Origin of the sequence: Pseudoalteromonas sp. SG43-3 (genome assembly GCF_014164385.1) — a bacterium.
Taxonomy (GTDB): Bacteria; Pseudomonadota; Gammaproteobacteria; order Enterobacterales; family Alteromonadaceae; genus Pseudoalteromonas; species Pseudoalteromonas distincta.
The window spans coordinates 1-57,671 of record NZ_JACJFC010000023.1 but is presented as its reverse complement, the minus strand read 5'-3'; the positions used below and the strand labels follow the sequence as shown (position 1 = coordinate 57,671).

At 39.5% G+C, this 57,671-nt stretch carries 44 protein-coding genes and 1 pseudogene (1 of these 45 running past the window's edge); 17 read left to right on the top strand and 28 right to left on the bottom strand.

Annotation, left to right across the window (positions count from 1 at the left end; genetic code table 11):
* From H5157_RS17720 to H5157_RS17680, 9 genes are all read left to right on the top strand, one after another.
* A protein-coding gene (locus H5157_RS17720; protein WP_182725182.1) for a TonB-dependent receptor domain-containing protein crosses the window boundary here: on the top strand, window positions 1–2,301 show its 3' portion. 69 nt of this gene lie to the left of the window's left edge; the window shows 2,301 of its 2,370 coding nt (coding positions 70–2,370); its start codon lies beyond the left edge, outside the window; its stop codon occupies window positions 2,299–2,301.
* Between the two features lie 74 nt (window positions 2,302–2,375).
* Entirely contained in the window at window positions 2,376–3,503 is a 1,128-nt protein-coding gene (locus H5157_RS17715) for an alkaline phosphatase family protein (protein WP_182725181.1), read from the top strand.
* Window positions 3,500–4,561, top strand: a complete 1,062-nt coding sequence (locus H5157_RS17710) for an alkaline phosphatase D family protein (RefSeq protein ID WP_182725180.1) — start codon at window positions 3,500–3,502, stop codon at window positions 4,559–4,561. Before H5157_RS17715 ends, H5157_RS17710 begins: the two co-directional genes overlap by 4 nt.
* Window positions 4,562–4,721: 160 nt before the next feature.
* Entirely contained in the window at window positions 4,722–8,027 is a 3,306-nt protein-coding gene (gene recC, locus H5157_RS17705) for an exodeoxyribonuclease V subunit gamma (RefSeq protein ID WP_182725179.1), read from the top strand.
* Window positions 8,014–11,592 (top strand): exodeoxyribonuclease V subunit beta, encoded by a 3,579-nt coding sequence (gene recB / locus H5157_RS17700; RefSeq protein WP_182725178.1) that lies wholly within the window; start codon window positions 8,014–8,016, stop codon window positions 11,590–11,592. The genes recC and recB overlap by 14 nt, the downstream gene beginning before the upstream one ends.
* On the top strand, window positions 11,589–13,637 hold the full coding sequence (gene recD / locus H5157_RS17695; RefSeq protein ID WP_182721290.1) for an exodeoxyribonuclease V subunit alpha: 2,049 nt from the start codon (window positions 11,589–11,591) through the stop codon (window positions 13,635–13,637). Before recB ends, recD begins: the two co-directional genes overlap by 4 nt.
* 478 nt (window positions 13,638–14,115) lie before the next feature.
* Window positions 14,116–15,441 carry a PAS domain-containing methyl-accepting chemotaxis protein gene (locus H5157_RS17690; protein WP_182725177.1) on the top strand — a complete coding sequence of 442 codons (1,326 nt, stop codon included), beginning with the start codon at window positions 14,116–14,118 and terminating at the stop codon, window positions 15,439–15,441.
* 284 nt (window positions 15,442–15,725) lie between these two features.
* Window positions 15,726–16,796 carry a hypothetical protein gene (locus tag H5157_RS17685; RefSeq protein ID WP_182671759.1) on the top strand — a complete coding sequence of 357 codons (1,071 nt, stop codon included), beginning with the start codon at window positions 15,726–15,728 and terminating at the stop codon, window positions 16,794–16,796.
* Window positions 16,797–17,060: 264 nt separating this feature from the next.
* Window positions 17,061–18,122 (top strand): hypothetical protein, encoded by a 1,062-nt coding sequence (locus H5157_RS17680; RefSeq protein WP_182725176.1) that lies wholly within the window; start codon window positions 17,061–17,063, stop codon window positions 18,120–18,122.
* 82 nt (window positions 18,123–18,204) lie between these two features.
* Here H5157_RS17680 and ttcA read toward each other — a convergent pair whose 3' ends face one another.
* The 11 genes from ttcA to ccoN all read right to left on the bottom strand — a co-directional run bounded on the left by ttcA (window position 18,205) and on the right by ccoN (window position 28,313).
* Entirely contained in the window at window positions 18,205–19,119 is a 915-nt protein-coding gene (gene ttcA / locus H5157_RS17675; RefSeq protein ID WP_002963067.1) for a tRNA 2-thiocytidine(32) synthetase TtcA, read from the bottom strand.
* Window positions 19,120–19,272: 153 nt separating this feature from the next.
* Window positions 19,273–20,205, bottom strand: coding sequence for a universal stress protein UspE (uspE, locus tag H5157_RS17670; protein ID WP_182716156.1), 933 nt, complete (start codon window positions 20,203–20,205; stop codon window positions 19,273–19,275).
* Window positions 20,206–20,308: 103 nt separating this feature from the next.
* Window positions 20,309–21,046: an FNR family transcription factor gene (locus H5157_RS17665; protein ID WP_002963069.1), complete on the bottom strand. Its 738-nt coding sequence runs from the start codon at window positions 21,044–21,046 to the stop codon at window positions 20,309–20,311.
* 70 nt (window positions 21,047–21,116) lie between these two features.
* A complete protein-coding gene (locus tag H5157_RS17660; RefSeq protein WP_039490095.1) occupies window positions 21,117–21,788 on the bottom strand; it encodes a sulfite exporter TauE/SafE family protein in 672 nt (223 codons plus the stop codon).
* Window positions 21,781–21,948, bottom strand: a complete 168-nt coding sequence (gene ccoS / locus H5157_RS17655; RefSeq protein WP_002963071.1) for a cbb3-type cytochrome oxidase assembly protein CcoS — start codon at window positions 21,946–21,948, stop codon at window positions 21,781–21,783. Before ccoS ends, H5157_RS17660 begins: the two co-directional genes overlap by 8 nt.
* Entirely contained in the window at window positions 21,945–24,320 is a 2,376-nt protein-coding gene (locus tag H5157_RS17650) for a heavy metal translocating P-type ATPase (protein WP_182725175.1), read from the bottom strand. The genes ccoS and H5157_RS17650 overlap by 4 nt, the downstream gene beginning before the upstream one ends.
* A gap of 8 nt (window positions 24,321–24,328) precedes the next feature.
* Window positions 24,329–24,820 (bottom strand): FixH family protein, encoded by a 492-nt coding sequence (locus tag H5157_RS17645; RefSeq protein WP_002963075.1) that lies wholly within the window; start codon window positions 24,818–24,820, stop codon window positions 24,329–24,331.
* Window positions 24,821–24,969: 149 nt separating this feature from the next.
* The gene (ccoP, locus tag H5157_RS17640; RefSeq protein ID WP_138488889.1) at window positions 24,970–26,004 is read right to left on the bottom strand and encodes a cytochrome-c oxidase, cbb3-type subunit III; all 1,035 of its coding nucleotides are present in this window, start codon (window positions 26,002–26,004) and stop codon (window positions 24,970–24,972) included.
* The gene (locus tag H5157_RS17635) at window positions 26,001–26,186 is read right to left on the bottom strand and encodes a CcoQ/FixQ family Cbb3-type cytochrome c oxidase assembly chaperone (RefSeq protein ID WP_024597380.1); all 186 of its coding nucleotides are present in this window, start codon (window positions 26,184–26,186) and stop codon (window positions 26,001–26,003) included. Before H5157_RS17635 ends, ccoP begins: the two co-directional genes overlap by 4 nt.
* 6 nt (window positions 26,187–26,192) lie before the next feature.
* Window positions 26,193–26,867, bottom strand: coding sequence for a cytochrome-c oxidase, cbb3-type subunit II (gene ccoO / locus H5157_RS17630; RefSeq protein WP_165723947.1), 675 nt, complete (start codon window positions 26,865–26,867; stop codon window positions 26,193–26,195).
* Window positions 26,868–26,879: 12 nt separating this feature from the next.
* On the bottom strand, window positions 26,880–28,313 hold the full coding sequence (ccoN, locus tag H5157_RS17625; RefSeq protein WP_002961515.1) for a cytochrome-c oxidase, cbb3-type subunit I: 1,434 nt from the start codon (window positions 28,311–28,313) through the stop codon (window positions 26,880–26,882).
* Window positions 28,314–28,652: 339 nt separating this feature from the next.
* On the opposite strand from ccoN, the gene H5157_RS17620 reads away from it, so the two are divergent.
* From H5157_RS17620 to H5157_RS17610, 3 genes are all read left to right on the top strand, one after another.
* Entirely contained in the window at window positions 28,653–29,078 is a 426-nt protein-coding gene (locus tag H5157_RS17620; protein WP_039490088.1) for a hypothetical protein, read from the top strand.
* A 622-nt stretch (window positions 29,079–29,700) separates the two neighbouring features.
* Window positions 29,701–32,283, top strand: a complete 2,583-nt coding sequence (locus H5157_RS17615) for a TonB-dependent receptor (protein ID WP_182671753.1) — start codon at window positions 29,701–29,703, stop codon at window positions 32,281–32,283.
* Window positions 32,284–32,387: 104 nt separating this feature from the next.
* Complete coding sequence (locus tag H5157_RS17610; RefSeq protein WP_182725174.1) at window positions 32,388–33,740, top strand: hypothetical protein; 1,353 nt, start codon at window positions 32,388–32,390, stop codon at window positions 33,738–33,740.
* 54 nt (window positions 33,741–33,794) lie between these two features.
* Here H5157_RS17610 and H5157_RS17605 read toward each other — a convergent pair whose 3' ends face one another.
* From H5157_RS17605 to H5157_RS17570, 8 genes are all read right to left on the bottom strand, one after another.
* A complete protein-coding gene (locus H5157_RS17605) occupies window positions 33,795–34,049 on the bottom strand; it encodes a DUF3862 domain-containing protein (protein ID WP_182725173.1) in 255 nt (84 codons plus the stop codon).
* A 19-nt stretch (window positions 34,050–34,068) separates the two neighbouring features.
* The gene (locus H5157_RS17600) at window positions 34,069–34,905 is read right to left on the bottom strand and encodes a peptidoglycan binding protein CsiV (RefSeq protein WP_182682647.1); all 837 of its coding nucleotides are present in this window, start codon (window positions 34,903–34,905) and stop codon (window positions 34,069–34,071) included.
* Window positions 34,905–38,378 carry a transcription-repair coupling factor gene (gene mfd, locus H5157_RS17595; protein ID WP_182725172.1) on the bottom strand — a complete coding sequence of 1,158 codons (3,474 nt, stop codon included), beginning with the start codon at window positions 38,376–38,378 and terminating at the stop codon, window positions 34,905–34,907. The genes H5157_RS17600 and mfd overlap by 1 nt, the downstream gene beginning before the upstream one ends.
* 59 nt (window positions 38,379–38,437) lie before the next feature.
* Window positions 38,438–39,331, bottom strand: a complete 894-nt coding sequence (locus H5157_RS17590; protein ID WP_182725171.1) for a carbon-nitrogen hydrolase — start codon at window positions 39,329–39,331, stop codon at window positions 38,438–38,440.
* Window positions 39,328–40,383 (bottom strand): agmatine/peptidylarginine deiminase, encoded by a 1,056-nt coding sequence (locus H5157_RS17585; RefSeq protein WP_182720766.1) that lies wholly within the window; start codon window positions 40,381–40,383, stop codon window positions 39,328–39,330. Before H5157_RS17585 ends, H5157_RS17590 begins: the two co-directional genes overlap by 4 nt.
* Before the next feature lie 57 nt (window positions 40,384–40,440).
* The gene (locus H5157_RS17580) at window positions 40,441–41,049 is read right to left on the bottom strand and encodes a PilZ domain-containing protein (protein ID WP_002961502.1); all 609 of its coding nucleotides are present in this window, start codon (window positions 41,047–41,049) and stop codon (window positions 40,441–40,443) included.
* Between the two features lie 220 nt (window positions 41,050–41,269).
* Entirely contained in the window at window positions 41,270–42,037 is a 768-nt protein-coding gene (locus H5157_RS17575; protein ID WP_182725170.1) for a haloacid dehalogenase type II, read from the bottom strand.
* Complete coding sequence (locus tag H5157_RS17570) at window positions 42,037–42,687, bottom strand: peroxiredoxin-like family protein (RefSeq protein WP_039490073.1); 651 nt, start codon at window positions 42,685–42,687, stop codon at window positions 42,037–42,039. Before H5157_RS17570 ends, H5157_RS17575 begins: the two co-directional genes overlap by 1 nt.
* A 122-nt stretch (window positions 42,688–42,809) precedes the next feature.
* Here H5157_RS17570 and H5157_RS17565 point away from each other — a divergent pair, with 122 nt between their 5' ends.
* The gene (locus tag H5157_RS17565) at window positions 42,810–43,697 is read left to right on the top strand and encodes a LysR family transcriptional regulator (RefSeq protein WP_002961497.1); all 888 of its coding nucleotides are present in this window, start codon (window positions 42,810–42,812) and stop codon (window positions 43,695–43,697) included.
* Here the strand turns inward: H5157_RS17565 and H5157_RS17560 are convergent.
* On the bottom strand, window positions 43,677–44,192 hold the full coding sequence (locus H5157_RS17560) for a DUF2937 family protein (protein ID WP_182725169.1): 516 nt from the start codon (window positions 44,190–44,192) through the stop codon (window positions 43,677–43,679). The genes H5157_RS17565 and H5157_RS17560 overlap by 21 nt on opposite strands.
* A gap of 274 nt (window positions 44,193–44,466) precedes the next feature.
* Between H5157_RS17560 and H5157_RS17555 the strand changes: the two genes are divergently transcribed.
* From H5157_RS17555 to H5157_RS17545, 3 genes are read left to right on the top strand one after another with little or no spacing between them, the layout of a single operon-like run.
* Window positions 44,467–45,033: an RNA polymerase sigma factor gene (locus H5157_RS17555; protein WP_182725168.1), complete on the top strand. Its 567-nt coding sequence runs from the start codon at window positions 44,467–44,469 to the stop codon at window positions 45,031–45,033.
* Entirely contained in the window at window positions 45,030–46,109 is a 1,080-nt protein-coding gene (locus H5157_RS17550; protein WP_024603563.1) for a FecR family protein, read from the top strand. The genes H5157_RS17555 and H5157_RS17550 overlap by 4 nt, the downstream gene beginning before the upstream one ends.
* Before the next feature lie 9 nt (window positions 46,110–46,118).
* Window positions 46,119–49,154, top strand: a complete 3,036-nt coding sequence (locus H5157_RS17545) for a TonB-dependent siderophore receptor (RefSeq protein ID WP_182725167.1) — start codon at window positions 46,119–46,121, stop codon at window positions 49,152–49,154.
* A gap of 73 nt (window positions 49,155–49,227) precedes the next feature.
* Here the strand turns inward: H5157_RS17545 and H5157_RS17540 are convergent, their stop codons facing one another.
* From H5157_RS17540 to H5157_RS17510, 7 genes are all read right to left on the bottom strand, one after another.
* A complete protein-coding gene (locus tag H5157_RS17540; RefSeq protein WP_182725166.1) occupies window positions 49,228–49,623 on the bottom strand; it encodes a biopolymer transporter ExbD in 396 nt (131 codons plus the stop codon).
* 314 nt (window positions 49,624–49,937) lie between these two features.
* Entirely contained in the window at window positions 49,938–50,381 is a 444-nt protein-coding gene (locus H5157_RS17535) for a PA2169 family four-helix-bundle protein (protein ID WP_002961486.1), read from the bottom strand.
* Window positions 50,382–50,558: 177 nt separating this feature from the next.
* The gene (locus H5157_RS17530) at window positions 50,559–51,497 is read right to left on the bottom strand and encodes a LysR family transcriptional regulator (protein WP_002961484.1); all 939 of its coding nucleotides are present in this window, start codon (window positions 51,495–51,497) and stop codon (window positions 50,559–50,561) included.
* A gap of 19 nt (window positions 51,498–51,516) precedes the next feature.
* Window positions 51,517–53,235: a bifunctional isocitrate dehydrogenase kinase/phosphatase gene (gene aceK / locus H5157_RS17525; RefSeq protein ID WP_182725165.1), complete on the bottom strand. Its 1,719-nt coding sequence runs from the start codon at window positions 53,233–53,235 to the stop codon at window positions 51,517–51,519.
* A gap of 103 nt (window positions 53,236–53,338) precedes the next feature.
* On the bottom strand, window positions 53,339–53,818 hold the full coding sequence (locus H5157_RS17520) for a DUF4124 domain-containing protein (protein ID WP_182725164.1): 480 nt from the start codon (window positions 53,816–53,818) through the stop codon (window positions 53,339–53,341).
* Between the two features lie 86 nt (window positions 53,819–53,904).
* Window positions 53,905–55,401 (bottom strand): DUF3413 domain-containing protein, encoded by a 1,497-nt coding sequence (locus tag H5157_RS17515; RefSeq protein WP_182725163.1) that lies wholly within the window; start codon window positions 55,399–55,401, stop codon window positions 53,905–53,907.
* A 5-nt stretch (window positions 55,402–55,406) separates the two neighbouring features.
* The gene (locus H5157_RS17510) at window positions 55,407–55,619 is read right to left on the bottom strand and encodes a DUF1414 domain-containing protein (RefSeq protein ID WP_002961475.1); all 213 of its coding nucleotides are present in this window, start codon (window positions 55,617–55,619) and stop codon (window positions 55,407–55,409) included.
* A 62-nt stretch (window positions 55,620–55,681) separates the two neighbouring features.
* Between H5157_RS17510 and yejK the strand changes: the two genes are divergently transcribed.
* Window positions 55,682–56,698: a nucleoid-associated protein YejK gene (gene yejK, locus H5157_RS17505; protein WP_182692863.1), complete on the top strand. Its 1,017-nt coding sequence runs from the start codon at window positions 55,682–55,684 to the stop codon at window positions 56,696–56,698.
* 611 nt (window positions 56,699–57,309) lie between these two features.
* Here the strand turns inward: yejK and H5157_RS17500 are convergent.
* Window positions 57,310–57,671 (bottom strand): annotated as a pseudogene (locus tag H5157_RS17500) (ribonuclease E); the annotation flags it as partial.

The following is a 57,671-nucleotide window of genomic DNA, read 5'->3' as shown; positions in this document are numbered from 1 at the left end:
GCTAACGACAACACCATAGAAGAAGTAACCGTGGTTGCTAAACCAACGAGCTACGCTAACAATGTTATTGAGCCTGCAATGCTTGAGCAACAAAGTTCGGTATCGAGCATATTATCGGTTATTGATAATTTACCAGGGATTAGCATAAACGAAGGTGATGCATTTGGTGGCGACGATTGGTCTACTACAATCACTATGCGTGGTTTTAGTATTGATGGAAACCAACAACAATTAGGTATGACCGTTGATGGCATTCCCAATGGTGGCTCTAATTACGGCGGTGGTGCTAAAGCTAACCGTTACTTGGAGAGCGAAAATTTAGCAACAGTAGAAGTAGGTCAAGGTACGTCTGATATTAAGTCGGCTTCACTTGAAGCACTAGGCGGGACATTTAACTTTGTAAGTAAAGACCCAAGCCTTGAAAAAGGCACTACCTTTGCTTATACATCAGGCAGCCACGATGCCACGCGTTATTATATTAAACACGAAACAGGCACTGTTTTTAATAACACACAAGCGTACGTAAGTTACTCGCAAACAGATACAAGCCGCTGGATTGGTTCAGGCAGTAATGGGGGCAAAGACAACCAACACGCTGAGCTTAAGTTTGTATCTAATTTTGACGATTTAACACTTACTGGTCGTTTATCTTACGATGATGTAAGCGAGACAAACTATAACAGCGTAAGCCTTGAGCAGTTTGAACAAACACCCGATTGGGATCAGCTAACATGGAATTGGACAGGAGTTCCGCATTTTGACCAAATGTTTGCAGAAGGTTGGGGAACGCTTCGTGAAAATACCTTAGGCTATTTAAAATTTGAATACGCGATTTCGCCAACTTCATTATTAACTGTTAGCCCTTATTATCATAAAAATTCAGGTCGCGGCGATTGGATCCCACCTTATTTAACAACGCCTGTTGATGAAAATGGTGACCCAACAACCGAGGGGGGCACTAATGCAGGCTCTTATGGTTTTGCTGATAGTGAAGGCAACCCGCTTGCACCAGATGCCGATTGTACGCAAAGTTTGAGCTGGCCATGGGAGTCGGGTCCTGGTTTAAATCCTGCGTGTTACGATGCAACAGCAACGCCGGTTATGTCTTACCGCCATACGCATTACAACAAAGATCGTTTAGGTGTAACGGCAAATTACCAAGCTACATTTGGTAATCACGATATCGAAGCGGGCTTTTGGTATGAGCAAAGCGAACGTGATGAATCGCGTGATTGGCACAAAGTAATTGACGCGCGTATTTATCATCACTTTGATAGCACGCCTTACTGGACACAATACAAAAACACTTTTGATACCGATACATTCAAATGGTACTTACAAGACTCGATTAATTTTGGTGACTTAACATTAAATATTGGTGCAAAACAGTATTTAGTTGAATTACAAAAGTATGACCACTTTGCTAACGAAAGATCAGATAAAGTAGATAGCAACTCAGACGTGTTATTTAGCGGTGGCGTATTGTATCAACTAAATAACAGCACAGAATTATTTGCTAGTTACAGCGAGAATTTTTCAGCAATAAAAGACGGTGTGCTTGAGCGAGATAGCTCAACACTTACAAACATAGAGCCAGAAACTGCCGACAACATCGACTTTGGTGTACGTTACCAAGCCGACAGATTAACCCTTACAGCAACGGCTTACAGTGTTAAGTTTGATAACCGCATTACCTTTATTGCCCCTGGTAGTGGCACAGACGGCATTGATTACACCATTGGTACAAATGGCTCGTACGTAAATGTAGGGGGTATTGACTCAAATGGGCTTGAGCTTGCAGCAAGCTATATGTTAACACCAAGCTGGAGCGTGTACTCGTCGTATACTAATAGCAGTTCTGAGTATTCATCCGATGATCCAAATGCATACGATTCACAGGGTGTAATATTAAGAGATGAAAGTGGTAATGAGGTAGCACCGAGCTTTAGAAAAGGCGACAGCATAATAGATTCATCAGAAGATTTATTTGTGGTATCTACCGATTACTTTAGCGATGGCTTTCGTGTTGGTTTATCGGCTAAATACACTGGTGAGCGCTTAGGTGCATGGCAAGACGAAGACACTCGCACGCGTAATAAAGTAGACGGCTACACCGTACTTGATTTTAATGCAGGTTATTCAACTGACGTAGATGCAGGTCCGTTTAAAGCCATTGACGTATCGTTTGTTGTTTATAACGTTACTGACAAAAGCTACTTAGCAGGTGGTACTGGTAACGGCGCTACTTATTACATTGGCGCGCCACGCACCGCAGCAGTTACATTTACCGCTGACTTTTAATTAAGTTTTAGTAATTGAATTAAAATAAAGCCCATCACTGATGGGCTTTATTATATGAAAGGGCGCAAAACGCGATGAAAACAATTATAAAAGTAACACTATTTAGCTTAAGTGTATTAGCGAGTAACTTTGCAACAGCAGCGCAAAATGTAGTGCTGGTAACGCTTGATGGAGTACGCTGGCAAGAAGTATTTTATGGGGCTGATAATAGCTTAATTAATAATACTGATTTTGTTAAAAAGCCAGAGCAATTAAATACGCAATTTTGGGCAAAAACAGCAAATGAGCGCCAGCAATTACTAATGCCTTTTTTAACGCAAGTAGTGGCTAAAAAAGGGATTATAATTGGCGATAGAGCTAACGGCTCTACTATGTCGGTAAGTAACCCGTGGTATTTTTCATACCCTGGTTATAACGAAATACTCACCGGTGAAGTTGACGAAAATATAAATAGTAATAACAAAGTGCTCAACCCAAATAAAACTATTTTAGAGCGTTTAGATAAGTTACCTGAGTTTAAAGATAGCATAGCCTTATTTGGTAGTTGGGATGTATTCCCATACATTGTAAATACTAAGCGCAGTAACGTGTATGTAAATGCAGGTTTTATGTCAATTGAAGAGAATTTATTCACAGATGCGCCACTGTTAAATGCGCTACAAAACGAAATCCCCAGTCCTTGGTATAACGTACGACTAGACAGTTTTACATATCGCTTTGCTAAAGCGTATATGTTGGCTAAAAAGCCTAAGTTGTTAGTGATAAGTTTAGGCGAAACTGATGACTTTGCGCATGATGGTCATTACGATCAATACCTTAAATCGGCAAGGCAAAGTGACGCGTTTATAAAAGACTTATGGGCAACCATTCAAACTACAGCGGGTTATAAAAATAACACCACACTAATTATTACTACTGATCACGGCCGTGGCAATAATGCCAACGATTGGCAACATCACAGCTCTAAACGTACACTTGCTGAGCTAGAGTTAGGTGAAAATACCTACCCAGAAGGAATTGTCGGCTCTGAACATATTTGGCTTGCGGCCATTGGCCCCGCAATAAAAGGTAGTGGCTTAATTAAAACTAAAAATGAGCTTAAACAAGCGCAAATAGCGGCGACCGTTTTAAAGGCGCTTGGGCAGAACCCAAATGAAATAAATTCAAATATGGCGCCTGCTATTAGCGAGATTTTAAAATGAAGAACCTATTAAAACCATTAACCCTATTTGCCTTGGTGTTGAGTTTGGTTATTAGTACAGGTGTTACTGCCGCGCCATCTAAAATTCTATTTGGTTCGTGTGGGCATCAAGATAAAAAGATACCCATATTTAATGCAATTAACAAAGAGAAAGGCGATTTGTTTATATTTTTGGGTGACAATATCTACGGCGATACCAACGATATGGATGTACTTGCCGATAAGTACCAACGTTTAGGGGCAAAGCCTGGTTTTAAAACGTTAAAAGCGCAAACGCCTATTATTGCTATGTGGGATGACCACGATTATGGCCAAAACGATGCAGGTAAAGAGTATCCGCATAAAGAGCAATCACGCCAAATTATGCTTAATTTTTGGGGTGAGCCTGCAAATTCAGCGCGTCGCACTCGCTCTGATGGAATTTATACCTCGTACATGTATGGTGAAAATGAGCAAACCATACAAGTAATAATGCCTGATTTACGTTGGAACCGTGATGCGTTAAACCATGTAGGTGAGCTTGAATACTACACTAAACGTAAGTTAAATAACCAAGGCCCGTATAGTCCTAGTGAAGTGAAGGGCGCATCAATGCTAGGTGAAGCCCAGTGGCAATGGCTTGAACAAGAGCTTAAAAAGCCTGCTGCAATTAAATTGATTGCCTCAAGCTTACAGCTTTTACCCGATTTTACAGGTTGGGAGTCATGGGCAAACTTTCCTGAAGATAGAAACCGTTTATTTGCATTGATTAAAAAGCATAAAGTAAATGGGGTCGTGATCATCAGCGGCGATACGCACTGGGGTGAAATATCAAAGTATCAGCAAAACCTTGATTACCCATTGATTGAGATGACCAGCTCTGGCTTAACTGAAAAATGGAAAGACGTAAGCCCTAACAAACACCGAGTAGGGAATTTTACTCATAGCGTAAATTACGGTGATTTAAGCATAGACTGGCAGCAAACTGATCCCACTATTTCACTTAAATTAAAAGGCATTGATGGCCAAGTAATAATGCAAAGTGACTTTAGTTTATCAAGTATTAGCCCTTATAAATAACATTACTCTATAAACAAAAACGCACAGTGATCAAAATTAATGCTGTGCGTTTAAATTACTTGCTAACTCTCTGATTTATTAATATCAATTACCTGTTTGAGCTACCCCTAATATTGAAAATATCTTACACTGGTTTTATCTCAAGCAAGGTCAGTGTTATATGCTAAATATTATTCAATCAAACCGCATGGAAGCCCTGCAAGCGCAGTTCCACCAGCTGTTAAAAATAAACCCATTGCAAAGCCCGTTCGACAAAGAAGTGGTGCTAGTGCAATCGCCGGGTATGTCGCAGTGGTTAAAAATAGGTTTGAGCGAAAACTTAGGGGTTGCAGCGCAGGTAGATTTTCCGCTGCCGTCGAGCTTTATTTGGCAGTTGTATCAGCAATTACTGCCAAATGTCCCTAAAGAGTCGGCATTTAATAAGCCCAACCTTGCTTGGAAACTGTTTGCAATTTTACCAACCTGCATTGATGAACCGCTTTATTTGCCGCTAAAAACCTATTTAGAGGGCGATATTGACGGGCAAAAAACCTTTGCGCTATGCGAAAAAATAGCCGATGTGTACGACCAATATTTAATGTACCGACCGCACTGGATAGCCGCATGGGATAGCGGCAAAGATGAGCTTGATGATGTAGATGTAACCATTGCCCCATGGCAACCTGACTTATGGCGACGCATTGTAAAGCTAAGCCAAGAGCTTGGGCAAAGCCAATTTCATCGCGCTAATATGCAAGGGCAATTACTTGCAGCACTTGAGACCATGGACAATAGCTTACTGCCACAACGCATTAGTTTATTTGGTATATCGGCGATTGCCAGCTCCCAGCTTGAGGTGTTTGAAGCACTGAGTAAAAAAACAGAGGTTATATTATTCTTTTTTAACCCAAGTGAGCACTACTGGGGCGATATCATAGATGAAAAAACAGCAGCTAAAATAAGCGCTAAATACGCCAAAATGCCGCTGGTGGAAGCGCAACAAAAAAAACAAACCAATCCAGATGAAGAGTACTACTTTATTGGTAATCCGTTATTATCGTCGTGGGGTAAATTAGGTCGCGACTATTTTGAACAACTTGTACAGTTAGATGCCCGTTGGATTGATGGTTTTATTGATGTGTTTGACGACACCTTACTAGGGCAAGTACAAAGTGAGATTTATCAGCTTGCGTTTAAAGGTGAATCGCTGAGTGATAATAAAGAGTGGTTTATAAACGACGAAGGTAAATTACCAATCAGCGCAACCGACACCAGCATTACGCTCAGCGATTGCCATACACCGCTCAGAGAAGTTGAGCGCTTGCACGACTACTTACTTAACTTGTTTAATCAAAACCCAACGCTTACCCCCAAAGACATAATTGTCATGATGCCCGATGTAGGCACTTACAGCCCCTACATTGAAGCCGTATTTGGTGGAGCACAAGGTAGCCGCTTTATCCCTTACGCATTGGCCGATTTAGCCATAGAGCAAGAAAAGCCTGTCCTTAGCTCATTTGCGAGTTTAGCTAACTTACCGTTTTCGCGCTTTGGTGTGTCGGATATTCTCGATTTATTACAAGTTACGCAAATAGCCGAAAAGTTTGGGCTTGAAGCACACGAATACGAGCAAATTCAATACTGGCTTGAACGTGTAGGGGTTAAATGGGGCATAAACGCAGCGCATAAAAGCAGCTTTGATTTACCCGCTATCGATTTAAATACCTGGCAACATGGGCTCAACCGTTTGTTGCTTGGCATTGCCATGCGCGACGAGCAATGCCCGTTTAACGGTATTTACAGCGCCGATGAAGTAGAAGGCATGGCGCTTGATACACTCAATAAGCTCGTGCACTTTATTGATGTACTGCAAAGCTTTAAAGAGCAGTTAACGCCCGACGATACGCTCACTAATAAAGCGCATATTTTAAGCGAGCTATTAAACGCGATATATGAAAGTGAAAGCGAAAGCGACGACAGCTGGGATTTATTAGTATTGCAAAACGTGCTCGAAGAGATACAAAAACACCATGACAACGGCGATTACAGTAAAGCGGTTTCGCAGCGTATTGTTAGTTACTTAATTAGACAAGGCATTCAAGAAAAAGGCGTAGGGCAGCGGTTTTTGGTTGGGCAAGTAAACTTTTGTACGCTTATGCCCATGCGCGCCGTACCATTTAAAGTGGTATGCATGCTGGGCTTAAACGATGCTGACTACCCGCGTAACGTACAGCCTATTGGTTTTGACTTAGTGCCTTATTCTAAAAAGCAAAAAGGTGACCGATCACGTAAATTAGATGACCGCTACTTATTTTTAGAAGCGCTACTGAGTGCCCGCGACAACTTATACATGAGTTACATTGGTCGCTCGTGTTTTGATAACCAACCGCGCATGCCATCAACCCTTGTAAGCGAGCTGTTAGAATATATTGGGCGTAGTTTTGTATTAAGCGAAAAGAGTGAAAAAACGCTGCCCGCATGTCTAATTAATCAGCAGCATTTACAGCCCTTTAATAGCCATTACTATTTAGCCGATGAGCAAGCAAATACTGTGCTGAGCAACCACAGTTACAATCCAATTTGGCTGCCAAGTGAGTCAATTAAACCAGAGCCAGTTATTGCGCTTGATGTGACTGTGCCAGATCAGCTAGATCTTGATGTGTTTATTAGAAGTGTGTGCAGCGCACAAGAGAGCTTTTATCAACAAACATTGGGCTTACGCCTACCACAATTTAACGAAGTAGCAAAAGACGAAGAGCCATTTAGTTTAGATGCACTGCGCCGTTATTTTTACCTTGATGAAATACTCGAAGCAAACATAAACGAGCAACCCCTAAGTACCGAGCAAATACTGCAGCGGGGTGAGTTACCTCAAGCCAATGTAGGCAGTCTCATATTTGAGAGTATGGAGCACCGAGTTGACGCGCTTGCAGGGCAAGTAAAAGAGCACATTAAAGGCGGGAAAAGTGAGCCAATAGAAGTTTTGCTTACCATTGAAGGCACTAAAATAGAGGGCTGGCTCAATCATGTGTATTTGCAAAAACAAGTGTTTTACCGCAGTGCGAGTATTAAAGCGAAAGATTTAATTAAAGGCTTTATTTATCACCTCGCAGCGCAAAGTATGGATCAACAAGTAGAAACATTGTTACTTGGACTCGATAAGCAAATTACCTTTGCGCCAATTAATAAAGCTGATGCCGATGCATTGTTACTTGATTGGTTTGAATTATACAAAGCGCTGCGCGCAGAGCCTGTGCCATTTTTTCCGGTAAGTGGTTATGAATACGTTAAAAGCGGCGGCGATATAACAAAAGCAATGAGCAAATTTAGCCCGCAATACATAGGGCGAGGCGAGGGCGAAAACCCGTATATTCGCTTAACGGTGCAATCGCTAAATGACTGCCAAGAAGAATTTATAAAATGGAGTGATAAATTGCTCACGCCTTTATTTGAACACGCAAAGGAGAGTGACCATGCAAGCGCTTAATCCTCTTACTATGCCGCTCATTGGTCAAAGTTTAATAGAAGCCAGTGCGGGTACTGGTAAAACTTATACAATTACGGGGCTGTATTTACGTTACTTACTAGGCATGCAAATAGAAGGTGAGTTAAATACGCCGCTGAGTGTTGAGCAAATTTTGGTTGTAACCTTTACCGACGCTGCCACTCAAGAAATTAAAGACCGCGTACGTAGCCGAATTATTGCTGCGCGCGACGCATTGCTTGGGCAAGACCCAAACGACGAACTTATTGAAGGCGTAATTGCCAAAATTGATGATAAGCACCGCGCGTTTGATTTGCTCGATGCAGCTGCTAAATCAATGGACGAAGCCGCTATTTTTACTATTCATGGCTTTTGTCAGCGGATGCTAAAACAACATGCGTTTGAGTCGGGTGTGGCGTTTAATCTCGAATTTATTTTAGATGAGCGCGACATATTACTTGAAACTATTAAAGATTTTTGGCGTGCGTTTGTATACCCACTTAATAAAGAACGCACCGATGCTATTTTAGATGTATTTGCCGCACCAGAGTCTTTATTCGCTCAAGTGGCGAGTATTTTAAACAAAGCTAATGCGCACATTACGCCACAAATAAATTTAGACGATGTGTGGAAAGCCCGTGACGAGTATATAACCCGTGTGCCTGCATTTAAAAAAGCGGTGTTAGAGCAAGAGTTTATCGGTGCTATTAAAAGCTCGGGTTTAAGCGGGTCTAAAACGCCAGCACGAAAAGGCAGCCTTGGTGCGCTTGAAGCATTTTGTTTAGGCGGCGATTTGTTTTTTGAATTTGGCACTAGCAAGTATTCGTTTGAAGTGTGGAGTACAGAAAACTTAAGCGATGTGAGCAATTATAAAAAAAATCAGCCATTATTTGTGCATCCATTACTGAGTCAGTTTGACGAGCTTGCCGCCCTTAACAACACCATAAACCAAGGGCTCAAAATAGCGGTTGTACAACATGCAGCACGCTGGGTAAAAGCCGCAATAGTTAAGCGTAAACAAGAGCAAAGCGTTATCACCCCAGATGACTTATTGACCAATTTACATAGTGCGCTTAATAACGAGCAAGGCGACGTACTAGCGCAAAAAATTGCGCAGTTGTTCCCGGTTGCCATGATTGATGAATTCCAAGATACCGATCCGATTCAGTACGGTATTTTTAGTAAAATTTATGGGCAACAAAATACCACGCTTGCCATGATAGGCGACCCCAAACAGGCTATTTATGGCTTTAGGGGCGCAGATATTTTTACCTATATTGGCGCAAAAGAAGCTGTACAGACTGATCAGCAATTTACGCTGGGTACTAACTTTCGCTCGAGCACCGATATAGTCAATAGCGTTAATAGTTTATTTGGCAAACACGCTAACAGCTTTATTTATAACGACGCCATCCCCTTTAACGCAGTAGCTGCTAAAGGTAAAAAAGCGGAAGACTCTTTTTTAATTGATGGCAAACCCGCGACCGCATTCGAATTTAATGTATTTGTGGATGAAGCCGCAGACGAAAAAAACAAACCAACCAATAAAGGTATAGGGCAAGCGCATTTAGCCACTCACTTTGCTAATAAAATAGTGACCCTGCTTGAAAAAGCAAAACAAGGGGATGCGTGTATTGGCAGTACCCCTGTAAGCGCTGCCGATATTTGTATATTAGTGCGCGACCGTGTTGAAGCGCAAATAATGAAAAAAGCGCTAGGTGATGCCAAAATTTCCAGTGTGTATTTATCGCGCGAGAGCGTTTTTAGCCAAGAGCTTAGCCATCACCTACTTAACTTTTTAACAGCGCTGCATGGACAATATGATGAGTCATTGCTGCGCGGTGTTTTAGCGGGTCCGCTATTTTGTTTAAGTTATAACGAAATACATGCACTCGCTGATGATGAAAATAAATGGCAAGACTACTTAAACTTTTTTGCACAACTTAGCCACATTTGGAACAAGCAAGGCGCTATGGCCATGCTTGAGCGCTTAATGAGCCATAACCAGCTTAGCGCTAAATGGCAAGGGTTAGGATATAACGTTGAGCGTTGGCTGACGGACTTTAGGCACTTGGGCGAAATACTTCAGCAAAAACAAATAGAGCTTGAAGGCACGCTGCGTTTACTGCGATGGTTTGCACAAAAGGTAAGCCAACAAGACGGTGAAACAGTACAGGTACGCCTAGAAAGTGACGCCAACTTAGTTAAAATTGTCACTATGCATGCCTCAAAAGGGCTTGAATACCCTTTGGTATTTATGCCGTTTGCCAGTGGCTATCGCGAAACAAAAGAAGCGCTTTATCATAATAATGGCAAGCTAGTTTACGATTTAAGTAAAGACGAAGATGCCCTTCAAAAAGCAGAACAAGAACGCCTAGCTGAAGATTTACGCCTGCTTTATGTAGCACTTACTCGCGCCGTACATTTTTGTGCGCTTGGTGTTTATAACATAGGGCAAGGACAAAGTAGCCGCTTGGCTATGCAAAGTAGTGCACTTGGGCATGTTTTATTTGCAGGGCTAGAACTTGCCAGTAGCCAAACATGGCGCACGCATTTAAGTGAGTTTTGCGACGCTAACATCGCGATGAGCTATCAGCAATTTGCCTCACAAACATTATTAGAGCAGGGAACACTTTGTTTTAATAACAGTGAAAGTGCGCAGCAAACGTTAAGTGTTAATAAAGTAACAGTAAATATTGAACGTAACTGGCGAGCAACCAGCTTTAGTGCGTTGAGCTTTAAAAAGCACAGCGACCAATTAGCCCCAGGGCGAAGTGATGAAGATCACGAAAAAGACGAGTTTGCAGTGCAAGAGGACGAACTACCATCACCTTATAGTTTTCCTAAAGGGGCAAAGCCTGGTAGCTGTTTACACGAAATATTTGAACAAATAGATTTTACTAGCCCAATAGTTCACCCAACTAATACCGAGCAAAACTTATCTGAAGTAGTTAAGCGCAGCCTTGAAAAGTACCACATAGGTGATCAATGGCGAGAAGTGGCTGAAAAGTGGGTACTTGATGTTCTTGCGTGCCCCCTAGATAACAGTTCTTTAGAAAAAAGCCTTCTTTCATTGGGTGTGCTTACACCCAAAGATTGCCTAGTCGAAATGGAATTTAATTTACCCCTTGAGAGCTTAAGTGCACCAAAGCTAAACGAAATGCTGGTTAAACATTTTGGTTTTACACAAAGTAAGCTTGAATTTTCGCACGTAAAGGGCTTGTTAAAAGGCTTTGTCGATTTAATATTTTGCTACCAAGGCAAATATTATATTTTAGATTATAAGTCTAATTATTTAGGTAGCACGCCAGCTGATTACGAGAGCGATATGCTTGAGCAAGCGATGAGCAGTCATCAGTATCATTTACAGTATTTAATTTACACGGTAGCGCTGCATCGTTTATTAAAACAACGTATAGCTGATTACTCGGTAGAAACCCATTTAGGCGGCGTGTATTACACGTTTTTACGTGGGATGCCCGCAGGGCAAGGCGTGTACTTTAAAAAGCTAACTGAAGAACAAGTGATTATTTTAGATGGCTTATTTAGCCAAGGAGCCATGCTATGAGCGATTTAAATGAGCAACCTGGCTTGTTTGACGATATAGACGAGACACTTAATAATGAAGCCGTAGAGCCTCTTACTTCAAAAAATGTAGCACAAGATGTCCCATTAGAGGACATTGTGTTAAATAATACTATTATCGAAGTCCCGTTACTTGAATATTTATTAGCGCAAAATCGACTACGTGTGGTTGATGTTAAACTCGCTGAATTACTGTGTGCTAATGACATTGAGCAAACACATAATGAGCTGTTTTATATTATTTTATTACTGTGCTTATCGCAGCAAAGTCAGCATAGCTGCCTAACTTTAAATGAGGTTGACTGGAGCAATCCTTTTAACTTGCGCAAAAGCGACTTTAATAAACTAGATGGCAATGTACCCAGTACGCTAAGCCCGTTTAGTGATGACTTTAATGTACATACAGCGCTCAGTTATTTACAAAACCATGAAAGCGTGGGCGAAAATAAACCACTGCAACTGTTTAAAGAGCGACTTTATTTTGCGCGCCTTGCCGGTTATGAGCAAACACTCGCAGATAGACTATTAAGCATGAGCGAGCGAAAGCTCAATATTAATAATGAAATATTGGCAGAACTTTTAAATACCTATTTTCCTGCAGATTCTGCAATTGAAACTGATTGGCAAAAAGTGGCATGTGCGATTGCCGCCACCAAAGGCTTTAGCGTGATAACGGGTGGTCCAGGTACCGGTAAAACTACCACAGTAACTAAGTTACTGGCTATTTTACAGTCACTTTATAAAACCGCGCCGCTTAGTATTAAGCTGGTGGCACCGACAGGTAAAGCCGCTGCACGTTTAAGTGAGTCTATTTTGGGCGCCAAAAATAAGCTCATAACGATTCCTGATAATATTAAAACGCTGATACCGCAAAGCGCTCAAACGATTCATCGCTTATTGGGCGTAAAACCGTTTACTAATAAATTCAGACATAACAAAAGCAATCCGCTGCATTTAGATGTGCTGATTATTGACGAAGCCAGTATGGTCGATTTATCGCTGATGGCTAAATTAATAGAAGCACTGCCTGCGCATGCGAGATTAATACTCCTAGGTGACAAAGACCAGCTGGCCTCGGTAGATACTGGCAGCGTAATGAGCGATTTATGCCAAGGTTTAACACTTGGGCAAACGCCAAGCTACTCGCAAGCACGTTGTGAGGAGCTAAATAGCTTATGTTTTAATAATGAGCCTAAGCTCGTAGCGCAAAGCGTGAGTGAATTTAAACTCGCAGATTGCGTTGCCTTTTTACAGCACAGTTATCGATTTGATGCACAAAGCGGCATTGGTCAACTCGCACTTGCGGTAAACACAAATAACACCGGTATTTTAAATTACGTTGAGCAAGAAAGTACTGAAGGGCGTTTTAACGATGTAATTTTAGATTACGACTTTGTAGCAAAACCAATTGAAAAGCTTGTTAAAAGTGCAGCAAGTCATTATGCAAAATACCTTAACTTAATTGCCCAAGGTGCAGATGTTGCACAGGTGCATGCTGCTTTTGCTAGTTATCAGCTTTTAGCTGCGGTACGAGAGGGCGATTACGGCGTGCATAGCTTAAATCAGCGAATAGAGCGCGTATTGCAACAGCAAGGTTTAATAACAGTTAGCCCTAATACTCATCATTATACAGGCATGCCCATTATGGTGAGCCAAAACGATTACCAGCTTAAGTTATTTAACGGCGATATTGGTATTTTAATGCCCGATGAAAGTAATCAGCTCAAAGCCATATTTATTGATGAGCAAGGTAACCAACGAGCATTTTCGCCAGCACGACTCCCTGCACACGATAAAGTATACGTAATGACTATTCATAAATCACAAGGCTCAGAGTTTAGTTACACCGCTATGGTACTGCCGCCGCTAAAACAAGCGCGCATGGGTATTAACAGGCAATTAGTGTATACGGGAATAACCCGCGCTAAAAATAAGTTTGAGCTGGTGGCTGACAAAAAAGTACTGCAACTTGCAATGAATAAAAGCGTATCAAGAGCATCAGGTTTATATGAAAGGTTACAATTTTAAGCTTAATTTGAATTTTTTATTAATAATTTAGCTTCAAACTGCTTGTTATTTATCGCGTTATTATAAATGTCTTCTATACTAAAGTTAATTTTATATTGAATGTATTCGGGCGTGTTGATCTTTGGTGAGTGAATTTGCAGTAGTGTGTTTGGTTTTTAGGCAAGGCAGAGCCTATGTAGTGTGGTATTTCCCATAAATAGGCGATAACGTAGTATAAATACCAAACATACGCTGCCCTTTGGGTTCTTTCTAGGAACGATTAACTCTTTGTTGCCTACATGGATGTAGGTAAGGGGCGTGAGCAGGACGCGGAAGCTTTGCTCGGTTTTACTTATTCTTACATGGATGTAAGCCATTAGAATAACGCAGGAGCAGTTATCGAGCCCACTAGGTTACAAACCTCGCGCCGTGATTTAATCGCCCCTAGATTGAACAAATTTCAATCCACAAAGGTCAACACGCCCAATTAAGGATATTAATGTTTTTTTCTAAAAATAAGCAAAATGAAATAGCCTCTTTAAAAGCAGAACTCTATCCGTTACAACAAGTGTGGGAAGGGCTTTACCGAGAGATGTTAGTTGTTAATATTCTTTATGATGGGCGTATTTCGCACGCCAATGATAGGTTTTTAGAAAACTTAGGCTACAACGAAGACGATCTTACTAATAACTCTTTTGATGATTTTATTACTGAGTCATCTCGTCAATCTTCAGAATTTAAAAGCCTACAGCAAGCTATAAAAAAAGAAGGACATTGGGGCGGTGCATTACAAATTGCGCGCGGTGATGGTAAAGCTGAATGGTTACGTTTAATAGTACATCCTGTAAAAGGGGAGCAAGATCAGTTGCTCTATTTTTCTATATTCGGGAGTGTGCTTACAAAAACAATTACGGCTTCCCGCGAGCAAAGCGACACTATCAAAGCGATATATCGCTCTATGGCAGTAATTGAATTTGATTTAGAAGGCCATGTTTTAAAAGCAAATGAGCAGTTTTTATCAGCAATGGGTTATCAAGAAAGTGAATTAATAGGAAAACACCATCGCACATTTTGTGAAGCTTCAGAGTATAATTCCCAAGAGTATCAACAGTTTTGGGCTAAATTAAGAGAAGGACAGTTTATAGCGGAGCGCTTTAAGCGTGTTGATAAATACGGCAATGTTGTATGGTTAGAAGCGTCATATAACCCAATCTCAAATGACGCGAATGAGCTTTATAAAGTAATGAAGTTTGCAACAGTTATTACAGAGCAAGTAAATCAAGAAATTGCGATATCTAAGGCTGCCGAAATTGCTTATAGCACCTCAACCCAAACGGATAAAAAAGCAGAGCAAGGCGCGAGCGTTATACAAGATACGGTTGCAGTAATGACCGAGCTGGCTATTAACATGGAGCAAGCGGCAAGTGAAATTTCAGCGCTTGATCAGCAGTCGCAACAAATATCGAGTATTGTACAAAGTATTAGTAGTATTGCAGAGCAAACCAATTTGTTAGCATTAAATGCCGCAATTGAAGCGGCTAGAGCTGGCGAGCAAGGTCGAGGCTTTGCTGTGGTTGCAGACGAGGTTCGACTGCTTGCATCTCGTACATCAAAAGCAACAGAAGAAATAGTAGAAGTAGTACAGCGTAACCAATCACAAACCCAAAATACGGTGGCTGTAATAGAAAAAGGTAAAGAAAAAGCAGAGCAAGGTTTAGCACTATCTAAAGAGTCGGGTGATGTGATGCAGGAAATTCAGCAAGGCGCACAAGAAGTTGTAAATGCGATTGGGCAATTTACCAGTGAACTTAAAGCTAACGGCTAGATTAGTTACGTCCTTATTCTAAAGCGGGCACCTTTACCGGTACCCGCTCAACCTACCCCCTCAATATTACTCTCGAAACACCCCTGATAATTTTAAATTTAACAACTATTCTTTTTTAACCCATTAAATAATAGGTAATAAGTTTCTTCACCCCTATAAATGATAATAAGTTGTTGCATTTTTGTTCTTTGTTCCTAATACTGGTGAACGCCAAGGCTGACAAGCCCTAGTATGAATACCTTAAATGATAATAAAATATTACGTACATAACATTAAGGAATTGTATGAACAACACTAAGCGCACACACACATTAATTAAACCAAGTCACCTAATTGGTGCTGGGCTTGCTATGCTAATGAGCTTTTCTGCTGCGAGTAAAGACTACAAAATTATATTAATTCACGGGTTACAAACTTCGCAAATAACCAATAAGTCGGGTAGTGATGTAATTAATGACGGTGAAACATATTGGCAATCGTACTGGAATAATCGTGCAGATGAGCGAATTGATTGGCCTGCTTATGAGCGAATTGAAGGTAAAATTGCTACCGATTGGGTGTGGCCAAAGTTAAAGCAAATTTCACGCTCTAATTTATGCAGTGATGGCTGTGTATTTGTAACACATTCAACAGGCGACTTAGTTGCACGCCATATTATTGATAACCAAGAAAACTGGTTAGAAAACGCAGGCTTACAGCCGCTTAATATTGTTGCGACGTTTGATTTAGCAGGCGCGGGTGGTGGAAGTGAGCTTGCAGATGTAGCCGTTAGTGCTTTAACTGGCGCATCATGGAACTTTGCGGTCGATGCAGCACTCAAATGGTGGCTAGGGAGCGATGTAACCGAAGCTGTTGGTGTATTACACGATTTAAAAGTGAATAATGCCCGTAAAATATCGCCATTTCCTGATGCACGTACACCTAGATTACGCTTTGTGGCAGATGGTAATGCGTATTTAGGTTTAACAGGTGGATTTTTAAAAGGTAATGATGATTCGGTTGTAGCATCGCACTCTTCATGTGGTGCAAGTTCGGCTGGCTCGTTTGGAAGTTGTAGCAGCAGTATTGATACAGATGGCCATTTAAAATCGCAAGGTGATGCTGTTAGTAGCTTTATGCCAAATCATTATCCAATGATGATGAGTGACAGTTATAGCCATAACGAAATACATAACGCGCAGCGTAAAGGTAATGTCACAATAGCCATGAATAACGTAAATGTTGAAGGTAATAACGTAGGGTTTAATACGTTTGATAAAACTACAGGTAGTTGGTTTTGGAAAAAACAATATCGTTATATTAGGGATTCAAATAATTTAAGTGCATCAGCACTTATTTATAATGTGATTCCATAACATAGAAGGCGTGTAGTTATACCAATCTGCATAAATCTTTGATCAATTTAACGAATTAAATTCCACTATAACGTCGTTAAAAATTTTTTATTTACGACTGCATGGATGCAGGAGGTAGAGCAATGCAGGGAGCAATTGCCGAGAACAATTAGATACAAAAATTTTTGCCTAGTTCTAGCGTAATTTTCTTGACGTTAAATAGACCCATATATAAGCAGATTGGTATTAAAAACTATACGCCTTATAAAAGATTGAAATATAAAAATGAAAAAATTTTATGTCGTTGCTTTAATTATTAGCACTATTTTATTCTCGCTATGGTTTACTGGTAAAAATTATGCTCATAAAGTTGCTGAGCCAATAAAACCACAGATTAAACACAGCGCGAACGCACCTGACTTATCGCCTGTAAAAGTGATCCCTATAGATGTGCCTAAAGCTAAAAAACCACAATCAAAAAAGCAAATTGCGTTTAATGAAGACCTAACAAAAGCAGCGCAGCAAGTGGTGATGCAATACGAAAGTGCACTTAAGTTTCCTCCTTATTCCCAACCTTTAAGTCCTTTAGATGAAGATCGATTAAAGCCAAATCAATTTTATCCTGTGTCGAGCCCCATAGGTGAAAGCGGCGATGCTTTAACGGTAAGTCTCAAACAATATCGTTTTGTATACCCAGAAGAAATAACAATAAAGATAAGCGCTCAAGGGCTTGGAAAAGTGGTCGTTGAACTTGCAAACACTGATACAAAGGAAGTATTAAATACCCATACGGGCAATGCGCGTGACGGTGAGGCAATTATTACATTTAAAGAAGATGAAGATTACCCTCGTAGTTTGCAAGTGTATGTACAGGGCGATGTTGACGGCAAAAAAGTACCCGTAGTTGCGCAAATTCAATATATGCCGCCAAGTGCTACTTTAACAGGTTTTGAAATTGCTTATGCTCAAAATGAAAACATGGTTATGCCAGCTAATTTAACGGTGATAAAAAGTGGTTTGTATCGTGTTAGGGCGAATTTATATAGTGGTGATACACCACTTGCTCATTTGGTATCTAAGGAACGCTTAACACAAGGGAGCCAAACCGTAGACTTAAAAGCTCATTGGTCAGTATTACCTAAGGGCGTTACCGATATGCGCTTAAGTGACTTTGTAATAGAAAGAATGTCGCCAAGCCCAGGTGAGCGTAACAGCTTTGGGAATAGTGAAATAAGCCATTTTGATATAAACGATTTCTCGTACGACAGTTTACAGCAGTTGCCGTATCAGACTAATGCACAAGAAAAGTTAAGTTTAGAGTTTTTACAAGGCCTAGCTGAGAGTTAAAAAGACAACGTAAGGCTGAATTGGTAAATTTAAGGGGGTTGTACATAAATACAACCCCCTTAAATTTGTTAGCCTAGATATGTTAGCTTAAATTTATAGTAACTACACTTGGCGCTTCTTGTTCATCAAGCTCATTAGTAACAGGCACTTTAGGAATGTCTGGCTTATCAAGAGCTATATCGCCACCATCAATGACTTCACCGGTTTGTAAGTTTTTAAAATCAAACAAATCAGCATCAGCTAAGTGTGAAGGCACGACGTTTTGCATTGCTGTAAAAATACTCTCAATACGGCCTGGGTGCTCAGCATCCCATTTAGCGAGCATTGCTTTTGTATGTTTACGCTGTAGGTTTTCTTGCGAACCACATAGGTTACACGGAATAATTGGATAACCTTGTGCAAATGCGTATTGGCTTATATCGCTTTCTTTGCAGTATGCAAGTGGGCGAATAACCATATGCTCGCCGTTATCACTCATTAATTTAGCCGGCATACTTTTTAGTTTTCCACCGTAAAACATATTTAAAAACAACGTTTCAATCATGTCGTCACGATGGTGGCCAAGGGCTATTTTAGTTGCGCCTAACTCATTTGCTGTGCGGTATAAAATACCACGACGCAGTCGTGAGCAAAGTGAACAGGTTGTTTTACCTTCAGGAATAATGTCAGTAACAATGCTGTAGGTATCTTCTTCTACAATTTTGTATTCTACATTTAATTTATCAAGATACTGGGGTAAAACGTGCTCAGGAAACCCTGGTTGTTTTTGATCTAGGTTTACAACAACGAGATCAAACTTTATAGGTGCTACACGTTTTAAATGTTGAAGCATTTCAAGCATTGTGTAGCTGTCTTTGCCACCTGATAAACACACCATTATACGGTCACCTTCTTCAATCATATTGAAGTCCATAACGGCTTGACCAGTTTGGCGACGTAAACGCTTTTGTAGCTTATTTAAGTTAAATTGAGCTTTAGCTTGATCTGAGTGTGACAATTACGCCCCCTAGTAAAACAATACAGCAAAGTTATTTGCTAAAAATAAAGGGGCGTATTATACCCAAACCACCTGAATATGCGAGTTTAGGATGTAATTAAACACGGTATTTTTAGCAAGTAATATCCAGTTTGTTACTTGCTAAATTTTTAATTAATCTAGTTTCTTTGCCATCGGGCTTACGTAACCATCGGGCTTAAGTGCTAGTACATCGCAGTCAAGGCTATCAATTACATGCTCTGCTGTATTACCTACTAAAGCGGCACTTAAGCCTGTACGACCAACGGTACCAATAACAACTAATTCGCTATTTAACCGCTTAGCTACATCAGGGATTACATCCTCTGGTAGGCCTTCTTCAATAAAACATTGCTCTTGGCTTAAATTAAACTCAGCAGCAAGTGCATTGGTTGATTCAATGTGGTGTTTTTTAACTGATTCGTTATAAAGTCCAGGGTTAAACTCAGGAATTTCAATTGCTATATTTATGGGCGTTGCAGGATAAGCATTAACTAAATTAAGTTTTGCGTTGGCAAGTTCACATAAAAATTGTGCGTCTTTAATTACCCGTTTATTAAGTGCTACATGTTCTTCGTTTTCACTAACCGCATTCACAGCAGCTAAAATATTACCGTTTTCTGGCCATGCCATTTCTTTAACAAACAACACCGGGGCAGGGCATTTTCGTACTAAATGCCAGTCGGTAGGGGTGAAAATAACGGATTTAAGTGCACCATGTTGATGTGTGCCTTTAATTACTAAATCGTACTTTTGATCAATTACAGTATCGATTATGGCTTCATAAGGACGGTTATGCCAAACCACTTGGGTGTCAATATTTATATCTTTGTAAGGTGAAACCAAATCTTTAAGCCATAGCTGGCGATCTTTTAGTACGGCATCACGCATTGCTTCGCGTTCATCGCCAGATAGCATCGTTGTCATTTCATAAGAGAAGTCGTAAACCGTCATAAAGGCGGTAATACTTGCGCCAGATTTTTTGGCTAAGTCTATTGAACGTGATAAACCGTGTTGATCGTCTTTGGTAGGGTCAATAACCGCAATAATGCGTTTAATAGTGTTCATATGCTACTCCATTTGCCTAACGGGTGTACAATTAGTGTAACGCAAATATAAAACAGTTAAAGGGGTAGCATATAAATTGTTGTTCTAAATCAAACTATTTAATTTAGCGAGGCTTAACGATTGCTGCCGTTTTAGCTAAGGCATCATTATCTAAAATTGTAATAAATTTACCTTCTACTTTAATTAAGTCGGCTTTTTGAAAACGGCTTAATAAACGGCTAATGGTCTCTACGGTAAGGCCTAAGTAGTTACCTATTTCACCGCGAGTCATGGTAAATCTAAATTCTTTGCGTGAAAAACCACGTTCACCAAAACGCTCTGACAGGTTATAAATAAAACTAGCTAAGCGTTCTTCTGCTGATTTTTTATTGAGTAATAACAGCATTTCTTGATCGTATGTAATTTCGCTGCTCATCAAGCGCATTATTTGTTGACGAAGTTTTGGTAATTTACCAGCAAGTTCGTCAAGGGTATCGAATGGTATTTCGCACACCATTGACGTTTCAAGTGCTTGCGAAAAGCTCTGATGCGCCATTTTGCTTATCGCGTCAAAGCCTACTAAGTCACCCGCTAAATGAAACCCGGTTATTTGCTCATCACCTTGCTCTGATAATGTGTACGATTTAAATGAGCCAGAGCGTACAGCATAAATAGCCTGTAAAGGTGCGCCTGATTCAAATAGATAATCGCCTTTATGGAGTGGTTTTTTTCGCTCAATAATTTCGTCTAGCTTATCCATTTCTTGGCCATTGAGAGAAAATGGCAAGCACAATTGACTAATACTGCAGTTATTACAGCTAATAGCACAATTACCTTTAGCGCGACTTTGAGAGAAATCCATAATTTAATCCGTTTAAATTTTTATACACACGACTGCAAAATAACCATAAAAGGTTAATACTGCGAATAGGTTATTGTATCAGCTTGTCAGTTGCAATTATCAATAAGTAGATACCATACCAGATTATAACACTGCCCAATACAATTCGGGTCCAAGGGTGGTTAATAATACTATTTAGTTTTTGTGCGGTAACGCCTAACGTGATCATTGCGGGGAAAGTACCCAAAGCAAAACAAAGCATCACTAAAGCACCGTCTAGGGCACTTGGGCTAGTCATCGCCCATGTAAGTGCTGAGTAAACAAGTCCACATGGAAGCCATCCCCACAAAGCACCGTAACCTAGGGCTTTAAATGGTGAGTTAATAGGCATTAAGTATTTATTTAGCTTAACAATGTGTTGCCACACTAAGGTTTTACCAATTTTTTCTAACCATTGCAACGTAGGGCCTAAGCGCATTATATACACGCCGACAAGGAGCATAAAAATAGCTGCAATGAATGAAAGTGCTAAAGAAAAAGATGTGTTTTGCCTAGCAAATTGGCTGCTAATACCAGCAACAAGTGCACCTGCTGCCATGTAGCTCAGTGCACGCCCGGTATTATAGGCAAATGAATAGGTGAATGTTTTGCGTTTATCACTTGCCAGTTGTAATGAGCTTGCAATACCGCCGCACATGGCAATGCAATGACCGCTACCTATTAGCCCCATTAAAAATGCGCTGGTGTAAAGAGGGTCAATCATTACTTTTGTTATGTTGCTCTTTGTCGTCTTCAAACAAAATACTATGACCTTGCTTATTTAAATCAGAAAACTGCTCACTTTTTACGGCCCAAAAGAAAACGCCTATAGCAATAATGACAAACAAAATGGCAATAGGGATCAAAATGTAAATTATGCTCATAACTTTAATAGCCTTAGTGAATTACTAATCACAATAATTGAGCTGGCAGACATGCCAATAACAGCCATCCACGGAGCGACTAAGCCCAGCGCTGCCAATGGTAATATGGATGCATTATACAATAAAGACAGCGCAAGGTTTTGCTTAATAATTCGTCTGGTTTGTTTTGCCACATTGAGTAAATGATCAATTGAAGCTAAATCGCTATTAAGGAGCACTACATCGGCGCTATTTTTTGATATGTCAGCACCGGTTTCCATTGCAATGGATAAATGCGCGCTGGCAAATACAGGGCTGTCGTTTACGCCATCGCCGACCATTGCTACAACTTCGTTTTGTGACGCCCATTTTTCAACGGCTGTTTGTTTATCTTGTGGCGAACACCCAGATTGCACACTTTCAAGGTTAAGTTGTTTAGCTACTTTTTGCCCAGCATCTGACGCGTCACCGGTTAACATGTGACAGGTTAAGTTTTGCGATTGAAGTGAGTCTATAAGCTTTTTAGCATCGTTTTTTACTTTATCAATAAAGTAAAAACGTGCAACAACCTGCTTATTTATATACAAGCTTGCTTGTGCATTTGATTTTTTGCTATCAAACCAACCACTTTTACCAATTGCATAATGATTAGTTGCATCTTGTGCGCTAATTCCCAGACCTGGATACACTTCAACGTTATTAAGATTGTGGTGAGCAGGAGTAATTTCATCAAATGCGCTGGCGATAGGGTGCTCAGAATAACGCTCTAACATAGCTGCCATATCTAGCACTTGCGCTTTTGTGTATTGCTTATCGAGTATATCTACTTCATCTAGGCTAAATTTACCTTGAGTAAGTGTGCCTGTTTTATCAAAGGCAAATAACGTAATTTGTGAGAGTGTTTCGAGCACATGCGCTTGTTTTATTAATACGCCTTTACGGGTCAAGGTTGCAACCGCGCATGTAAGTGCGGTTGGTATGGCTAAACTCAGGGCACATGGGCAGGTAGCAACTAAAACCGAAATGGTGATCCAAAATGCGTGTTCAGGGTCAATTTGGTACCAGCCAATAGCTGTAAGTGAAGCAAATATAAGCAGGCACGCTATAAACCATTGCGCAACTTTATCTGTAATTTCAACCAGTTTAGGGCGTTTAGTTAATGCGTTGTGTTGCAAGCGGATAATTTGATTTAAAAGGGTATTTTGGCCAATTTTATTAATTTTTATTTCAATAACGCCGTCGTGGTTAACGCAACCGGCGTAGACATTGTGACCGATAAATTTTGTAACGGGTTGGTGTTCGCCCGTCATCATTGATTCATCAACCGTAGTTTTACCCTTTATAAGCTCGCCGTCGGCAGGAATTGTTTCACCCGCTTTAATGAGTACTACGTCATTAAGTTTTAGTTTTTTGGCTACAATTATAAGTTCTTCACCACTGTCGTTAATGGTGCGGGCTGTTAATGGCAATAATTTTTGTAAGTTGGCAGTAAATTCGCTCGCTTTTAAACGCGCTCTAAATTCAAGGTACTTACCTAATAAAAGTAAAAAGGTAAACATGCACACAGATTCAAAATATACTTCGCCGACTTGCATAAATGTGGCGTAACAACTTGCGCCAAACGCACCAAAAATAGCCAGCGATACGGGTAAATCCATATTGAGCTGTTTTGCTTTTAAGCCATTTATGGCGTTGGTTAAAAAGGGCAGTGCGCTGTACAAAATAACCGGAGAGGCGAGTACTAAGCTAATCCATCTAAAATACTGCTCAAAATTGCTGTCCATCCCTGAAAACATGCCAAAGTACATGGCAAACGCAAACATCATAACTTGCATGGTCATTAAGCCTGCAACACCTAAGCGGCGAATATAGGCTTTGGCAGTTTGTTGCTTTTGTTGAGCTTCAATATCTGATTGAAATGGGTAGGCTTTATAACCAATTTTGGCTAAGGAAGTAATAATTTCACTCAATGGGGTGTTGGTTTTATCCCATTGGATCATCGCGCGGTTGGTGGATGTATTTACATCAACCCGTTTTACAGTCTTTAAGTTTAAGAGTTGTTTTTCGATAAGCCATGCACACGCTGCGCAGGTTATACCTTCAACACTCAACAATACCTCTGAGATATTGTCGTTAGTAGCTATAAATTCGTCTTGAATATCTTCGTTGTCATAACTTTTTATAAATGCGAGTTGCTCAGGTATCAGTTGCTCAACCTTGCCTGCGCGAACAGTTCGGTATTTATAATAATCAGTCATACCTTGATCAACAATATTTTGCGCAACTGCTTGGCAGCCAATGCAACACATTGGCTGGGCTATATCGTCAATTATAACGTTTGCGCTAAATCCGTTTGGCACACTTTCAAGGCAATGAAAGCAAGAGTGAGACATAGTGATGATTACTTATAGTTAGGAGTAACTAAAACGGTTTCAGCCGTCGGTAGAACAATGTTTTCTTTTAGTTTCCAGCTGCCATCAATTGGCTCAATAAATACAGAATATGCACCTGGCGTATACTTATCAAGTAATGCAGTAAATTCTTGATTGGCATTAGGTGTAAGTGTGGCCTCAAAGTCATGCGCTTTAATAGTACGGTGGTAAAACGAAAGTTTTAAAACATGCACGTTGCTACTGTCACCTTTTGTAAACTTAAAGCTTACACGCTCGTTGGTTACATTTAATTCGCCATGTAAGTAAAGTGCTTTTGCTTTTTCAAACTTAGTCAGTTCTAAGTTTATTGCTTTGCCTTTTTTGTAGTAGTCGTCAACAACCATATCTGGGCCGTTACCTATTGCCGTAATAAATAAGCTAATACAGCCAATAATGGCAACTAACGGAAAAAAGATTAAAAACCAAGGCCAAAAATTTTTATACCACGGAGTAGGTTGCATAGTGTCTCTAAAATTAGTTTAGGAAGCGTTATTTTATAGGAATTATACGTAAAAGACTAAAAAAAAGCCTCCGACTGGAGGCTTTTTTGATCTGGATTAATCTATTGAATTAAATAAATTAATTTATAAACATTTTATTAACCGTGTGCTTATTTATCTTGCGATAAACTGTAAACGTAGGCTGTTAATAAGTGAATCTTATCTTCACCTAAAATGTCTTTCCAAGCAGGCATTACACCAGCACGGCCGTGGTTAAGTGTTTCTTCAACAGCACGTTGAGAACCACCGTATAACCAAATGTTATCAGTCAGGTTAGGCGCGCCAAATGGTAGGTTATGTGCAACCGACCCTTTACCGTCAGCACCGTGACACGCGGCACACATTGCAAACTTAGCTTTACCTGCGGCAGCATCTTTTTGGTTAACAGTACGACCAGAAAGGCTCAGCACATGTGCAGTCATTTCTTTAACGCCTTGCTCACCAAGAGCATCGCCCCAAGCTGGCATTGCAGCTATACGACCATTAAGCAGTGTTTCTCTAATTTTGTCTGGTGTACCGCCATATAACCAATCTTTATCAGTTAGGTTAGGGAAGCCTGTTCCACCACGTGCATCAGAGCCGTGACATTGCGCACAGTTTTGTGAGAATAAACGCTGACCAATTTCGATGGCTAATTGACCATCTGTTTGTTCATGTTTGTCACCATTTTCAAGAGCAACTTGCTGCGCTGCGTCACCTTCAAACTTAGAATTAACTAAATCTAAAACCGGCACTTGTGCAAGTCGATTAAAAATAGGACCAAAGCGTTCTTCTGCAGCTTCATACTCTTTATCAAGTTTAACAAAACGACCTTCTGCTTTGGCCTCTGCAACTGCTTTTTTAGATTCAGCTAAAGACGTAATACCTTGGTTAGAGCTAGTCCATTTACCAAAACCTTCCCAGTTACCTAAACCTGGGAAAGCTGCAAGGTAATATACTGACCAAATAAAAGTTGCGAAAAACATGTAAGTCCACCATTTTGGTAGTGGATTATTTAGCTCTTCAATGCCGTCAAATTCATGTCCACAGCTTTCACCTTCTTTTACGCCAGCATAGTTTTTTAAGTTCCAAACTAATAGGCCAAAGATGATGCATAAGCATGCAAGGGTTAATACAATAACCCAAATACTCCAAAAGCTAGTCATTTTTCAGACTCCTTTTCCTCGTTAGAGAGTGTGTTGTTATGTTTTTTTTCATCTTCGAAAATGGCATTAGCAGCGCTATCAAAACGATTTTTGCTACGCTTGCTGTATGCCCATACAACAATCACAATAAACAATACTAAAATTACCAGAGTCAAAATGCCTCTGTATGTTCCGTAATCCATAATAATTTACTTCAAGTGGGTACCAAGTTGCTGTAAATACGCGATTAGAGCTTGGATTTCTGTTGCGCCTTCGCCGTTATTCATAGCGTTAACTTTTTCAACATCAGCTTTAAGTTCTTCGTCGCTGCCATAACCTAGGCCCGGGTGTTTAGGGTTTTCTGGGTTAATAGCAAAAGTATCACGGAAAATTTGTAGTTTTTTCAGAGTCAGGCTTGTATCTACCCTATCCTCTGCTAACCAAGGAAAACCTGGCATATTCGACTCAGGAACCACAGCACGTGGGTCAACTAAGTGAGCATAATGCCAATCGTCCGAGTAACGTTTACCAACGCGAGCAAGGTCAGGACCAGTACGTTTTGAACCCCATTGGAAAGGGTGATCCCATACTGATTCGCCTGCTACAGAGTAGTGACCGTAACGCTCAACTTCATCACGAAAAGGGCGGATCATTTGTGAGTGACAGTTATAACAACCTTCACGTACATATATGTCACGGCCTTCCATTTCTAAAGCATTAAGAGGGCGTAGGCCTTCTACTGGTTTAGTTGTGTCGTCTTGGAACATTAGCGGAGTAATTTCAACTAATGCACCAAAGCTGATAGCAAAAACAGTCAGAATAGCCATAAGGCCAACGTTCTTTTCTACTATTTCATGTTTGTTTTGTGAATTTTTATTGCTCATCATCTCACTCCGTTATGCTAATTGTGCTTGCGCGTCTAACTTCAGAGATTCTTTCTCAGCTGAAATTGTACGGAAAACGTTATAAGCCATAACTAACATGCCTGTTACGATGAATACACCGCCTACAAAACGCATAATGTAGAAAGGATGCGACGCTTCTAAAGACTGCACAAAGCTGTACATTAATGTACCGTCGGCATTTACCGCACGCCACATAAGACCTTGCATTACACCAGAGATCCACATTGCAACAATGTATAAAACAACGCCTACAGTGTGTAACCAGAAGTGGGTATTAACTAATTTGACGCTATACATACGACCTTGCGCAAATAACGCAGGAATTAAGTGGTAAATAGCACCAATTGAAATCATAGCAACCCAACCTAGTGCACCTGAGTGTACGTGGCCGATTGTCCAATCTGTGTAGTGAGATAACGCATTTACAGATTTAATTGCCATCATAGGGCCTTCGAACGTAGACATACCGTAGAAAGACAATGAAACAACTAAGAAGCGTAGTACTGGATCAGTACGCAGTTTATGCCATGCGCCTGATAGGGTCATAATGCCGTTAATCATACCACCCCAAGACGGTACGAATAGGATAATAGACATAACCATACCTAAACTTTGCGTCCAATCAGGAAGCGCAGTGTAGTGAAGGTGGTGAGGACCTGCCCAGATGTATAATGAAATTAATGCCCAAAAGTGAACTACCGATAAACGGTATGAGTAAACTGGGCGACCTGCTTGTTTTGGTACAAAGTAATACATCATACCCAAGAAACCAGCAGTTAATAGGAAACCTACAGCGTTATGACCGTACCACCACTGAACCATAGCATCTACCGCACCTGCGTAGATTGAGTATGATTTAGTTAACGACACAGGCACTGCCATGCTGTTTACAATGTGTAGTACTGCAACAGTAATAATAAAGCCAGCATAGAACCAGTTAGCAACATAAATGTGCGACACTTTACGCTTGATTAAAGTACCAAAGAATACAATAGCGTAAACAATCCAAACCACAGCGATTAAAATATCGATTGGCCATTCAAGTTCTGCGTATTCTTTTGAGCTAGTAATACCAAGTGGTAATGTAATTACTGCTAATACAATAACTAGCTGCCAGCCCCAAAATGAAAAGGCGGCGAGTTTGTCTGAGAAAAGACGCGTTTGGCAAGTACGTTGTACGACGTAATAAGACGTCGCAAACAGTGCACTAGTACCAAATGCGAAAATTACTGCGTTCGTGTGTAACGGACGTAGTCGAGAGTAAGTTAACCATGGTGTATCAAAGTTAAGTGCTGGCCAAGCTAATTGGGCAGCAATCAGAACCCCAATACTCATGCCAACGATGCCCCAAATCACTGTCATAATAGCGAATTGGCGTACAACCTTATAGTTATACTCAGTTTGTGATGCTACTGTTTGGCTCATTTTCTGGCTTCCGCTGCAATAAATGCGTTTAGAAATGAATTACCCACTATTAAAAGTGGGGCCTACTATTTTTCTCAAGCGTGTTACCTAAAACTTTCAATACATGAAAACTTCAGAAAAAAACTTGAGAAACCCTTATTTTTTGCGGGTGAAATGATAAATTTTTTGGCCTAAAAAAGATAGGTCAATTACATAAAATTATGACATCAATCAAACTTTGTGAGCTTGTTGTTTATTTTTTGATACAGTTTGTGCCTAATTTGGCCTAATAGTAACACTCGCACTTGTTATTTACAGTCACGATTATTAGTATTTGCTTTTCTTTAGTGCGAAATTGTTATGCTTATATATAGGTTAAGTTTATTCACTGTGGTGTTTTTTTTATTAACAGCGTGTGATTTTTCTAAAAATACAGATGAAAAATTTCTTAAAAATGCCCAGTGCGAAGCCAATTTGCCTTGTACTTTTTCAAATGATGTTAAAGTATGGTTAAGCGAGAAAACCCTTTCCCCCGAAACCCCATTTACTATCTTTAGTGACTTACCTGCAAACGTTACAATTGAAGATGCCAAGCTTAAAGGCATCACTATGTACATGGGTTACATTCCCCAAAAATTTAAAAAACATAATGATCTTTGGCAAAGTAATACTATGGTTGGTATTTGTTCAGAGCAAAATATGCTTTGGAATTTAGAACTAACCGTTAAAGATAATGCCACCTCTGTAATACAAACACTCAATTACTCTTTTTACGTTACGTATTAAAGTTGCGACTACAAACTCTTGTATACAGCTTACATTTTTTATGTGAGTTCGTTTTCTTATACATACGATTATTTGAGTGACAAGATCAATAAAATTGCCTTTTTAGGTTTTAATACTGACAAAACTTCAATAGTGAATAAGTGCTCTCAAAAAGTTCAACTTTAATTACGACTGAATAAAAAAATCTAATCAAAAAACCTTCCAAAGAGGCTAAATAAGACTATTTAAGCATCAAGTATGCATAAATATGGTTATTAATTAACATTTAGTTTTGCGGTTTTAATAATGTGCTGTGATTAAGTTGTTAATTTGTCTGTTTTTGGTACGTAGCTCAGTTAATTACATTTGATTACAAAGTGAATCACTTTGGTTTCAGGTGTGTTTCTAATGTTTCCTTGTCTTTTCAAGGCATTGTTTTTAAGGTGTATTTATTAATTAACACTGAAACATAATGTAACCTATGTACCTACTATGGTTATTCCATTTTATTTCTTGATATAAATTGAGCTGCCGTTAAGTTTTCGTTCAGTTAAAAGCGCCTAAGTTGCCCACCTGACTCACTATTCTAATAAAAAGTGAGCATTACCAATAAAGGTAAATTTCCAACAAGTAGGGTTCTTTCATGAAAAAATCAACTCTTGGTTTAGCTGTAATCGCAGCATTTCCAATGTTCTCAAGTGTGCAAGTTCTTGCTGCTGAAGACTCAGCACAAGCAATCGAAAAAATTCAAGTAACGGGTTCTCGCATTAAGCGCGCAGATATGGAAACCGCTAGCCCAGTTACTATTATCGGTGCTGACGATATTGCTGCTTCAGGCGCAGTATCAGTAGATTCTGTACTACAAAAAATGACCGCTACAGGCGGCGCAATGACAAACCCAGGTATCAATAATGGTTCTGGTGGTAATGCATCAATTGATTTACGTGGTTTAGGTTCACAACGTACTTTAGTACTTGTAAACGGCCGCCGTATGATCAACTCAGGTACAGGCGCAGCTTCTACAGTTGATTTAAATACTATCCCAGTATCTATGATCAAGCATATTGAAGTACTTAAAGATGGCGCATCTGCTGTTTATGGTACTGATGCTGTTGCGGGTGTTGTAAATATTATCTTAAAAGATAACTTTGAAGGCCTAGACCTTAATGTTAAATCAGCAATCACTACTGAAGGTGACGCAGATGAAACGTCTTTTGATATTACAATGGGTGGTAACTTCGGTCGTGGTAACGTTGTAATCGGTTTGCAGTACACAGACCGTGGCGATGCTTCTCAGGCTGATCGTAGCTTTTCTGATTGTCCATTAACTGAAGATGGCGATGGCAGTGCTCCGTACTGTTCTGGTTCTTCTTATACTCCTAATGGCCATGTTTGGTCAGGTGATGAATCTTTACAAGGTCAAGCTGATAATGGTTGGCACGACTTTGGTACTAGTGATGCTTACAACTATTCGCAATCTAGCTACTTATACACGCCAATGCGTCGTTTAAACCTTACAGGTATTGGTAGTTTTGATTTAACTGATGACACGCGTTTATACTCTGAATTTACATACTCAAAACGTTGGTCAGAGCAGCAATTAGCACCTCAACCAGTATGGTTCGACTTTGACTACGCTGAGTGGATGGGTGATTCTTTAATCGACCAAAATATTAATTACGGTGATGAAGTTTCTTACGGCCGTCGTATGGTTGACACTGGTACACGTGATTCATCTCAAGTAGTTGATACAGTTCGTTCTGTTATCGGTGCTGCAGGTTATTTAGATAACGGTTTAGAGTGGGATACATCAGTAATTTTTGGTCGTAATGACTCAGTAGATCGCTTAAGCAACCTTCACAATATGGGTTCAATTCAAAGCGAAATTGAAGCTGGTAACTTTAACCCACTTTCACAAGCTTCATGGTCAAGCAGTAGCTTTAGTGATTATGTTTACACTGAGCAAAACTCAGGCGGCAGTCAATTATTTATGATTACAGCTGCGCTTTCTGGTGAGTTAATGGAAGTACCTGCGGGCTTTGTAGGTTTTGCTGCAGGTCTTGAACGCCGTGAAGAAAAAGCGTGGTACACACCAGATTCGATCACTTCACAAGGTCTTGCAAATGATCCACGCGTTGATGCAACAAGCGGTCGTTTTGATGTAAACGAAGCATACCTTGAGCTGGCTATTCCTTTAGTTGCAGATGCTTATCTTGCACAAAATGTAGAATTAAGCGCTGCGATCCGTGCTTTTGATTACAGCACATTTGGTTCTGATGAAACGTGGAAACTTGGTTTAACTTGGCGTGTAAACGACGAATTAATGCTTCGTGGTGTTCGTTCTACAGCTTTCCGTGCTCCTACAGTTGCTGAGCTATACTCAGGTGACTCTCCATCTTATGAGCAAGTTAGCTTCACCGGTGCACAAGATCAGGCTGAAGTAACCGTTGGTGGTAATGACCAGTTAACACCTGAATTAGCTGATACAGTTACCGTTGGTGTAGTTTACGAACCAGAATGGTTTGAAGGTTTCTCAATGACGTTAGATTACTACGACATTGAAATCGAAAACGCTATTGCTACAGTAAACAACCAATACATTGTTGATTCATGTCTTGCAACAGATGGCTCTTTAGCGAATCAATCAACAGCACTTTGTAGTTCAGCAAATATCGATTTTAACCAAAGCACAGGTCGTATCGCGTTTAATAACCAACTACAAAACGTAGGTTATGAGCAAACAAAAGGTTATGACCTAAACTTAAATTACAAATTTGATTTAGCTGGCCTTGCTTGGAATACGTCATTAGATGTTACTTACCTTGACGAGTACACTGTTGATGTTATTGAATCAAGCATTGATTACGCTGGTTTAATTACTTCTGGTATAGGTGGTTATGCTGACGTAAAAGCAAACTTTGAGCTAGATGTTAAAGGTGATGCTTGGTCTGCTAACTACAAAGCACGTTACATTGCAGGAATGGATAGCTACAGCTGTTTAGGTAAAGAATCTACATGTTATGCACCAACAACACCATCTGTTGTTTACCATGATGTGAGCGGTTCTTACTTTATCAGTGACATGGTTTCGTTAACTGCAGGTGTAAATAACTTATTCGATAAGCAACCACCATACTACTCAGGTAACAACGATTCTAATACTGACCCGTACACATATGATGTACTTGGCCGTCGTGTATTTGCTGGTGTAAACGTTAAATTTTAACCAGCACATTAATCTTATTAAGGCTCAGTATTTACTGAGCCTTTTTTATTGAACAAAATAAAGGAGGCAAGTACACTAAAACGATATTTTAGAAGGAGAACTAATTGTTAAAACAAGATGAAAACTTATCTTTTGTCATTGAACCAGAACTAACTCCTCGTTCTGAACAGCGCATAGATCTGTATTTTTCTATCCCTAATGAAATGGGGATCAATCCGCAAACACTTACCGAAGAATCTTACTTTAATAACCACTTTAAATCACACCTAGCGTATAACGCTAACAATATACACTTGCCTTTAGTGCGAAGCCGTTTTGTTAGTAAAAACAAAGGTGAGCAACAAGATTACCGGCAAAACCTTAATTTATTTTGTTACCAAGTACGTTTAGCCCTTGATGCCGATATAAAAGACGCGTTAAAAATTGATGAAGCCGAAGACTTTTATAAACGTGCTAAAGAGGTATATGAGCAAAGCGAAGGGCTTTTAAAAAAGCTGCGTCGCTACACACCAGATGACGAAAAACTACTGCCATTTTTTACCAATGCTGATAACTATTTAAGTTGGCATGTTGAGCAATCTTTTTTAAAGCTTTTAGATGAAGGCCCACGTAGTAGCGATTATGCAAAAGAGCGTAACGATTTACTGCAGTTTTGTAAAAGCGAAAATACGTATCGAGCAGAGAAAAGCTACAACTCTGAAACAACCATGCAAGACGCAAATCGAATAACAAATAAAATGCGCTTGTTACAACGCTTAATTGAGCACGGCGTAATATTACAGCGTCAAACGCGGTTTCTTAACAGCTACCTTAAGCGATTAGTTAAAGGCACTGTTACAGCCGTTATCATGGCATTTGTGATGGTTGTAATACTCAATGCTCGCTCAACGTTTACGGAAGTCACCGCGACGCTTATTTTAATTTTAGGGGTTATTTACGGGCTACGTGAAATATTTAAAGAAGATATTACACGTATGATTTGGCGAGCCATTGTACAAGGGCGACCTAAGTGGCGATTTAGTTTTAAAAATAGTATTACCAAAGACAAAGTAGCGAGTCAGTTAATTTGGCTTGAATACATGCGCTTTAAAAAAATACCTAAAGAAGTGAAATCTATTTTTTCAAAACGTCGTCAACAAAATAAACAAGCTGCGCAGTGGTTACACTTTGCAAGTGAGACACGTGTTAGTGCGAAAGAATTTTTGCCCGGCTACGATACACTACAGCACACGCTACAATTTAATCTTGCACCATTTGCACGTTATTTAAAACGTGGTGAAGGGAAGCTATATCATTTAGACAGTAATAAAATTTCTAAGCAGGCTGTAGAAAGGCGTTATCAATTAAACATGGTACTTGTGCTAACTGAGGAAGATAAAACACTTTATCAACGCTATAAAATAACGTTAAATCGCAGTAAAATCGTTAATATTGAGCTTATCTACTCCAAAAAATGAGTTTAATTAATTTTAAAAGGGGCTGATACAATAAGCCCCTAATATTTGGTCACTTTATTTATTAGCTAAGCCATGTTTGCTATATAAAGTTACTTTGTCTGATACTAGCGTGATCTCGATATTTTTTGCTTCATCGCCCCATACACAGTTAGTATGTAGTGTCTTTTCAACACAGTTATCAGCACTGCCTAAAATAGTTTCAACTTCAGTCTTATCCATGCCTACTTTAATTTTTTCATAATTTTCAAGACTTACCTTAGAACAAGCCGCAAGGCTTAATGTAGCTGCGATGATAAGGAGTTTGTTCATTGTTATATCCTACTTAATATTAATGTTTGAATTTTCTGATCTGGACAATCATGCCCATTCGTGGATGGTCAAAGTAATGTACTTCACCACTAATTACACGTCTAAACTGAGAAAAACGGGCTGACTCTATATCGCCGTTTTCTAGCTTTTGACTAATATCAAAATTAGCTGTTATGTATAAATAATGTCGTAAATGTATTTTAAATAAACCGTCTAGTTCCCATTCTGCTTTTGATTGATCTGGGTCGTTAAATAGCGCCGGTTGTGAATTTAATAAACTTACAAAATCAGGGTTTGAATAGCTAGGTGTTACATTGGGTTCATTTTTAAGATGCTTACCCGCTATTAAATGCATGCTTGGGGCGCGTGACTTGCTTGCGCCTTCAAAGCGCCAGCCAGTATGTAGAATAGGTGTTAAGCCTTTGCGGTCCAGTTGCCTATATTGCGCTTTAAATTGCAGCTGTTGCGGCGCTAATAAATAGGTTTGCTGCATATCATCTTTAGCGGGTGCTAAAGGCGTTACAGGTAGCTCATCGTAGCTTTGTAGGTAGTCAATACTGTTGTCACATACACCCGATTGCGGGTTTGAATTAACTAATGAATCAGTAAAAGTGCGTTTTTGAAAACGCTCATCGCCATCTATGCAGGCCTGCATTGCTTGTTCAGTGTAAAGAGGGGTCAGTAAGTCTAGCGTATTTTTATCTTCAATAGCTTTGTGCTTAAGGCTAAAGTCTTCTTGTAAATACGGGGCAGGGCGCTGTTTAAATACAAGCACCTCAACCTCAAACCAGCGTTCTGCAAATGCAGTGCTGCTAAATAAGCAGCATAAAACAATAAGCGATTTTTTTAGCAACATTAATGGCTAACCTTTTTTTCGAAATCTGCAATCATTGCAGTGACCATTTTTAAGCGTTCGCGGGCATTTGCCTCACTAATTGCAAAGCGCAGTTTATTTGCGCCATCCATTTTGTACACCTTAGGTGCACTTTGTATCAAGCCAATGATGAAGCTAGGGTTAACCTTGGTATCTTGGCTAAACTCAAAGTAACCACCTTTTGGGTTTGCCTCAATTTTAGTTATACCTAAACTACTAGCTTTCATTTTTAATAATTGTAGGCTAAATAGGTTTTTAGCAGCATCAGGTAGTAAACCAAAGCGGTCTATTAGTTCTACCTGAAGTTCATCCATATCATCAAGGTTAGCACAACTTGCAATGCGCTTATACATACCCAAGCGTGCATTAACATCGTGTATGTAGTCATCAGGTAATAATGCAGCCAGCTTTAAATCTACTTCGGTTTGTTTTTGAAGTAGGTTTTCAAGCGTTGGCTCTTTACCTTCGCGCAGCGCATTTACGGCTTGTTCGAGCATTTCCATATACAAACTAAAGCCGATGGTTTGCATTTGGCCTGATTGATCATCGCCAAGTAGCTCACCCGCACCACGAATTTCTAAGTCATGTGTAGCGAGGGCAAAACCTGCACCTAAGTCCTCTAATGATTCAATTGCTTGTAAGCGTTTACTCGCATCTTTAGAAAGGGCTTTAGGGTCACCTGTTAGTAGGTAGGCATACGCTTGATGGTGGCTTCGACCAACTCGTCCACGTAATTGGTGTAACTGGGCAAGGCCGAGTTTATCTGCTCTGTCCATGATAATGGTATTAGCCGTAGGCACATCAATACCGGTTTCGATAATCGTGGTACATACCAGCACGTTGTATTTTTGATGGTAAAAGTCAGTCATTATTTGCTCAAGCTCTTGCTCGCGCATTTGGCCATGGGCTGTAGTCACACTGGCTTCAGGTACCCATTCACTAATTTCTTGTGCAACACGCTCGATAGTTTCTACGTTGTTATGTAAAAAGTAAACTTGGCCACCGCGTTTAATTTCTCGCAGTACCGCTTCGCGTATTAGTTCTACATCGCGTTGGCGTACAAAGGTTTTTACCGCTAAACGTTTAGCCGGTGGCGTTGCGATTATCGATAAATCGCGCATGCCGCTCATGGCCATGTTGAGTGTACGAGGTATTGGCGTTGCAGTCAGTGTGAGTATGTCTACATCGGCGCGCAGTGCTTTAATTTTCTCTTTTTGGCGAACACCAAAGCGATGCTCTTCATCAACAATTAACAAGCCTAAATCGTTAAATTTAATGTCTTGTTGAATAAGTTTATGCGTGCCAATAACTATATCGAGCTTACCATTGGCCATTTTTTCAAGTGTGTCTTTTTGCTCTTTAGTGGAGTTAAAGCGCGAAAGCACACCTACTTCAATAGGAAAATCAGCAAAACGGTCTTTAAAGTTTTCATAGTGTTGTTGAGCGAGCAAGGTGGTGGGCACTAAAATGGCTACCTGCTTATCATCGTTAACTGCTACAAAAGCAGCGCGCATGGCCACTTCTGTTTTACCAAAGCCTACGTCACCACACACTAAACGATCCATCGCTTGTTTTGATTGCATATCACCTAATACGGCTTCTATGGCGTTGCGCTGATCGTCAGTTTCTTCAAACGGAAAGCTATCGCTAAATTGTCGATATGCGGGGGCATCTAGAGTAAATTTATTACCAGGTTTTGCTTGGCGCTGAGCATAAATGTCGAGTAATTCTGCGGCTACATCGCGAACTTTTTCAGCAGCACGTTTTTTTGCTTTTTCCCATGCATCTGAGCCAAGCTTATGCAGTGGGGCGCTGGCTTCTTCACCGCCAGAGTAACGACTCAGCATATGCAATGCAGATACTGGCACGTACAATTTAGCTTCACTTGCGTAAGTAATCGTAACAAACTCAGTAACTACACCTGCAGCATCAATTGTTTGCAACCCCTGATAACGGCCAACACCGTGATCAAGATGCACAACAGGTTGACCTTCTTTAAGCTCGGCTAAATTACGAATTAGCGCATCTTGGCTGGCTTCGTACTTGTGCTTGCGGCGTCTGCGCTGAGATACTTTTATGCCAAGCAGTTCTTGCTCGGTAATAATAGAAAGGCTTGGTTTAGTGCCAAGTACTACACTTTGCTCGAGCGGGCTTACTATTAAGCCTACGTCACTTGCACTTTTAATAAATTGTTCGAGTGTTTCAAATTCTTTAAATTTTAAACCGCTTGGTTTTAAAATGCTCAGCAATGATTCGCGACGACCGTCCGATTCAACACTGAGTAATATGCGGCCTTTTTTCTTTTTTTGCTCTGCTACATAATTTATAAACGCGCCATAAGGTTCATGCTGTTTATGATCAATTCGAATGGCAGGCAGCTCGCTAACGCTTAAGTTTTTATTGCCTGCTTTAGTACCAAGCTTTGCAAGGGATAATCTAATACGTGCAAAATTGCCTAAATTAGAAAACAGCTCTTCAATTGGCTGATAAAGCGCATTGGGTTCTAGTAATGGACGAAGTGGGTCAACTCTGCGGTTTTCATAGCGTACATTTACATCGTGCCAAAAGTTATCTGCCGCGTGCTCTAAATCACCCAGCTGCATAACGGTTGTTGTATCTGGCAGGTAGTCAAAAATAGTCGCGAGCTTTTCAAAAAACAACGGCATGTAGTATTCAATACCTGCAGGCCAGTTACCTTTGCTTACTTGCATGTATACTGAATCTTGCTGCGAGCTTGCGCCAAATTTTTCACGGTAGCTTATTCTAAAGCGTTCAATATCAGCGTCGTTAGTAGGAAATTCATGCGCTGGAAGTAGCTCAATTTTATCTACTTTTTCATCAGAGCGCTGTGTTTCTACATCAAATAAGCGAATGGTATCGAGTTCGTCATCAAAAAAGTCGAGTCTAAATGGGTGTGGGCTACCCATTGGGTATAAGTCAACGATAGAGCCGCGTATAGCGTATTCGCCATGCTCCATTACTTGTTGAACATTTAAATAACCAGCTTGCTCTAAGTTGTCACGAAAGTTATGTGTGTCTAGTTTGTCGCCTACTTTAAAGTTTATTGTTGAACCGTAAATAAATGAGGCCGGGGCTGTGCGCAACATTAAAGTAGATACAGGCACAATTAACACACTTTGTTGTTCTTTTTTTAAGGTGTTTAAAGTGGCCAAACGGGCTGAAATAATATCTTGATGGGGAGAAAAATGATCGTATGGCAGAGTTTCCCAATCAGGAAATACCATGACCGGGTTATCGGGTAATAAATATTCTAACTCTGTTTCAAGGCGCAGTGCACTTGGTGTATCCGGCGTAACAATTAAGACTAAGTTATCTTGTTGTTTAACGCCTTCAGCAATGGCAATACTTAAACCACTTCCGCTTAGCTGGCCCCATTGAATTTTATCTTTTTGAGATTTTACCCAAGGCAAGGCTGCCCATTGCTCAAACGCCATTTATTACTCCATTTATAGTTGGCTCTTAGCAAGTAAGAGCCATCTTGAGTTAAGTTTACTTAGTCTCGGTATATTTTTGTTAGGTCTTTATAGTGATCAATTCGTCTATCACGTAAGAAAGGCCAGATACGTCTTACGTTTTCTGAGCGTTTTTGATCAATTTCTACTACTAAAATTTGCTCATCAGTATTATTCGCCTCTGCTAATAGTTCACCTTGTGGGCCTGAAATAAACGAATTGCCCCAAAACGAAATACCATCGCTTTGCGCACTAGGGTCACTTTCATGGCCAACGCGGTTACAGCTAATTACCGGCACGCCATTGGCAACAGCATGGGCACGCTGGCTAATAACCCACGCATCTTTTTGACGAGTTTGCTCAGCAATGTCGTCGTTAGGATCCCAACCGATAGCGGTTGGGTAAATTAATACCTCAGCGCCAGCCATTGCCATCAAACGTGCAGCTTCAGGAAACCATTGATCCCAACATACTAGCACGCCTAATTTACCCGCCGAGGTTTGAATAGGCTCAAAACCGATATCACCTGGGGTAAAGTAAAATTTTTCGTAAAAACCTGGATCATCAGGAATATGCATTTTGCGGTATTTACCTGCAATACTGCCGTCTTGCTCTAATACAACTGCAGTATTGTGATAAAGGCCCGTAGCGCGTTTTTCAAATAAAGACGCGACAATAACAATGCTTAGCTCTTTAGCAAGCTCACCTAAGGCATTACTGCTAGGGCCTGGAATGGTTTCGGCTAAATCAAATACGTCAACATTTTCGGTTTGGCAAAAATAGAGGCTTCGGTGTAGCTCTTGGAGTACAACCAGTTTTGCACCTTTTTGAGCGGCTTCACGAATGGCACTTATTGATTTTGCCATATTGTCCTTTGCGTTATCGGTATTGCTTTGTTGCACTAACGCAACGGTTAATTTTGCAGGGCTTGTCATTGTGCTGCTCCAGCTAAAAATCCACGAGGTAATTGCATTGTAATACAGTGCAGGCTGCCAAATTGTTCAATAATTGGTTGGCAATTTACGCCAATAATAGTGTGTTGTGGGTATGCTTTTTGAACTTGTGCAAGAGCACGTTCATCATTGGCATCATTATACGTTGGCACAAGCACAGCATTATTAATAATTAAGTAGTTAGCGTAGGTAGCCGGTAAGCGTGTTTGCTCATCGTCATAAGCGGCTTTTGGCCACGGTAACTCAATTAAGTTATATGGGGTGTTATCGGCAGTTTTAAAGGTTTTTAGTTGTTTTTCCATCGCATCAAGTGCGCTAAAATGCTCATCAGTTTTATCGTCACACTGCACATATACAAGGGTATTATTTGGTGCAAAACGCACTAAGGTATCAATGTGGCTGTCGGTGTCATCGCCCGCTAAATAGCCATGTTCAACCCATAAAAAACTCGTCGCGCCTAAGTGCTCTTTCAAAAGTGCTTCAATATCATTTGGGTTTAAATCAGGGTTACGGTTTTTATTAAGCAAACACTCACTGGTTGTTAGCAACACACCGTGCTCGTTTATTTCAATACCGCCACCTTCAAGTACCATATCGAGCGCTTGATATTGGTTGTTTGTGCTACTTAGCTCTTTTACCAAAGTACGATTAATTTGATTGTCTAATGTGCTTTCAAACTTATTGCCCCAACCATTAAAAGTAAAATCATATACTTTTAATTGTTCTGTTGAATCAATAGCGGCGCAAGTAAGCGGACCATGATCGCGCGCCCAGGTATCGTTAGTAGGCGTTACTACAAAATGAACACGATTAAGAGAGACGTTAGCACTATTTAGTAATGCTGTAATATGCACTTTTAAGGCACTGTTATGCGCCACAATAACAAGCTGTTGCTGCGTTGTTATGTGTTTAGCAAGTTCAATATATACAGGTTCTACACGCGTTAAGTTGTCGGCCCAATCGGTGTCTTTGTGAGGCCATGTAAGCATAACAGCGTCTTGCTCGGCCCATTCTGGTAAAAGTCTAAAGTTCATGAATTTTATATACTAATTAAGATGGCGCTAGTTTAGCATTTTACATAAAGATGTCAGCTAATTATCACTGTTTAGGTCGCCTTGGTTTTGATCAAGTTCTTGACGTTTTTTAAGTTGGCGGGTTTGAGCATGTAAACTCGCTCTAACAATAAGTTCTTGGTCAGTGGTTCTAATTGCGGTAAAGAGCATAGTGTATTGGTAGTGTTCGCTATCTTGTTTTTCTACTGCCACAACTTCGGTGTAACAATAAACCGCAGAGGCCTCGTGGTGCAAAAACAGTTTGGTTCTAAATGCTTGGCCAATTGAGTGTACTTCAGGTGATGTAAAACGAATACCGCCACCGCCGTAGCTATCACATTGTATTGCGTTATCTTGGGCTTGTTCTGAGGCCAAAATATGGCTCATTATTAAATCTATTTTACGTGACTGCGCTTGTAAAAAAGTAGCTAGCTCTTGTGCTATATCGCCTAAGTTACGCAGTGGGCGTAACGAGCTTTGTTCAAGCTCACTTACTTCATTTGCTAATCTAAATAATGGGGGAATGTCGTCTTCAAGCTCAAGCTGCGATTTAGGAACTTGTCCGTTTGATACGGGGAATAAATTTACTCTTATACTTTCATTAATTTGAAAGTACTGCTCAAACTCACCTAATCTTTCACTATTCATTATGTTCTCCACCACGTATTTATTTAATAGTAGCGTTGTGAGTACTAAATTGCTAGCAGATAAAATAACGCATAGCGGTCTAAATGCTTTGTTTACATTCGATTTTTAGCATACTGATTATGAAAATAAATACACTAAGACATATTTAGGGTTAGTTATAAAAAAGCGGCCAATGTCATCCTAACATTGGCCGCTTGGGTATTGATTCATCAGCGTGTACTTATTTAAGTAGAGCGGCTAATTCATGTAAATCTTTCACAACGTGATCTGGTTTTTTAGCTAATGGGTAAAGTGCTTTACCTGGGCGTGCTATAAAAGTGGTTTGTAAGCCAGCTTCTTTTGCACCAGCAACATCCCAACCATGGGCTGCAACCATCATTGCTTCATTTGGTGCTACGTTTAGCTTTTTAAGTACCCACTCATACGCACGTAAGTCTGGTTTGTAAATTTTAATATCTTCAATGCTGTAACGCGCATCAAAGTAAGACATTAAACCAGCGCTTTCAAACTGTGCCTTTACACCTTTGTTTGAAGAGTTTGTAAGGCTTACTAACTTATAGCCCTGTGCTTTGAGTTTTGCCAGTCCTTCTTTAACATCGCTGTGTGGAGGAAGCGTTAAAAGAGGCGTAACAATAGCTGTTTTAGCTTGTTCACTTGTAATATCAATGTTGTTGTTTTGAGCAACCATAAGAAGTGACGCCACACCGATTTGCCCAAAGTCGTGATAACTACCGCTTACTGTATCTACTAAAGAATGATGCAGCATAGTTGAAAACCACAGTGGTAATAAATCTTCACGTCCGCCTAGCGCTTTACCAATAGAGGTACGCATTGACGTTAAATCAAGTAGGGTTTCGTTTACATCAAAAATAAGCACTTTAGGTTTTGCTTGTTCATTTGGTTCATCAGCGACTGCATAACCAGATACAAGGCTTGTGCCCACAAGTAGTGAAAGAGTAAGTGTTTTTAACGATTTTAAAATAGACATTAATTATTCTCCGATTCAAGTGCTGTCATAACATCAATAGGTTCTGCGCGTAGGGTGTAATCTTCGCTTAAAAATGCGTATGTAATTACACCTTCTTGGTTTATCACATAGGTGGCCGGTAGCGGTAATTTAAAGCTTTTATCGCCGTAGTAGTGTTCAAAATCAATACCAAATTGTGTGTATAACGCTTGAATACGCTCATCAAGTGTAAACAATAAACCAAATTGCTCAGCTACTTTATTGCTCACATCGCAAAGCACGTCAAATTCAAGGTCGTTTTTTTGTGCAGTTGAGAGAGTTTCATCAGGAAGTTGTGGTGATATTGCGACTAACTGAGCACTTTGAGTTTTAAATTGTGGTAAGTAGTCGTTAAGTGCTTTTAGTTCTAAATTACAATATGGGCACCAGCCACCACGGTAAAAGCTAATAATTACCGGGCCTTTTTTTAATAAATCTGCAAGCTCAATGTTTTCGCCGTTATGGTTGGCTAAGCTAAAGTTTTCTACTTTTTGACCAATTTGCAATGCATTGTCTTTAATATGCTGTGCAATTAGCTCTTCGTTTGTAGTGTTCATTAGTGCCAAAACGTCAGCTGGCAATTTGGCATCTTTTTGTACGTTATAGGCATCTATTTGCGCTTTTAAACTCATGATTGAACCTCAATAATTAGACTATTTGCAATTATAGTGTTTTATATATTTAAATAAATATTGCAATACTGAAAGCTTCATTCGAAAATATTAAACATTGAAAAGTGCACAATGGCATCTTTATGTATAATTTAAGCGACCTAGAAACATTTATAGCTGTTGTTGAAAATAAGGGCGTGCTTGCTGCTGCCCGCGAGCAGCGTTTATCGCCTGCAACGGTGAGCCATCGCTTAAGTAAACTAGAGCGTGAGCTTGCTACAGTACTTGTTTTTAGAGATAGCAGGCGAGTACGGTTATCTCCCGCAGGTGAAATATTTTATACGCGTGTGGGGGCTATAATAGAAGCCCTTCACGATGCTGAACATAGTATTGGCGCGCGCAGCTCATCGGTGAGTGGTTTACTACGCGTGACCATGCCGCCTTGGGTTTTTTCAAAATACGTAATGCCTAAACTCAATGAGTTTGAGCAAGCTTACCCTGAACTAAAGCTTGATTTTTTAATAACGGATCATTTTGTAAATGTAGTTGATGACGCGCAAGATGTTGCAATTAGGGTGGGAAAATTAAATGACTCAGGATTACTTTCTCGTAAAATCGTAAACAATAGTCGCATACTGTGTGCAGCCCCTAGCTATATAGAAAAGTACGGCATGCCTGAAAATTTAACGCAATTGAGTGAGCATTATTGGGTTTGCCTGCCGTGGCAACGCCAGTTAAAGCTTTTTGACGAACACAAAAAAATACATACCTTTAATGCTAAAACTCGTTTTACTATTTCAAACTCTGATAATATGACACAAGCTGCCATTGCAGGTCATGGTATTGCTATTAAATCAAAAATAGCGATTAATGAAGATCTTAAAAACGGTATTTTGGTTGAAGTTATGCCTGGGGTAATGGCACAAGATGATGCACCGGTTTGGTTTTTACGTCCGCAAAATAGTTTAACAACCCGCAAAACCGATGTATTTTATGATTTTATGAAATCACTATTTTTGAGCTGCGAATAAGCGTTTAAATGAGCGTTTTACTCCAGTTAAAAACAAATAACCAGTAAGCTCTGCAAGCAAGGCAACAATTATGGCTGCAACAATGGCGGCTATAATAGAGTCTTTTTTCAAAATGATTTGACCTTCAAAGCGTTGCCATACTTGTTGTTTTATATCGCTCATGCCACTGATCATAGTAAATATATACGGAGATTTCTCAAACCTATTTACGGCTATCTGTAAATCTTGCTGTCGCTCGTAAAGAGTACTGATATTACTTGCCCCTTTGTTCACAATTTCATCATCAATATTTTGATAGTGTCTTATTAGCTTATTTAAATCATTATTGAAATACTTAGCTGCATCGCTTTTAAAAGGCGCAACGGCATTATTAGCTTCAATTAACTGGGCTGCTAATGCTTGGCCAAAGTCACTTACAAATGCAGGAATTTGCACTCCAAGTAGTAAACCGAATGCAAAGAAACTAAGTCGTATATAATCTAAAAGTTTACTCATTTATCTTCCTATGCATTTAAATAACCCAGAATTAACATTTGAGCTTGTTTTTATGTCAAAAACTCGTAATCTATTGGGGCGTGTTAACCTTTGTGGATTGAACCCAAAGGGCAGCGCATGTTTGGCATTTATGCTGCGTTATGCACCTATTTATGGGGAATAACCACACTACATAGGCTCTGCCTTGCCTAAATACCAAACGTACTGCTGCAAATTCAACCACGAAAGGCCAACACGCCCTAATAATAAAAATAACAACAGGTGGATGTTAAGGATGACGAAAAAAGTAAAGTTCACGTCAACATTTGTTGATATTTCTAAACAGCTCAAACGTTTTGTATCGCGCATTGTTCAACCCGACGATGTAGAAGATATTGTGCAAGAAACCTTTGTAAAAAGCTATGAAGCTGATTTAAAACAAGACATCCAGTTTACCCGTAGTTATATGCTAAAAACAGCAAAACATCTAGCACTCAACCATATAGCTAAGTGGGACAATAAATTTAATGATTCGTTAGAAAACGATAACGAATTGCCCGTATTACTCAAATCAATGAAGCTCGAAGACGAATACACATCTAAAGAGCGTTTTTTACTTTTTTGTAGAGCTACTGAGCAACTAAGCTCATCGATTCGTAAATGCTTTATATTAAAAAAAGTTTACGGTATGAGCCAAAAAGAGATAGCAGACCAAATGCAGTTAAGCCAAAGCACTGTTGAAAAACACATTGCCAAAGGATTGTTACAAACCATGTTATACATGCGTGAACATGAGCAAATCCCTCAAACGAACCCTAAAGCTCAGGCACATCCTATATCAGTTAAGAGGGTCGCAGAATGAGTAATGTTCATCAATTTAATTCAAAAGATTTAATCTTAGAAAAGTCATGTGATTGGATAAGCGCGATTGATCGTGGTTTAACTGATGATGAAAAAGAGCAATTTAAATTATGGATGATGCAAAGCACTGCACATCAAGACTCTATATACGAGCTTGCTCAGCTTTGGGATGAGCTTTCAGTATTAAACGAATTAAGTCATTTATTTCCTCAGCGCAACAATACTAAAACATCAAAAAACAAGTGGATGTTTTCTTATTCAATTGCAGCGAGTTTGTTTGCAGCGTTAATGGTATGCAGCTACTTATTAATTAACTTAGAAAATGGCTACAACCAAGAGCTAGCAAAAGTTAATTACACTAAAATTTACAAAACAAAAGTAGGTGAGCAAGCAACGTATGTATTGCCAGATGGCACCATAGTGCAGCTTAATACTAATAGCTTACTAGAAGTTGCTTATAGTAAAGGTCGCAGGCAGTTATTACTTAGTCGTGGAGAAGGGCGCTTTAATGTAGCAAAAGATGCCACGCGTCCATTTAGTGTTATGGCAGGAGATAAAAGTTTTACCGCGTTAGGCACGGTATTTAATGTACAACGCAATACTTCATCAGATTTAGAACTGGTGGTTACTGAAGGCAAAGTGATGATCACTGACCCAAGTGTAGCGGTTGATGCAAATGACTTTAAAGATTATCAACTTGCAGATAATAGCACGAAAAAAATTCGTCAAATTAATGCCAATATTGTTACCTCAGGCGAAAAAGCAGTTATTGAGCAAAGTGTTACAAAACCAATTACGCAGCTTTCAATGAACGACGTACAACGCGATTTGGCATGGCAAAACGGGATGCTTATTTTTAATGGAGAAGAGCTAAGCGATGCTTTAAATGAAGTAAGCCGCTATACAGCCACACGTTTTGAGCTTTCATCAGCTGAGCTTGCCAGTATTAAAGTGGCTGGAGTATTCAAAGCCGGTGACGTTGAAGGTTTACTAGAAAGTTTACAAACTAACTTTTCGATTGATCATGAGCGTTTAGGTGAGCATGTAGTAACGCTAAAACACCATACAGAATCATAAGTAGACGTTATGCTAATCAAACTAATGTTAGGTAAAGTTGCATCAATAAAGATTGAACGTAAAAAAAACATTAAAAAAAAGAAACAAACCCATAGAGGATTTTTGTTTGTCAGCTGTTTATATAAGTTGCGCAGTAACCAAACGCATTTATTGAGTGGATTTAGTGTGCTTGCACCGGCTATTTTTAGTTTAAGTGTACAAGCAGCAACACAAACCACTGGGCAAATGGTGCAATTTGATATAAAAGCGCAGCGAGCAGACAAAGCCTTAATTGAATATGCTAAACAAACAGAGCAAACCGTGGTGTTTTCTTATGAGTTGGCAAAGCAGTATGACGCAAATTCAGTTTATGGATTTTACACTCAGCTAGATGCTCTAGAGGCATTATTAGGTGGGACTGAGCTCGATGCGGTTGTTGATCAAAATGGTTTACTGAGTATAAAACTCAAACAAATCAACAGGAATGATAACAACATGATGAAGCTTTCAGCGGTCAGTGCAGCAGTATTACCAGCTTTACTTGCAGTAAATTCGCAAGGTGTAAACGCAGCAGAAGAAGTCGCTCAAGAAAAAATTGAAAAAATCGCTATTGTCGGTAGCCGTGTAGCAGGACGTTCAGTTGAAGATTTACCCGTTCCAGTAGATATCCTAAGTGCAGAAGCGCTTGAAAATACAGGCCAAACAGAAGTTGGTCGTATGCTACAGTCTATCGCCCCTTCATTTAACTTTTCAAGCTCTGCAATTAGTGACGGTACTGATGCTTTAAGACCTGCGACACTTCGCGGTTTGGGCCCCGATCAAACATTGGTGTTAATTAACGGCAAACGTCGTCATCAAGCAAGTATTATTCATATTAATGGCTCTGTTGGGCGTGGTACCGCAGGTACTGACATGAATGCAATTCCAGCTTCTGCAATTAAACGCATTGAAGTATTACGTGATGGCGCTGCTGCTCAGTATGGTTCTGATGCAATTGCAGGTGTTATTAATATTGTGCTCAAAGATGGTAGCGAAGGTGGCAAAGCGGCTATTAACTACGGTCAATATTCTGAAGGCGATGGCGAAACCATTAACCTTGATTTTAATAAAGGCTTTGCGCTAGGTGATGACGGTTATTTAAATACAACTATCAATTACCGTGACCGTGCACCGACTAACCGTGCCGGTTTACATGGCTCTTGTCAGTTTTATGGTTGTACAGAACTAAGTGACGGCACTTTACTTGCTGGCGATCCGCGTGAGCTGACAGCCGATCGTGATACCTTTAGAATTGGTGATGCTGATTCTCAGCAGTTTGGTTTAACAATTAATACCGGTTACGAGTTAGGTGATGGTGAGCTTTACGGCTTTATTACTTACTCAACACGCGAAAATGAGTCGGCTGCATTTTTCCGTCATAATGCAAATGCAGGCGGTAACCCAGTACTACAAGATAACGATGCGACGATTCCGCTAGGTTTCTTACCAAAAATCAACACAACTATCGATGATATCTCGTACAACTTTGGTTATAAAACTGAATTTGATAACGATGCAAGCCTTGATTTATCTTACACCTATGGTGAGAACAGCATTGATTACACTACAAGTGACACTATCAATGCCTCATACGCTAACTTTTTACGTTATGACCAAGGTTTAAGTGCAGCTGATATTCGTACAACTATTCCACGTGAAGCGTACGCTTACGGTATGGAATTATCACTGCAAACAATCAATATTGATTTTACGCAAAACTTTGATGATTATTCGTTAGCGATGGGTGCTGAAATACGTACTGATGAATACCGTATTTTAGAAGGTAATGAATATGCGTACCGCGATTACGATACATTAAATGGTGTAAGTATTTACAGCGGTTTAAGTGGCGGTGTTGGCTCTGAAGATGCATCGGGTGGTTCACAAGGTTTTGGTGGTTCATCACCTGCGTCTTCAGTGGATGAGTCACGTGATGTAATTTCATTTTACGTAGATGCAGAAGCTTATGTAATTGAAGATGTGATTTTATCTGGTGCACTTCGCTACGATAACTACAAAGGTTTTGGCGATACAGTAAACTTTAAACTTGCTGGTAACTGGTCTATAACCGACGATATTTCATTACGTGGTGCATTAAGCTCAGGATTTAGAGCGCCTTCAATGCAGCAGCTTTACTTTAATAACGTAAGCACACAATTTGTTGTTGATACTAATGGTAATTTAGTTGCAGAAGAAGTTGGTACATTTAGAAATGATTCAACACTTGCGCAAAGTTTAGGTATTCCAAAACTTAAAGAAGAAAAATCACAAAACCGTAGTTTAGGTATTGTGTATAACGTTACCGATAATATTAATGTAACCGTTGATTACTACTCGATTGATATTGACGACCGTATTGTAATTAGTGATCGCTTAGGTAAAGGGTTATCTACAAGCCTTGATGCAGCACTAAATAGTGCAGGTGCTGGCGTAGGGCAGTTTTTCTTAAATGGTGCTGATACAGAAACTCGTGGTGTTGATTTTGTAGCAACGTGGAACACTGAAGGTTTAGGCGGCACGCTTGATTTTACACTTGCAGCTAACTTTACCAAAACAGATGTTGTATCGTTGTTCTCTCCTGCTGGCTCAAGCCTTGAGACAGTAAAAGTAGAAGATATATTCTCAGCTGAAGACATCTCTATTATAGAAGAGTGGCAACCAGAGGACCGTATTAACTTAAGTGCGCTTTATCAACGTGATGATTGGACTGTTAACCTGTCACTTAATCGTTTTGGTGAATACACAGTAGAAGATGGCGGTCGTCAAACGTATGGTGCAGAAATTTTAACTGACGTTAAAGTTAACTACTTCGTTACTGAAGATTTATCAGTAAATATTGGTGCAAATAACTTGTTCGATGTTTACCCAGATAAAAATGAAATAGGTAACTCTCGCTCAGGTACTATTGTGGATGCTAGTGGCAACACAGTAATAAGTAGCTCAGGTGTGTTTGACTACTCACGTCGTTCGGCTCCATTTGGATTTAACGGTGCTTACTACTACGTAGGTGCAGAATACCGTTTTTAATTAATAACCTCCCTTTTGTTATTTAACTCAAAGGGCCGTAAGGCCCTTTTTTTGGTTTTAACTTGGGCTGATTTTATTTAGAAATCAAACTTATTGGATAATCATCGTATTGCTTAATATTATTCATTACATTCATTAAAGTATTATGTGTACTGTTTTCGTCTGCAGTTATAAGTACCGAACTTATTTCATATTCAGCCGCGAACATAGCTAAATTAGTCGCAACTTGCTCTAAATCAATTAACCTCCCAGAAAAATATACTCCGTTACTTTCATCAATTCTAAATAAAGCATTTTTAACAGGCTTATCTATTTGAGGGCTGTCGAGTGGTCGGTTTAATTCAATAGCCACAGGTTTTACAAAAGATGTAGTTACAATAAAGAAAATTAGTAATATGAACACTATGTCTAACATCGGGGTCATATCTACATCAGCATCATTTTGCAGTTTGGTTAGTTTGCTTTTCATATTGGACCTTATTTTTAATTAAATGCTGCGGCGCCACAGCAAGGTTTTAGGTACCTATTAACAAAATTAGCACAGTAAAAATAAAGCGTGGTTAAATAAATATTCTAATAACATTAAATATTTGTACTAATTATGTATTTAAAATGTGGTGAAATAAGGCGGTGTTAATACCGTTCTGCTTATATATGGGGTCTATTTAGCATCGTTATAATGTAATGCAATTTGTTAAATTGCTTAAAAAACTATGTAGATTGGTATTAGAGGCAATAAAAAACCCAGCTCGAGGCTGGGTTCTAGTTATGCGCTATGTCAGCTTAATGCTTTTGCATACGGCTCATTTCTGCATGGCAGCTTTGCATTGTTAATAATGTTTTAGCCAGTGCAGCTTCGCAGTCAGCTGGTTGCGGTTTATCCATTGCTGCTTTAATTTCTTCAAGGGTTTTATCTTCTACCTCTTCAAGCTCTTTTACATACGTGCTGTCGTTGTGTGAGGTGAAAGTAGTCAATAGGGCTGTGTACGCACGTCGTGCTTCAACTGCGAAAGATGAGCCATCTTCGCGTTCGCCTTTTTCATTAATTGCATATGGCTGCAAGCGCTCAACACTCACTTTTCGGGCATCTATCATACGCTGAAAAAGTGCACCAATAGCAGGGTCTTCAACTTTTTCCTGTGCTTTTTGATAAAAATCGATGCCGCTGTTCATAACTTGAATGATGTCAGTAATATGATTTACTTCTGATCCTTGATGGGTGTTCATAATGACCTCTTTAATTAAATGAATGTATAGTTCAATTTAATAAAAGCAATGTATGTTCCAAGTTTTAATGATTATGTAGTTATTTGATTTTATTGGTTTAATTTTATCTCAGTAGGGTGCTAAGTTAACAGGCAAAAAATTAACCTAGCAATTTTTACATTATATTGTGTAATAAAGTTATTTTAGCTCTTCAGCTACTTCAGCTACTTTTTGACGTAACCAAATGTGACTCGCATCGCGATGTAACAGTGGGCTCCAAATCATATCAAGCTCAAAAGGAGGAATTGGAAATGGTGGCTCTAAAATTTTAAGCCCCGGATCATCTAAATATATATTTGCGGCTTTTGAAGGAAGGGTCGCAATCAAATTTTTCTCTTTAGCTAAATGAATTGCTACATGGTAGTTACGCGTAAAAGTGGCAATATTACGATGCTTACCAAAGTGAGCAAGTGCTTCGTCAACCCAGCCAAGTTTTTGCACATCTTTAGGGTCCATGCCCACACCTACACCAAAACCTGTTTTACTCACCCATATATGGCGTGCTTTTAAATAGCTGTCGAGGCTAAAGTTTTCAATTATAGGGTTATCGGCTTTTACTAAGCAGCAAAAACTATCTTTCCAAATACGTTTATGATGAAAAGACTGCGGTAAGTTTTCAAAACGGTTGATTGCCATATCTACTTTACCGTTTTCTACATCATGAAAGGTGACATCACTTGGTGTGAGTATATCTAAAGTAGTATCGGGGGCTTCTTCGTGCAATTTACTTAAAAGCTTTGGTGCTAATGTACTTGCAGCGTAATCACTGGCCATTATTCTAAACACACGCTTACTTTGGCTTGCCTCAAATTCTCGATTAGGTGCTAGAGTTTCTTCAAGGGTCATTAAAATGCCACGAATAACGGGTTGTAACTCCAAAGCACGCTCGGTAGGTACCATACCATCGCTGGTACGAACTAAAATAGGGTCGTTAAATAAGTTACGAAGACGTTTAAGGCCATTACTCATTGCAGGTTGCGTTATACTCAATTGATTAGCAGCGCGTGTTACGTTGCATTCTCGCAGCAATGTATCGAGGTAAACGAGTAAATTTAAATCTATTTTGCTTATATTCATTGTGTGTGTCCTTTAGCGCTTACCAGTGGTGAATAAAGCGCTGTGCTGTCGGGTATGGGTAAATATGACTTACCTGACCATTTTTTATATTTTGTTGTGCCTGCTTCCAAAAGCTAACATCTATAAGCTCAGGATGAGTGCTGAGTAAAAACTTTTTATACATAGGGTTTGGCATTACAAATGTACAAAGTTGCTCAGGAAATACGTCCTGTGGTGCAACAGAGTAACTTTGTTCATCCATTAAATAGTCGTCATAGCTCTTTGCTTTTGGTAATGCTCTAAAGTTCATATCGGTTAGGTATTGAACTTCATCGTAATCGTAAAAAATAATACGTTTGTGCTTACTTACACCAAAGTTTTTTAAGAGCATATCACCGGGGAATATATTAACAGCAATCATTTCTTTTAGGGCTTGCCCATATTCTTCAATCGCGTCGGCGGCACTTTCTTCATCAGCATTTTCTAAAAACAAGTTAAGAGGTGTCATGCGCCGTTCAATATACAAATGCTTGATGATCAACCAATCGCCCTCAATTATCATTGATGAGCCAATTGTTTTATGTAATTGCGCAAGTAAATTACTATCAAAACGCGCTAAAGGAAATACGACGTTAGAATACTCTATGGTATCGGCCATTCTGCCAACACGATCATGATTTTTTACCAGTTGATAACGCTTTAATACGGTATCACGGCCAAAGGGTTTACTCTCACCAAATTTGTCTTTTATTACTTTAAAAACATAGCCAAATGAGGGGAGGGTAAATACCATCATCACCATACCGGGAGTCCCCGGTGCAATTGTAAACTCATCACTAGAGTGAGATAAGTGATTTAAAAACTCTCGGTAAAACTCAGTTTTCCCCTGTTTATGAAAACCCACTGCATTATAGAGCTCAGCAAGTGTTTTGTTTGGCATAAGTTGATTTAAAAACCGGACAAGTGCTGAAGGTGCATGAGTCTCTACCATAAAGTAGGCGCGGGCAAAGCCAAAAATAACACGCATTTGAGATGACTTAGTTAAAAGTGCATCTAGATATAATCCGTTATCTTCATCGTGTAATACAGCGATTATAAAGGGCTGAACCCCACTTTTTGAAACAACACGACCAACAATATAGGCTGCTTTATTTCGATAAAAAGGCGTGTGTAAAATATCAAAGCGCATTTGCCAAGGTTGGTGATGTGTATCGGGGGCTTGTTTATAAAAAGCTTTAACAAGGAGGCGAATATCACGCTCTAAATTTACAAATGGGGCCTTAAAATCAAAATGACTAATAATGCGTTTTATTGTTGGTTTGAGGCCATCAACTACAGGAAAGTATGTTCTATATTCTGCCTCTACAGGCACTGAAGGAGCATCTTTTAAGGTTGCTTCTACAAATATAAAGTCATTATGAAAATAGCGCCTATGGTACAGCCGGCAAAATACAGAGTTATAAAAAGTTTCGGCGAGCTCTGCTTGGGGATGAAAACATAAAAAATGCTGGTATATCTTTTTAACTTCAAGCCATAGGCTTTCATCGAGTTGTTCGGTTGGGGTTTCTTTTTTTAACGCTTGCGTGGTTTCGTTAACACGATCATCATAATAGCTGATACGCAAACGGCTGATATCATTAATTGCTTGCCAATCTTTTTTTGCAAAGGCAAGAGGGGCTTTGGCTGTTGTTTTTTGAAATAACTGATAGTGCCTTTTAAAACCCGTTAAAATTAATTCAGCAATATGGCGAGGTTGCATTTGCACTCCTTAAAAGTCCCTAGAGTTTATACTCTATTGTGTTAAGGGTATGTTATTTTAAGTTTAAAACCAAGCTAAATGTTACTTACTAACTAAGAGTAACTTATTGGAATTGAGCTATCTTTTTTTCGAGAATTTTAATTTGTTTAGTCACAGCCGATACGTTTTTCTTATATGTTTTATTGATTATTTTTAGTTTTTTAGTAATGTCTTTAGTAATACGCTTTTTATCATCAATGGCTAAGATATGATTTAACCGCTCTTGTTGTTTGTATTCAGCACGCTCTTTATTACGATCAAGTATTGTTAGTTTATGGTTATTACTGCGAAGCTCTGCCTGTAAGGCAGATAGAAGCCTTTCACGCTCAAGTTCGTTTAGTTGTTTAGTGTAGTCAACCTTAGGACCAGAATACTGATTACCCGTTGTGTTAACTTTATAAGTCGTTGCTTCGTCGTCACACGGCAGTTGAGAAAAGACAGTGCCTTTTTCTGTTACACATTTGTAGTAAGTGGTATCGCTAAAGCTAAAAAAACTGATAAGTAAAAAGCTAGAATGGAGAATATAATGAGAAGTTTTAAACATACTTGTCATCCTTGGTTTTTATATCTAACAACAATATAAAACTATAACCTAGCTTGGTGGTATATCAAGCTAGGTTAGGATAACTGTTATTGGGTAAAGGTTTTGAGCTTTTTAATACTCTGTACTAAAAATGGTATATCTAAACCTTGTTCAATAGAAAAACCTTCAGCGGCGGAAATGTTTTTAAAGTTACCATCTGAATCTATTAAGGTAATCCTATCTTTTTTATAGGCTATAACAACACCCTGAGAGTAGTTCACGCCCATATCGTCTTTTTTCTTGTATAGATTAACGCCTAGCATTGTTTGCTTGGCAATAGCTTTACAATTTAAATATTGCCCAACGCTTGTTGCAATTAAATCGCTAGGTTGAATTAGCCCATCTACTTTAGAAATACGTTTGTCAGAGCTGTATAAAGTTGAGGTTGTTACTACTTCTTGCTTGTTATTGGCAAGACTAAAAGCAAAAACCTGTGTTTCATCATCTCGAACAGTAGGGGTATCACTCGCTTTAATTACTCGAATAGCACTAGAGCTATGTGCTTGATCATTAATAAAGCTTAGTTCTTCAATGCCAGTTACTTCAATGCTACGGCGCTGACTTTGCCAAACTGGGAGTGTCTGCTCGGTTAAAATTGCTGCTTTATAAAAAGCGGGTAAACCATACACTAAGCTAAATAACGTATCGTCATGATTTGTTGGCTGTAAAAACTGCTCTGTTTTGTGCATGTTTTTATTCTCGGCAACAAACTTTTCGAGTTGTTGTTGAGTTTCAAATACAAATATATCTACATTGGCTTGTGTGTAGTCCTCGCATTTTTCAAGCGGGCTTGGTATTTGATAACTAATATTTTGGTTATTAATTTTTACGTTGTGTGCTTGCTCGTAGCTTTCTATATCTAGCAGATCATTTTTAGCTAACAAGCTTTTAGCAGTAGTAGGGTATGAAAGTGGCAAAACATTATCTTGTTTTGTTACGTCAAAGTTTAAATTGGCGTCAGCCCAAATATGAATACTGTGGCTAAGCGAAAAACACACGATTAAAAAAGAAATTGCGTAACGTGCAAATTTATATTGCTTTAAACGCTCAAGGTGGTGCCATGTGTAATTACTAACAAGTAGCTGAAAGCCTAAAATAACAACAACAATACCACTGGCTAAAATGGTTGTTAAAGCAGGAGAGCTTGTTAAACGATGCCACAACAATGAAATGATCTCAGGTAAGGCAGATATACTTAGGTGATAACCTAAATTAACATACACATAAGCATCAAGAGTAAGCAATGATGCGCCTACAGTGGCTATAACAGCGGCCATGCCGCGAATGTGTCGTGGGTAGGGGAATACTAAACTAAGCGGAAATACCGTCAGCACAAACGCTAAAAAGGCTATAAAACTAGTGTGGCTTAGCCAAGTAACTAGCATATAGGTAATGCCTAAAAAGCTTGTAGGTGGCGAGTCTGCAAATAAATAGCTTAAGCTAATAAGTAGGGCTAAGCCGATATTGGCAAAGGTAAACCAATGCCCCCAACTTAGCAGCTGACTCGCTTTTGATGAAAATTGATTGTGCTGCGATAAATTCATAAATTTTATTTAACCGACTGCGCGAGCGCTTTTGCAAAATTCTCGGTTACAGCTTGTCTTTTCCCTGTTGGTACATGCTCTTTTAAGATATGCGTGATAGAATTTCCTAAACACATAAGACTTAAATCAACCGGCGCATTGTGTTTAGTTAGCACATCAATAAGCTGATCGACGATTTGTTCTACTTCTTCATTAGAGTATTTTGATAAGATTGGCATTAGTTGGTTCAATAAAATAGTTATATTCTCGTATTTTAACACTAGAGGCGTGAAAAACAAAGATGACAACAGACGTTAAAAAATTAGTCGTTCACTATGTAGACAAAAAAGACGACGATACGCAAATTCACCTTCGAAATGATGAGATGGTAATTAACGATAAAGTAGCCGTTTTTATCGAACAATTACATCATGCATACAATGGTAAACCTGGTAAAGGTTATTGTGCTTTCAGTGGTGACAAAAACAGTGTTGTAGCATCTGCAATGCAAAGTTACCGTAATGATGAGTTAGGCTTTTGGCATATGACCGAGCAAGCCTCAACGGTTTTAAAAGAAGAGCTTGATAAGTATGCATTTAGTGAAACAGGCTATTTAGTATTTTGTCATTACCAGTACGTTGCAACTGATTACATGCTAATTGCGATGATTAACATCAAAGAGCATTATTCTATGACCTCAGAGCTTGATTTAGCCGCTTCTCGTCATTTAGACATATCACGCATGCAACTTGCTGCTCGTATCGATTTAACAGCGTGGGATACACAAGCTGACGACAACCGTTATATTTCATTTATAAAAGGGCGAGCTGGACGTAAAGTTGCTGACTTTTTCTTAGACTTTTTAGGTTGTGAAGAGGGTATTGATTCAAAACAGCAAAGCCAAGTAATGCTTAGCGCAGTAGAGGATTATTTATCTGAGCAACAATTTGATAAATCAGAAAAAGACGATTTACGTAAACAAGTTTTTGACTACTGTAATGACTGTGTGACAACTGGTGAAGATGCCAGCGTAAGAGAGCTATCTGCAACGCTTACAAAAGGCGATGACAGCCCGTTTGATAGTTTTTGTAAAGAACAAAGCTATGACTTAGAAGAAACTTTTCCTGTTGATAAGAAAACCGTAACCAGCATGGTTAAGTTCTCAGGTCTTGGTGGTGGTGTGAGTGTAAGCTTTGAACGTAAACACTTAGGTGAGCGCGTAACTTACAACGAGGCAACTGACACGCTTGTAATTAAAGGTATTCCGCCAAACTTAAAAGATCAGTTACAACGTTTTATGGAAAGTGAAAGCGAGTAAATTTCACAAGTAAAAAGCAGATTTAAGAGCGCGGTATTTATATCGCGCTTTTTTGTATCGGTATATAAATTCGTTGCATCGGAAAAAAAACCTTAAAGATTTATTTCACATAGAGAAGTGAAAGAGGAGTAAATGAGAAAACACAAGTCATGCTTTATTGACAGGCTTAGCCTTATTACTACCTCTAAAAGCGCAGCATCTCTTAACCTCTTTGTGAAAAAATTACTTTTTACGGGCTTTGTGCCCGTCACGCCAACAAGTTGTGCGTCTACAGGTTAATTTTATTCACGGTGTTAAATTTGGCTGTAGTAGTGAAGCTTGCTTACGCGAGAAGCAACGCTTCTGTTTATTTAATTTCTTTGCTAATAAAACCACTTAAAGATCTATTGCACAAAGAGAAGAGAAAGAGAAGTAAATGAGAAAACACAAGTCGTGCTTTATTAACAAGACTTAGCCTTATTACTACCTCTAAAAGCGCAGCGTCTCTTAACCTCTTTGTGAAAAAATTACTTTTTACGGGCGTGAAGTCATTTTTCTGATTATTCAAATCATATGAACAAAAAAGCCCCGCTATTTATTAAATAGCGGGGCTTTTTAATGAATGTTAGTTATTAATCAACACTCATTGTTTTAGTCATTGCAGAGCTTGCACGACCAGCAGGTTTGATTGAACCTGCACGTAAACCACTGTCTGGAACTAGTTCACGTTTATCGTGAGCCATTGCTACAGACGTATGCTTCACTTCGCTATCAGCTACAGGAGTAGGTTGTGCCATTGGCGCACTTGCTGACCCTTGAGTAACCGCTGTTTTTACATGCGGTGCTGATTTTTCAGTTTTCAATTTTGCTTCAACTTTAGCAGGCTCTTCAGTGGCTACTGGTGTTTCAACTTTAGCAGGCTCTTCAGTTACTACTGGCGTTTCAACTTTAGCTGGCTCTTCAGTTGCTACTGGCGTTTCAACTTTAGCTGGCT

Coding starts and splice junctions, on each gene's coding strand:
- recD (WP_182721290.1), top strand. CDS start 11,589: ATGAGCGATTTAAATGAGCAACCTGGCTTGTTTGACGATATAGACGAG.
- H5157_RS17550 (WP_024603563.1), top strand. CDS start 45,030: ATGAGTAATGTTCATCAATTTAATTCAAAAGATTTAATCTTAGAAAAG.
- H5157_RS17555 (WP_182725168.1), top strand. CDS start 44,467: ATGACGAAAAAAGTAAAGTTCACGTCAACATTTGTTGATATTTCTAAA.
- aceK (WP_182725165.1), bottom strand. CDS start 53,235: ATGCAACCTCGCCATATTGCTGAATTAATTTTAACGGGTTTTAAAAGG.
- H5157_RS17570 (WP_039490073.1), bottom strand. CDS start 42,687: ATGAGTTTAAAAGCGCAAATAGATGCCTATAACGTACAAAAAGATGCC.
- H5157_RS17540 (WP_182725166.1), bottom strand. CDS start 49,623: ATGAAAAGCAAACTAACCAAACTGCAAAATGATGCTGATGTAGATATG.
- H5157_RS17690 (WP_182725177.1), top strand. CDS start 14,116: ATGTTTTTTTCTAAAAATAAGCAAAATGAAATAGCCTCTTTAAAAGCA.
- H5157_RS17585 (WP_182720766.1), bottom strand. CDS start 40,383: ATGAACTTTAGACTTTTACCAGAATGGGCCGAGCAAGACGCTGTTATG.
- H5157_RS17560 (WP_182725169.1), bottom strand. CDS start 44,192: ATGAGTAAACTTTTAGATTATATACGACTTAGTTTCTTTGCATTCGGT.
- recC (WP_182725179.1), top strand. CDS start 4,722: ATGCTAAATATTATTCAATCAAACCGCATGGAAGCCCTGCAAGCGCAG.
- H5157_RS17515 (WP_182725163.1), bottom strand. CDS start 55,401: ATGAATTTATCGCAGCACAATCAATTTTCATCAAAAGCGAGTCAGCTG.
- H5157_RS17575 (WP_182725170.1), bottom strand. CDS start 42,037: ATGTCTATTTTAAAATCGTTAAAAACACTTACTCTTTCACTACTTGTG.
- recB (WP_182725178.1), top strand. CDS start 8,014: ATGCAAGCGCTTAATCCTCTTACTATGCCGCTCATTGGTCAAAGTTTA.
- H5157_RS17580 (WP_002961502.1), bottom strand. CDS start 41,049: ATGAATAGTGAAAGATTAGGTGAGTTTGAGCAGTACTTTCAAATTAAT.
- H5157_RS17565 (WP_002961497.1), top strand. CDS start 42,810: ATGTATAATTTAAGCGACCTAGAAACATTTATAGCTGTTGTTGAAAAT.
- H5157_RS17650 (WP_182725175.1), bottom strand. CDS start 24,320: ATGTCTCACTCTTGCTTTCATTGCCTTGAAAGTGTGCCAAACGGATTT.
- H5157_RS17510 (WP_002961475.1), bottom strand. CDS start 55,619: ATGCCAATCTTATCAAAATACTCTAATGAAGAAGTAGAACAAATCGTC.
- mfd (WP_182725172.1), bottom strand. CDS start 38,378: ATGGCGTTTGAGCAATGGGCAGCCTTGCCTTGGGTAAAATCTCAAAAA.
- H5157_RS17535 (WP_002961486.1), bottom strand. CDS start 50,381: ATGAACACCCATCAAGGATCAGAAGTAAATCATATTACTGACATCATT.
- H5157_RS17615 (WP_182671753.1), top strand. CDS start 29,701: ATGAAAAAATCAACTCTTGGTTTAGCTGTAATCGCAGCATTTCCAATG.
- H5157_RS17545 (WP_182725167.1), top strand. CDS start 46,119: ATGCTAATCAAACTAATGTTAGGTAAAGTTGCATCAATAAAGATTGAA.
- ccoO (WP_165723947.1), bottom strand. CDS start 26,867: ATGAGCAATAAAAATTCACAAAACAAACATGAAATAGTAGAAAAGAAC.
- ccoP (WP_138488889.1), bottom strand. CDS start 26,004: ATGACTAGCTTTTGGAGTATTTGGGTTATTGTATTAACCCTTGCATGC.
- H5157_RS17715 (WP_182725181.1), top strand. CDS start 2,376: ATGAAAACAATTATAAAAGTAACACTATTTAGCTTAAGTGTATTAGCG.
- H5157_RS17590 (WP_182725171.1), bottom strand. CDS start 39,331: ATGACAAGCCCTGCAAAATTAACCGTTGCGTTAGTGCAACAAAGCAAT.
- yejK (WP_182692863.1), top strand. CDS start 55,682: ATGACAACAGACGTTAAAAAATTAGTCGTTCACTATGTAGACAAAAAA.
- ccoS (WP_002963071.1), bottom strand. CDS start 21,948: ATGAGCATAATTTACATTTTGATCCCTATTGCCATTTTGTTTGTCATT.
- H5157_RS17710 (WP_182725180.1), top strand. CDS start 3,500: ATGAAGAACCTATTAAAACCATTAACCCTATTTGCCTTGGTGTTGAGT.
- H5157_RS17685 (WP_182671759.1), top strand. CDS start 15,726: ATGAACAACACTAAGCGCACACACACATTAATTAAACCAAGTCACCTA.
- uspE (WP_182716156.1), bottom strand. CDS start 20,205: ATGAACACTATTAAACGCATTATTGCGGTTATTGACCCTACCAAAGAC.
- H5157_RS17520 (WP_182725164.1), bottom strand. CDS start 53,818: ATGTTTAAAACTTCTCATTATATTCTCCATTCTAGCTTTTTACTTATC.
- H5157_RS17660 (WP_039490095.1), bottom strand. CDS start 21,788: ATGATTGACCCTCTTTACACCAGCGCATTTTTAATGGGGCTAATAGGT.
- H5157_RS17600 (WP_182682647.1), bottom strand. CDS start 34,905: ATGTTGCTAAAAAAATCGCTTATTGTTTTATGCTGCTTATTTAGCAGC.
- ccoN (WP_002961515.1), bottom strand. CDS start 28,313: ATGAGCCAAACAGTAGCATCACAAACTGAGTATAACTATAAGGTTGTA.
- H5157_RS17645 (WP_002963075.1), bottom strand. CDS start 24,820: ATGCAACCTACTCCGTGGTATAAAAATTTTTGGCCTTGGTTTTTAATC.
- H5157_RS17635 (WP_024597380.1), bottom strand. CDS start 26,186: ATGGATTACGGAACATACAGAGGCATTTTGACTCTGGTAATTTTAGTA.
- H5157_RS17530 (WP_002961484.1), bottom strand. CDS start 51,497: ATGAATATAAGCAAAATAGATTTAAATTTACTCGTTTACCTCGATACA.
- H5157_RS17605 (WP_182725173.1), bottom strand. CDS start 34,049: ATGAACAAACTCCTTATCATCGCAGCTACATTAAGCCTTGCGGCTTGT.
- H5157_RS17620 (WP_039490088.1), top strand. CDS start 28,653: ATGCTTATATATAGGTTAAGTTTATTCACTGTGGTGTTTTTTTTATTA.
- H5157_RS17665 (WP_002963069.1), bottom strand. CDS start 21,046: ATGGATTTCTCTCAAAGTCGCGCTAAAGGTAATTGTGCTATTAGCTGT.
- H5157_RS17680 (WP_182725176.1), top strand. CDS start 17,061: ATGAAAAAATTTTATGTCGTTGCTTTAATTATTAGCACTATTTTATTC.